Origin of the sequence: Luteibacter anthropi (assembly GCF_011759365.1) — a bacterium.
Lineage (GTDB): Bacteria > Pseudomonadota > Gammaproteobacteria > Xanthomonadales > Rhodanobacteraceae > Luteibacter > Luteibacter anthropi.
In genome coordinates this window covers 218,674-273,019 of record NZ_JAARLZ010000006.1, presented here as the reverse complement: position 1 = coordinate 273,019, position 54,346 = coordinate 218,674, and the positions used below count along the sequence as shown (strand labels likewise).

Annotated in this window: 65 protein-coding genes (2 of these 65 running past the window's edge); 28 read left to right on the top strand and 37 right to left on the bottom strand. The window is 64.7% G+C overall.

Annotated features, from left to right (window positions below):
* Together HBF25_RS13275 and HBF25_RS13270 are read left to right on the top strand one after the other, a co-directional pair.
* Positions 1-942, top strand: partial view of a TonB-dependent receptor gene (locus tag HBF25_RS13275; RefSeq protein ID WP_166949150.1) — the end only. It extends 1,965 nt beyond the left edge of the window; only the last 942 of its 2,907 coding nucleotides appear in the window; its start codon lies beyond the left edge, outside the window; it ends in the stop codon at positions 940-942.
* 38 nt (positions 943-980) lie between these two features.
* Complete coding sequence (locus HBF25_RS13270; protein ID WP_243853212.1) at positions 981-2,183, top strand: glycoside hydrolase family 27 protein; 1,203 nt, start codon at positions 981-983, stop codon at positions 2,181-2,183.
* Between the two features lie 77 nt (positions 2,184-2,260).
* Here the strand turns inward: HBF25_RS13270 and HBF25_RS13265 are convergent, their stop codons facing one another.
* From HBF25_RS13265 to HBF25_RS13260, 3 genes are all read right to left on the bottom strand, one after another.
* Positions 2,261-2,971: a FadR/GntR family transcriptional regulator gene (locus HBF25_RS13265; RefSeq protein WP_166949148.1), complete on the bottom strand. Its 711-nt coding sequence runs from the start codon at positions 2,969-2,971 to the stop codon at positions 2,261-2,263.
* 386 nt (positions 2,972-3,357) lie between these two features.
* A complete protein-coding gene (locus HBF25_RS22430; protein WP_279588206.1) occupies positions 3,358-3,492 on the bottom strand; it encodes a hypothetical protein in 135 nt (44 codons plus the stop codon).
* A 54-nt stretch (positions 3,493-3,546) separates the two neighbouring features.
* The gene (locus HBF25_RS13260) at positions 3,547-4,116 is read right to left on the bottom strand and encodes a methyltransferase domain-containing protein (RefSeq protein WP_166949146.1); all 570 of its coding nucleotides are present in this window, start codon (positions 4,114-4,116) and stop codon (positions 3,547-3,549) included.
* A gap of 211 nt (positions 4,117-4,327) precedes the next feature.
* Here HBF25_RS13260 and HBF25_RS13255 point away from each other — a divergent pair, with 211 nt between their 5' ends.
* A complete protein-coding gene (locus HBF25_RS13255; protein ID WP_166949144.1) occupies positions 4,328-5,656 on the top strand; it encodes an epoxide hydrolase family protein in 1,329 nt (442 codons plus the stop codon).
* A 67-nt stretch (positions 5,657-5,723) separates the two neighbouring features.
* Here HBF25_RS13255 and HBF25_RS13250 read toward each other — a convergent pair whose 3' ends face one another.
* From HBF25_RS13250 to HBF25_RS13190, 13 genes are all read right to left on the bottom strand, one after another.
* Positions 5,724-6,290 (bottom strand): hypothetical protein, encoded by a 567-nt coding sequence (locus HBF25_RS13250; RefSeq protein ID WP_166949143.1) that lies wholly within the window; start codon positions 6,288-6,290, stop codon positions 5,724-5,726.
* A 194-nt stretch (positions 6,291-6,484) separates the two neighbouring features.
* A complete protein-coding gene (locus HBF25_RS13245; protein ID WP_166949141.1) occupies positions 6,485-6,769 on the bottom strand; it encodes a hypothetical protein in 285 nt (94 codons plus the stop codon).
* A complete protein-coding gene (locus HBF25_RS13240; protein ID WP_166949139.1) occupies positions 6,766-7,092 on the bottom strand; it encodes a hypothetical protein in 327 nt (108 codons plus the stop codon). Before HBF25_RS13240 ends, HBF25_RS13245 begins: the two co-directional genes overlap by 4 nt.
* 10 nt (positions 7,093-7,102) lie before the next feature.
* The gene (locus tag HBF25_RS13235) at positions 7,103-7,504 is read right to left on the bottom strand and encodes a hypothetical protein (RefSeq protein ID WP_166949137.1); all 402 of its coding nucleotides are present in this window, start codon (positions 7,502-7,504) and stop codon (positions 7,103-7,105) included.
* Positions 7,505-7,516: 12 nt separating this feature from the next.
* The gene (locus tag HBF25_RS13230; protein WP_166949136.1) at positions 7,517-7,693 is read right to left on the bottom strand and encodes a hypothetical protein; all 177 of its coding nucleotides are present in this window, start codon (positions 7,691-7,693) and stop codon (positions 7,517-7,519) included.
* Positions 7,690-8,133, bottom strand: a complete 444-nt coding sequence (locus HBF25_RS13225; protein ID WP_166949134.1) for a hypothetical protein — start codon at positions 8,131-8,133, stop codon at positions 7,690-7,692. Before HBF25_RS13225 ends, HBF25_RS13230 begins: the two co-directional genes overlap by 4 nt.
* Positions 8,134-8,143: 10 nt before the next feature.
* Complete coding sequence (locus HBF25_RS13220; RefSeq protein ID WP_166949132.1) at positions 8,144-8,404, bottom strand: hypothetical protein; 261 nt, start codon at positions 8,402-8,404, stop codon at positions 8,144-8,146.
* 57 nt (positions 8,405-8,461) lie between these two features.
* Positions 8,462-9,097 carry a DUF2589 domain-containing protein gene (locus HBF25_RS13215; RefSeq protein ID WP_166949130.1) on the bottom strand — a complete coding sequence of 212 codons (636 nt, stop codon included), beginning with the start codon at positions 9,095-9,097 and terminating at the stop codon, positions 8,462-8,464.
* 71 nt (positions 9,098-9,168) lie between these two features.
* Positions 9,169-9,702, bottom strand: coding sequence for a DUF2589 domain-containing protein (locus HBF25_RS13210; protein WP_166949128.1), 534 nt, complete (start codon positions 9,700-9,702; stop codon positions 9,169-9,171).
* Positions 9,703-9,705: 3 nt separating this feature from the next.
* On the bottom strand, positions 9,706-10,266 hold the full coding sequence (locus tag HBF25_RS13205) for a glycoside hydrolase family 108 protein (RefSeq protein WP_166949126.1): 561 nt from the start codon (positions 10,264-10,266) through the stop codon (positions 9,706-9,708).
* An 862-nt stretch (positions 10,267-11,128) separates the two neighbouring features.
* Positions 11,129-11,779 carry a response regulator gene (locus HBF25_RS13200; protein WP_166949124.1) on the bottom strand — a complete coding sequence of 217 codons (651 nt, stop codon included), beginning with the start codon at positions 11,777-11,779 and terminating at the stop codon, positions 11,129-11,131.
* Between the two features lie 206 nt (positions 11,780-11,985).
* Positions 11,986-12,321: a hypothetical protein gene (locus tag HBF25_RS13195; RefSeq protein ID WP_166949122.1), complete on the bottom strand. Its 336-nt coding sequence runs from the start codon at positions 12,319-12,321 to the stop codon at positions 11,986-11,988.
* A gap of 95 nt (positions 12,322-12,416) precedes the next feature.
* Complete coding sequence (locus HBF25_RS13190; protein ID WP_243853211.1) at positions 12,417-13,493, bottom strand: hypothetical protein; 1,077 nt, start codon at positions 13,491-13,493, stop codon at positions 12,417-12,419.
* Between the two features lie 300 nt (positions 13,494-13,793).
* On the opposite strand from HBF25_RS13190, the gene HBF25_RS13185 reads away from it, so the two are divergent.
* Both HBF25_RS13185 and HBF25_RS13180 read left to right on the top strand, forming a co-directional pair.
* A complete protein-coding gene (locus tag HBF25_RS13185; RefSeq protein WP_166949121.1) occupies positions 13,794-15,314 on the top strand; it encodes a dienelactone hydrolase family protein in 1,521 nt (506 codons plus the stop codon).
* Positions 15,315-15,350: 36 nt separating this feature from the next.
* Complete coding sequence (locus HBF25_RS13180; protein WP_166949119.1) at positions 15,351-16,802, top strand: phospholipase D-like domain-containing protein; 1,452 nt, start codon at positions 15,351-15,353, stop codon at positions 16,800-16,802.
* A 6-nt stretch (positions 16,803-16,808) separates the two neighbouring features.
* Here HBF25_RS13180 and HBF25_RS13175 read toward each other — a convergent pair whose 3' ends face one another.
* Genes HBF25_RS13175 through HBF25_RS13165 form a run of 3 tightly spaced genes read right to left on the bottom strand, consistent with a single transcriptional unit; the run spans position 16,809 to position 19,188 of the window.
* Positions 16,809-17,102 carry a DUF6587 family protein gene (locus HBF25_RS13175; RefSeq protein WP_166949117.1) on the bottom strand — a complete coding sequence of 98 codons (294 nt, stop codon included), beginning with the start codon at positions 17,100-17,102 and terminating at the stop codon, positions 16,809-16,811.
* Complete coding sequence (gene feoB / locus HBF25_RS13170) at positions 17,099-18,946, bottom strand: ferrous iron transport protein B (protein ID WP_166949115.1); 1,848 nt, start codon at positions 18,944-18,946, stop codon at positions 17,099-17,101. The genes HBF25_RS13175 and feoB overlap by 4 nt, the downstream gene beginning before the upstream one ends.
* Positions 18,943-19,188, bottom strand: coding sequence for a FeoA family protein (locus tag HBF25_RS13165; RefSeq protein WP_166949113.1), 246 nt, complete (start codon positions 19,186-19,188; stop codon positions 18,943-18,945). Before HBF25_RS13165 ends, feoB begins: the two co-directional genes overlap by 4 nt.
* 125 nt (positions 19,189-19,313) lie before the next feature.
* Between HBF25_RS13165 and HBF25_RS13160 the strand changes: the two genes are divergently transcribed.
* Complete coding sequence (locus HBF25_RS13160) at positions 19,314-20,099, top strand: enoyl-CoA hydratase/isomerase family protein (protein ID WP_166949111.1); 786 nt, start codon at positions 19,314-19,316, stop codon at positions 20,097-20,099.
* Positions 20,087-21,505: a D-alanyl-D-alanine carboxypeptidase/D-alanyl-D-alanine endopeptidase gene (dacB, locus tag HBF25_RS13155; protein ID WP_166949109.1), complete on the top strand. Its 1,419-nt coding sequence runs from the start codon at positions 20,087-20,089 to the stop codon at positions 21,503-21,505. Before HBF25_RS13160 ends, dacB begins: the two co-directional genes overlap by 13 nt.
* A gap of 138 nt (positions 21,506-21,643) precedes the next feature.
* Here the strand turns inward: dacB and HBF25_RS13150 are convergent, their stop codons facing one another.
* Entirely contained in the window at positions 21,644-22,129 is a 486-nt protein-coding gene (locus HBF25_RS13150; RefSeq protein ID WP_166949107.1) for a glutathione peroxidase, read from the bottom strand.
* A 107-nt stretch (positions 22,130-22,236) separates the two neighbouring features.
* On the opposite strand from HBF25_RS13150, the gene HBF25_RS13145 reads away from it, so the two are divergent.
* The 3 genes from HBF25_RS13145 (at position 22,237) to HBF25_RS13135 (ending at position 24,849) form a co-directional block, all read left to right on the top strand.
* A complete protein-coding gene (locus tag HBF25_RS13145) occupies positions 22,237-23,241 on the top strand; it encodes an ATP-binding cassette domain-containing protein (protein WP_166949105.1) in 1,005 nt (334 codons plus the stop codon).
* Positions 23,238-23,912: a methionine ABC transporter permease gene (locus HBF25_RS13140; protein ID WP_166949103.1), complete on the top strand. Its 675-nt coding sequence runs from the start codon at positions 23,238-23,240 to the stop codon at positions 23,910-23,912. Before HBF25_RS13145 ends, HBF25_RS13140 begins: the two co-directional genes overlap by 4 nt.
* A 127-nt stretch (positions 23,913-24,039) precedes the next feature.
* On the top strand, positions 24,040-24,849 hold the full coding sequence (locus HBF25_RS13135; protein ID WP_166949101.1) for a MetQ/NlpA family ABC transporter substrate-binding protein: 810 nt from the start codon (positions 24,040-24,042) through the stop codon (positions 24,847-24,849).
* A 239-nt stretch (positions 24,850-25,088) separates the two neighbouring features.
* Here HBF25_RS13135 and pncB read toward each other — a convergent pair whose 3' ends face one another.
* The gene (gene pncB, locus HBF25_RS13130) at positions 25,089-26,273 is read right to left on the bottom strand and encodes a nicotinate phosphoribosyltransferase (RefSeq protein WP_166949099.1); all 1,185 of its coding nucleotides are present in this window, start codon (positions 26,271-26,273) and stop codon (positions 25,089-25,091) included.
* Positions 26,270-26,653 carry a thioredoxin family protein gene (locus HBF25_RS13125; RefSeq protein WP_166949097.1) on the bottom strand — a complete coding sequence of 128 codons (384 nt, stop codon included), beginning with the start codon at positions 26,651-26,653 and terminating at the stop codon, positions 26,270-26,272. The genes pncB and HBF25_RS13125 overlap by 4 nt, the downstream gene beginning before the upstream one ends.
* A 105-nt stretch (positions 26,654-26,758) precedes the next feature.
* Between HBF25_RS13125 and HBF25_RS13120 the strand changes: the two genes are divergently transcribed.
* Positions 26,759-27,562: a cytochrome c gene (locus HBF25_RS13120; protein ID WP_166949095.1), complete on the top strand. Its 804-nt coding sequence runs from the start codon at positions 26,759-26,761 to the stop codon at positions 27,560-27,562.
* Positions 27,563-28,024: 462 nt separating this feature from the next.
* On the opposite strand, the gene HBF25_RS13115 is transcribed toward HBF25_RS13120, so the two are convergent.
* The 4 genes from HBF25_RS13115 to HBF25_RS13100 form a co-directional block, all read right to left on the bottom strand.
* Entirely contained in the window at positions 28,025-29,281 is a 1,257-nt protein-coding gene (locus HBF25_RS13115) for a dicarboxylate/amino acid:cation symporter (RefSeq protein WP_166949093.1), read from the bottom strand.
* A 104-nt stretch (positions 29,282-29,385) separates the two neighbouring features.
* Entirely contained in the window at positions 29,386-30,438 is a 1,053-nt protein-coding gene (locus tag HBF25_RS13110; RefSeq protein ID WP_166949092.1) for an aminopeptidase, read from the bottom strand.
* Between the two features lie 44 nt (positions 30,439-30,482).
* Positions 30,483-31,022 (bottom strand): cytochrome b, encoded by a 540-nt coding sequence (locus tag HBF25_RS13105; RefSeq protein ID WP_166949090.1) that lies wholly within the window; start codon positions 31,020-31,022, stop codon positions 30,483-30,485.
* Complete coding sequence (locus HBF25_RS13100; RefSeq protein ID WP_166949089.1) at positions 31,019-32,098, bottom strand: catalase family peroxidase; 1,080 nt, start codon at positions 32,096-32,098, stop codon at positions 31,019-31,021. The genes HBF25_RS13105 and HBF25_RS13100 overlap by 4 nt, the downstream gene beginning before the upstream one ends.
* A gap of 132 nt (positions 32,099-32,230) precedes the next feature.
* Between HBF25_RS13100 and HBF25_RS13095 the strand changes: the two genes are divergently transcribed.
* Together HBF25_RS13095 and HBF25_RS13090 are read left to right on the top strand one after the other, a co-directional pair.
* Positions 32,231-32,746: a sigma-70 family RNA polymerase sigma factor gene (locus HBF25_RS13095; RefSeq protein ID WP_166949087.1), complete on the top strand. Its 516-nt coding sequence runs from the start codon at positions 32,231-32,233 to the stop codon at positions 32,744-32,746.
* Complete coding sequence (locus HBF25_RS13090) at positions 32,743-33,492, top strand: anti-sigma factor family protein (RefSeq protein ID WP_166949085.1); 750 nt, start codon at positions 32,743-32,745, stop codon at positions 33,490-33,492. Before HBF25_RS13095 ends, HBF25_RS13090 begins: the two co-directional genes overlap by 4 nt.
* A gap of 25 nt (positions 33,493-33,517) precedes the next feature.
* On the opposite strand, the gene lolD is transcribed toward HBF25_RS13090, so the two are convergent.
* The 9 genes from lolD to HBF25_RS13045 all read right to left on the bottom strand — a co-directional run bounded on the left by lolD (position 33,518) and on the right by HBF25_RS13045 (position 40,090).
* Positions 33,518-34,210 (bottom strand): lipoprotein-releasing ABC transporter ATP-binding protein LolD, encoded by a 693-nt coding sequence (gene lolD, locus HBF25_RS13085; RefSeq protein WP_166949084.1) that lies wholly within the window; start codon positions 34,208-34,210, stop codon positions 33,518-33,520.
* Positions 34,203-35,444, bottom strand: a complete 1,242-nt coding sequence (locus HBF25_RS13080) for a lipoprotein-releasing ABC transporter permease subunit (RefSeq protein WP_166949082.1) — start codon at positions 35,442-35,444, stop codon at positions 34,203-34,205. Before HBF25_RS13080 ends, lolD begins: the two co-directional genes overlap by 8 nt.
* 107 nt (positions 35,445-35,551) lie before the next feature.
* Positions 35,552-35,977, bottom strand: coding sequence for a hypothetical protein (locus HBF25_RS13075; protein ID WP_166949081.1), 426 nt, complete (start codon positions 35,975-35,977; stop codon positions 35,552-35,554).
* Entirely contained in the window at positions 35,949-36,197 is a 249-nt protein-coding gene (locus tag HBF25_RS13070) for an FAD assembly factor SdhE (protein WP_166949079.1), read from the bottom strand. Before HBF25_RS13070 ends, HBF25_RS13075 begins: the two co-directional genes overlap by 29 nt.
* 294 nt (positions 36,198-36,491) lie before the next feature.
* A complete protein-coding gene (locus HBF25_RS13065; protein WP_166949078.1) occupies positions 36,492-37,277 on the bottom strand; it encodes a succinate dehydrogenase iron-sulfur subunit in 786 nt (261 codons plus the stop codon).
* A 21-nt stretch (positions 37,278-37,298) separates the two neighbouring features.
* Complete coding sequence (gene sdhA, locus HBF25_RS13060) at positions 37,299-39,086, bottom strand: succinate dehydrogenase flavoprotein subunit (protein WP_166949076.1); 1,788 nt, start codon at positions 39,084-39,086, stop codon at positions 37,299-37,301.
* A 3-nt stretch (positions 39,087-39,089) separates the two neighbouring features.
* Entirely contained in the window at positions 39,090-39,476 is a 387-nt protein-coding gene (gene sdhD / locus HBF25_RS13055) for a succinate dehydrogenase, hydrophobic membrane anchor protein (RefSeq protein ID WP_166949074.1), read from the bottom strand.
* A complete protein-coding gene (gene sdhC, locus HBF25_RS13050; protein WP_166949073.1) occupies positions 39,473-39,865 on the bottom strand; it encodes a succinate dehydrogenase, cytochrome b556 subunit in 393 nt (130 codons plus the stop codon). The genes sdhD and sdhC overlap by 4 nt, the downstream gene beginning before the upstream one ends.
* Positions 39,866-39,922: 57 nt before the next feature.
* Positions 39,923-40,090 carry a DUF1674 domain-containing protein gene (locus HBF25_RS13045; protein ID WP_166949071.1) on the bottom strand — a complete coding sequence of 56 codons (168 nt, stop codon included), beginning with the start codon at positions 40,088-40,090 and terminating at the stop codon, positions 39,923-39,925.
* Between the two features lie 126 nt (positions 40,091-40,216).
* Between HBF25_RS13045 and ygfZ the strand changes: the two genes are divergently transcribed.
* Both ygfZ and HBF25_RS13035 read left to right on the top strand, forming a co-directional pair.
* Positions 40,217-41,002, top strand: a complete 786-nt coding sequence (ygfZ, locus tag HBF25_RS13040; RefSeq protein ID WP_166949070.1) for a CAF17-like 4Fe-4S cluster assembly/insertion protein YgfZ — start codon at positions 40,217-40,219, stop codon at positions 41,000-41,002.
* 495 nt (positions 41,003-41,497) lie between these two features.
* Complete coding sequence (locus tag HBF25_RS13035) at positions 41,498-41,932, top strand: cell wall hydrolase (protein ID WP_166949068.1); 435 nt, start codon at positions 41,498-41,500, stop codon at positions 41,930-41,932.
* A 178-nt stretch (positions 41,933-42,110) separates the two neighbouring features.
* Here HBF25_RS13035 and HBF25_RS13030 read toward each other — a convergent pair whose 3' ends face one another.
* Positions 42,111-42,575, bottom strand: coding sequence for an outer membrane lipoprotein (locus tag HBF25_RS13030; RefSeq protein ID WP_166949066.1), 465 nt, complete (start codon positions 42,573-42,575; stop codon positions 42,111-42,113).
* A 27-nt stretch (positions 42,576-42,602) separates the two neighbouring features.
* Positions 42,603-43,220: a glycine zipper 2TM domain-containing protein gene (locus HBF25_RS13025; RefSeq protein ID WP_166949065.1), complete on the bottom strand. Its 618-nt coding sequence runs from the start codon at positions 43,218-43,220 to the stop codon at positions 42,603-42,605.
* Positions 43,221-43,362: 142 nt separating this feature from the next.
* Between HBF25_RS13025 and HBF25_RS13020 the strand changes: the two genes are divergently transcribed.
* The 13 genes from HBF25_RS13020 to HBF25_RS12960 form a co-directional block, all read left to right on the top strand.
* On the top strand, positions 43,363-44,130 hold the full coding sequence (locus HBF25_RS13020) for a TatD family hydrolase (protein WP_166949064.1): 768 nt from the start codon (positions 43,363-43,365) through the stop codon (positions 44,128-44,130).
* A gap of 189 nt (positions 44,131-44,319) precedes the next feature.
* Entirely contained in the window at positions 44,320-44,835 is a 516-nt protein-coding gene (locus HBF25_RS13015) for a MarR family winged helix-turn-helix transcriptional regulator (RefSeq protein WP_166949062.1), read from the top strand.
* Complete coding sequence (locus HBF25_RS13010; RefSeq protein WP_166949060.1) at positions 44,832-46,301, top strand: efflux transporter outer membrane subunit; 1,470 nt, start codon at positions 44,832-44,834, stop codon at positions 46,299-46,301. Before HBF25_RS13015 ends, HBF25_RS13010 begins: the two co-directional genes overlap by 4 nt.
* Positions 46,298-47,497: an HlyD/EmrA/EmrK family protein gene (locus HBF25_RS13005; RefSeq protein WP_166949058.1), complete on the top strand. Its 1,200-nt coding sequence runs from the start codon at positions 46,298-46,300 to the stop codon at positions 47,495-47,497. The genes HBF25_RS13010 and HBF25_RS13005 overlap by 4 nt, the downstream gene beginning before the upstream one ends.
* A gap of 14 nt (positions 47,498-47,511) precedes the next feature.
* Entirely contained in the window at positions 47,512-49,053 is a 1,542-nt protein-coding gene (locus tag HBF25_RS13000) for a DHA2 family efflux MFS transporter permease subunit (RefSeq protein WP_166949240.1), read from the top strand.
* Between the two features lie 107 nt (positions 49,054-49,160).
* The gene (gene phaR, locus HBF25_RS12995; protein WP_166949056.1) at positions 49,161-49,670 is read left to right on the top strand and encodes a polyhydroxyalkanoate synthesis repressor PhaR; all 510 of its coding nucleotides are present in this window, start codon (positions 49,161-49,163) and stop codon (positions 49,668-49,670) included.
* A 90-nt stretch (positions 49,671-49,760) separates the two neighbouring features.
* Positions 49,761-51,119: an FAD-dependent oxidoreductase gene (locus HBF25_RS12990; protein ID WP_166949054.1), complete on the top strand. Its 1,359-nt coding sequence runs from the start codon at positions 49,761-49,763 to the stop codon at positions 51,117-51,119.
* Positions 51,120-51,536: 417 nt separating this feature from the next.
* Positions 51,537-52,145: a heme ABC exporter ATP-binding protein CcmA gene (gene ccmA / locus HBF25_RS12985; protein WP_166949052.1), complete on the top strand. Its 609-nt coding sequence runs from the start codon at positions 51,537-51,539 to the stop codon at positions 52,143-52,145.
* Complete coding sequence (gene ccmB / locus HBF25_RS12980) at positions 52,142-52,828, top strand: heme exporter protein CcmB (protein WP_166949050.1); 687 nt, start codon at positions 52,142-52,144, stop codon at positions 52,826-52,828. Before ccmA ends, ccmB begins: the two co-directional genes overlap by 4 nt.
* 61 nt (positions 52,829-52,889) lie before the next feature.
* Positions 52,890-53,651: a heme ABC transporter permease gene (locus HBF25_RS12975; protein ID WP_166949048.1), complete on the top strand. Its 762-nt coding sequence runs from the start codon at positions 52,890-52,892 to the stop codon at positions 53,649-53,651.
* Positions 53,648-53,848 (top strand): heme exporter protein CcmD, encoded by a 201-nt coding sequence (ccmD, locus tag HBF25_RS12970; RefSeq protein ID WP_166949046.1) that lies wholly within the window; start codon positions 53,648-53,650, stop codon positions 53,846-53,848. Before HBF25_RS12975 ends, ccmD begins: the two co-directional genes overlap by 4 nt.
* The gene (ccmE, locus tag HBF25_RS12965; protein ID WP_166949043.1) at positions 53,832-54,299 is read left to right on the top strand and encodes a cytochrome c maturation protein CcmE; all 468 of its coding nucleotides are present in this window, start codon (positions 53,832-53,834) and stop codon (positions 54,297-54,299) included. The genes ccmD and ccmE overlap by 17 nt, the downstream gene beginning before the upstream one ends.
* A protein-coding gene (locus tag HBF25_RS12960) for a heme lyase CcmF/NrfE family subunit (protein WP_166949041.1) crosses the window boundary here: on the top strand, positions 54,296-54,346 show its beginning. Its footprint extends 1,908 nt past the window's final position; the window shows 51 of its 1,959 coding nt (coding positions 1-51); it begins with the start codon at positions 54,296-54,298; its stop codon lies beyond the right edge, outside the window. The genes ccmE and HBF25_RS12960 overlap by 4 nt, the downstream gene beginning before the upstream one ends.

The following is a 54,346-nucleotide window of genomic DNA, read 5'->3' as shown; positions in this document are numbered from 1 at the left end:
CGTCCGCCGATCAGCCTGTACATCGATCCGAACGACACCAGCAACGGTCAGGTCACCTTTGGCGGACTCACGCCGCAGTCGGCCAATGGTGGCTACCATAAATGGCTGCCGTCGCTGAACTTCAAGTGGAACCTGATGGACAACCTCGTCTATCGCTTCTCCGCGTCCAAGTCGATGACCCCGCCGCAGCTGAGCAACCTCTACTACAACAAGGGCTTCGGCACGCGTCCGAACTCGCTCACCATCTCGCAGGGCAATCCGAACCTCCAGCCATACACGTCGCGCAACTTCGACATGGGCCTGGAGTGGTACATCGACGACGCCAGCTACATCGCCCTGGAAGGCTTCTACAAGAAGGTAAGCAACTTCAGCACGCTGGTGAGCACGCCCGTGCCGTTCCTTACCAACCAGAACACGGGACAGCCATTCATCTGGTCGCTCACCCAGCCCATCAACCTGAATTCGTCGAACATCTACGGCCAGGAACTGACGATCAACTATCAGTTCACCCATGTCCTTCCGGAACCGTTCGATGGCCTGGGCGTGGCCTTCAACTACACGCACGTGTCCAGCAGCACCACCCTGAGCCCTGGCGTCATTGCCGCCTCGGGCAAGTTCGCGGTGCCGGGCATCGGCAATTCAGCCAACCTCAGCACGTACTATGAAAAGGGCCCCGTGCAGGTGCGCCTGGCCTACAACTGGCGCGGCTCTTACCTGGAAAGCCTGTCCTATGGTGCAGGTGCCCAGCCGGCCACCCGCACCTCGTATGGCCAGCTCGACCTGAGCGCCAGCTACGCCTTCACCCCGCGCCTGTCGCTGTTCGTATCGGGCACCAACCTCACCCACGAGCATCTCTACGACTACTCGGTATACCGCAACCGCTTCCTGTATGCCGAAGCGGATGGCACCGTGTATACGGTAGGCGTGCGCGGTAGTTTCTGATCCCTTTCCGGACGTCCCTCTCGGGATGAGGAGTATTGATGAACGGTTCCATGCAAAACACGCTTCGTACGAGTGCCTTGGGAGCCATGGTCTGTTTCCTGGCCGCCGTTGCCGCCCCGTCGCAGGCAGCGGATACGTCACCGCCGTTGCCTCAGATGGGCTTCAACAACTGGAATTCCACCCATTGCCGTGACGAGTTCGACGAAGGCATGATCCGCGGCATCGCCGACAAGTTCGTCAGCCTGGGCCTGAAGGATGCGGGCTACCAGTACGTGAATGTCGACGACTGCTGGGCGAACTGGCAGCGTGACAAGGACGGCCACCTTCAGCCCAACCCCAAGCGCTTTCCGAGCGGCATCGCCGCCCTGGCGGATTACATCCACGAGCGCGGCCTGAAGTTCGGCCTGTACTCCAGTGCAGGCACTTCCACGTGCGAGCCCCTCCAGGAAAATCGCGGCTTCCCGGGCGGCCTGGGGCACGAAAAGGACGATGCCGCCACCTTTGCGTCGTGGCATGTCGATTACCTGAAGTACGACAACTGCAACAACCAGAAGATCGACGCGCACAAACGCTATACCGACATGGCCGAAGCACTGCGGGCCACGGGCCGGCCGATCTTCTTCAGCATGTGCGAATGGGGCGAGAACAAGCCCTGGTTGTGGGCGAGCAAGCCACCGGTGGAAGCCAGCTCCTGGCGCACCACGGGCGACATCACCGACACCTACGCATCTATGCTGAAGATCTTCAAGGCCAACGTGGTGCTGGATCGCTACGCCAGCCCGGGCCACTGGAACGATCCGGACATGCTCGAAGTAGGTAACGGTGGCATGACCGACGTGGAATACCGCAGCCACTTCAGCCTGTGGTCGATCATGGCCTCGCCGCTTCTCATCGGCACCGATCTGCGCACGATCAAGCCGGATGCGTTGCAGATCCTGCTGAACAAGGAGGTGATCGCCATTGACCAGGACCCGCTTGGCGTCCAGGGCAAGCAGGTGCGTGACGCGAGCGGCATCCACGTCATCGTCAAGCCGCTCAAGGACGGTGCCGTCGCCGTGGCCGTATTCAACGAGACGGACAAGGCGAAGGATGTGAGCGTGCCGGCCAGGGAAATCGGCCTGAAGGCAAGTGGCAGCTACACGCTTCGTGACCTGTGGGCCCATACGGATGCGAAGGGTGATGGCTCGATCAAGGCCACGCTGGCGCCGCATGCCACGGTGATGTACCGCATCAGCGAATAGCTTTCCCTCCCCTGCAGGAGCGCGCCCTGCGCGCGACCGGAACTTGCGTCACATCCGGTCGCGCGCAAGGCGCGCTCCTACAGGGGCTTTTTGCGTTGCTTGCGGATGTTGTTGCGGGAATCGGACACCATCTTGATCATGGCCTGTCGCGCCACTTCGGGATGGCGCCGGCGGATGGCCTCATAGACCTTGAGATGCTGGGGCAATGCGTTCTTGAAGTTCTCGGAGTTGCGCGCCGATAGCGCGAAATAAGCGCCCAGTGCGGTCTCGATCACAGTAAACAGCGAGGTCATCAGCTCGTTGTTGGTAGCCGCCAGCACCGCATGGTGGAAGGCGAGATCCGCCTCGGTCCAGGCGTCCAGGTCTTCGGAGTCTGCCATGGCCTGATAGGCAATCTCGATGGCCACCAGCTGGTCATCCGTGCGCCGCCGTGCGGCAGCTGCCGCCGCGGCAGGTTCGATCAGCTCGCGCATTTCCACCAGCTTCTCGATGAAGCTTTCGGGCGGCATCGACTCGAACCGCCATGCCAGTACATCGGCATCGAGCTGGTTCCAGTGGATTTCTTCCCTCACGCGCGTGCCGGAGCGCTGCCGGGACTCGATGAGCCCCTTGGCGGATAGCACTTTCATGGCCTCGCGCAGCGCCGTGCGACTGACACTCATGCTCTCGGCCAGGATGTCTTCACGCGGAATGCTCTGACCGGCCGGCCACTCGCCACTGACGATGAGACGGCCCAGTTCCTGGACAACCTGACGATGCAGGTTACGTACGACTGCGAATTTCACCATCCGCTCGGTTTCCTTTGGCTGCATATCGACCGGCGCACGCCATGGGTACCCACCCGGCATTTCGACCATCGAACCCTTGCATCGGAACGCGTGGTAGTTGTCGTACAAATAGCTAAAAGCCGGATGAATTGTATCAGATGGCGCGTTGCGCACCATCCCTTGCGAGCCTGGAAGCCACGTATGGGGTGAAACGGCTATGCGTATCGGGAAAGCTGGGTGTTTGCCCAGGCAATCAGTTGGCGCAGGCGCCCTGGGATTTTTTTATATCGTGAACGTGAAGGCGAGCCGTTGGCGTGATCGTGTTCATGGGTCGCGCGCAAGGCGCGCTCCTACACAAGCGGCGTGCGATCACCCTGTAGGAGCGCGCCTTGCGCGCGACCCACGCATCACCCTTCGGCACGCTTGAACCGAAGCACTCCATCCATCAACCGATTCGCCACCACCACGATCACTGAAGCCGCCAGCGTGACCGTGAGGCGATCGGCGAGAAGCATCGTGCCTACAGTGCCTTCGGCACTCATCGTGAGCAGAATCACCGCGGTGGACACGCTGCGTGGCAGCGCTGTGACATCAGTTCATCGCGTGGCAATCAGGCCGTAGTGGTAGGGGCACGCATGGGCAAGATCCACCTCACGGATGGCCTGGAAGCCAGCCTCCGCCATCCAGCGGCGACAATCTCCGGGGGACGGACGTATCGCCAGGGAGGGTCCCCGGGGCGTAGGCATGTCGCTTCGCCAGTGGATGACCGATACCGTGCCGCCCGGGCGAAGGCTTTCGCGGATCGTGCGCAGCAACGCCACCGGCTCTTCAAGGTGCAGCAGGTTATAGACCATCGCATGAGCCTGGCTTGCGACAGGCAGACCCAGGCCTTCGGCCACTACGTCGCGAAGCACGGCATGGATGTTCGATAAACCGCGGCTTGCCGCCTTGGCGCGGGTGTAGTCCACCATGTCGGGCTCGATGTCGATGGCGGTTAGCGTGCCCTTGGTCCTCGCCGCAGCTGCCACCGTGAACGTGCCATAGCCACTGCCAAGCTCGACGACATCTCCATCGCCCTGCGGCCATAGCAGGGCCATGGCGGCATCGGCGTCGAAGAATTCAGCCCAGGCATCCTCCTGGGGCATACCGCTTTCACGACCCTTCACGCCGGGCTCCTCATTCACTCCTGGGGACGGTGAAGTCTACCGTGCCGCTCTTTGTATCGGCATGTGTACGTGCCGCCATGGATACATGGAGACGCAAAACCCTGCCCCGCCCGACATGGTGCAGCTGAACGGCACACCGAGACTACGGACATCCGATGGCGCCTGACACACCGCGCCGCATGTCCGCCCGATGATCCCAAGGAGAAAGCCCATGTCGTACACACCTGCCCGACGTTCCTTCGCTTCGCGCACCCTGGCCATGGCACTGGCCATGGCCGTGCTCGCCCCGGCAGCCTACAGCCCGTTCGCCCATGCCACCGGCCAGTTAACTGGCACGCCCTCGGGAACCACGCGCAACGACGAAAGCATTCGTCCATTCCATGTCCACGTGCCCCAGGAGCAATTGGACGATCTGCGCCGTCGCATCGCTGAGACCCGCTGGCCGGACAAGGAAACGGTGAACGACCAGTCGCAGGGCATCCAGCTGGCCCGCGTGCAGGAGCTAGTGCGCTATTGGGGTACGGACTACGACTGGCGCAAAGCGGAGGCACAGCTCAATGCCCTGCCCCAGTTCGTCACCACCATCGACGGCGAGGACATCCAGTTCATCCATATCCGCTCGAAACACAAGAACGCCCTGCCCGTCATACTCACTCATGGCTGGCCCGGCTCACCCTTCGAGTTCATCAAGACGATCGGCCCGCTGACCGATCCCACCGCCTTCGGCGGCAAGGCGGAGGACGCCTTCGATGTCGTGATCCCTGCCATTCCGGGTTATGGATTCTCAGGCAAACCGACCGGCCTGGGCTGGGGACCGGAGCGCACGGCCAGGGCGTGGGATACGCTGATGAAACGCCTCGGCTACAAACACTATGTCTCCCAGGGTGGCGATCATGGCTCGGTCATTTCCGATGCACTGGCACGACAGGCGCCGAAGGGCTTGCTTGCCATCCACCTGAACATGCCGGCTACCATCCCCGGCAACCTTGTCAGAGGCATCAACGCAGGTGATGCCCCACCCGAATCACTGGGTGCGCCGGAGCGCGAAGCCTATCAGTCCCTCAGCACGTTCTTCGGCCGCAATGCCGCCTATGGCGCACTGATGGTCACCCGCCCGCAGACGATCGGCTATTCGCTGTCCGACTCGCCGGCTGGCCTGGCTGCGTGGATGTACGAGAAGTTCGCACAGTGGAGCGACAGCGACGGCGTGCCGGAACGGGTGCTGACGAAGGACGAGATGCTCAATGACATCACGCTCTACTGGCTCACCAACACGGGTGCCTCGTCATCGCGCTTCTACTGGGAAAACAATAACAACAACTTCAGCGCCGACGCGCAGAAGACCCATGACATCAAGGTTCCCGTCGCCATCTCGGTATTCCCGGGCGAGATCTACAAGGCACCGAAGAGCTGGAGCCAGCAGGCTTATCCATCGTTGTATTACTACCACCAGGTGAGCAAGGGCGGGCATTTCGCAGCCTGGGAACAGCCACAGCTGTTTGCCGAGGAACTGCGCGATGCCTTCCGTCCGGTGCGATGAATAGGTACCGCTGACAGCAAAGAGATCGCGACCTCCCGACCTGAAGGCCAGGAGATCATATCCGTCTTCACCAGGCGTGGCTCGTGATCCACCAGCGGCCCTGGAGCTTCACGAGCTGCGTCACCGATGTCGACGGCCTGCTGGCTTCGGGCTCCGTCACGGGACGTGTGCCTTCGTTACCGGTATGCGGTACCACTGCCAGTACCGGGCCCTCCCCCTTCCTATGTAACTCGGTGACATGCAAGGCACCGGCCTTCTCGTACCATGCGACCTTCTGGTGCAGATCCTTCAGGATGCGCACCAGTTCATCCACGGTGATGGTACGCAGGCGAGGAGGATTCTTTCCGTCTTCATCGGTGTATTCGATGAGCGCATCAGGGATGAAAAGCGAACGCAGGCGGCGATCGTCCCACTGGCCGCGGGGACCGCTCACCGCGTCGTGCATGGCCCTGACGATAGCGTCGGGAGACGCCACGTCTTCCGGCTTTGCGGCCGGAACCTGCTTCAGCAGGTCCTGCTCGTCCCGATCGGAGAGAAACGATGTCGGGCTGAAGCTGGGTTGTTCTTCCGCAGCCAGGCAGGCGGTCGGCAGGGCAAGTGCCAGGGTTAAGCCCAGTACGATCGGTCGAAGCATGAATATCCCCAATGAATGCATGGTGTGTGTTCCCTTCCCATGTCCATTCTTCGGGCGCTTCAACCCGTCATCTTGGCGGATCGACGCGAACTGAAACGTGACACGCGCGACGTGCATAAAGATCGCGTAAAGCCCGGCCCCGGAGCGGTCCGGCCCGCCCCGGGGTTGCCGGCTCTCCGGCTCCGGCGGCGTGATCAGGCAAAGCGCGCCCGCCGCTTGCGATACAGCCATGTCCAGCGTCCGAGCATGGCCGCCAGCCCCACGTTGATGATTGCCTCGCCCGGCCAGATATCGCCGTAGGCAAATCCCCCCACCTGGAACAGGTCGGCCACCATCCCCAGCGAGTTCACGCTGCCGCCGCAGGCGATCAATGCACAGAAGATGCGCACGATCCTTGGCATGGCGGTCTCGGTGAGCAACCACAGGCCGGACAGCGCCATGACGACGCTGCAACATAGATTGACCACGATCAGGCTCATTTTTCGTCGCCTCCGGCAATACGGTCGATGACACGGTTGGCAATGGACTCGCCACGACTGTCGATCAGCCGCTGCACGATCACGGCCAGCTTCAGGCCGAAACAACCCACGAGGAACGACACCGCGGCCTGTATTTCGGCCGACGAATCGGACATGAATCGTTTCTCCAGGGCAGGTGCCAGGAAGATGGCGGTGAGAGCACCGCAGACCACCTGGATGACGGCTCGGCGTCGCGATTCCTCCTGGCTGAGCGCCACGGGAAGGATGGCACCGCCCACCGCGGCCAGCAGCAACCAGAAACGCGTCAGAAGCACGCTATCCATGCTGGCCTCCTCATGGTGCGGAAGGAACCGGCTTGAACGTGCCGATCCACTTCGGTTGGGATACGGGCAAGGCAAACTTCAGCGTGCCGTCCGCATTGCGCGACACCACCAGCTGCTTGCCATACAGGGCGTCGCAGAACTTGCCGCCGTTGACGGGCACCTTCACGTTGTAGCGGTAGCCTGAGGCATCGCTGTCCAGGTAGCTTGCCGCCAGGCGGCAGTTCGCGGGTTCGTCGAAAATGATGTTCACCCGGTCCGGCTGGAAATCGAGCCGCGTGGCAATGGGTGGCCTGCCTGCATCACCGGACACAAGGCCTCGCCAGGCACCCGCAGGGGCGTGTTCGCTTGCATGGGCGGTAGCGAGAAAAGCGGAAAGAACGAACAGGGAAGCAAGGTGGTATGTGACTTTCATGGCATGACTCCTTCAGGTTTGGGTGAAGTACTGCTTCAGTGCGCCTGCCGCGATCAGGGCCGTGAATGCCGTGACGAGCAGGTAGTAAAGCCAGCGCGGTAAACGTCGCGGCGGTTTCGATGTGCGGACATGGGCGAGCATCGATATGCCCCATTCGTCCGGAATACGTAGCTGGTCGAGGCGCTTCATGCCTTCTGACCCGCCATGGGTGGCAGGGACAGCACGCGGCCGTCCAGCTCGACTCGAGGCTCCCAGTGGTCCGTCAGGCGGTAGGAAATGCGCAGGCGCTGCATGGCGCCACGCCCGAACCAGCGCAAGCGTGGCTTGCGCATGTCGAGGAACAGCACAGGCCGGCGCTCTCCACGAATACGACGCTGGCGGAAACGCACGTCGAATTCCACCGAGAGAAAAGCCATCCGGGGGTTGCCGGGATCACGGAACAGATGCAGTGGTAACACCATCGGTACCAGCGGAGCATCGACCGCCGGAGATTCCGGGATATGGACCTGCAAGTGTCGTCCGATGTCGCCACGCAGCACGCTTTCCCGTCGGGCGCGAACGGCCTCGTCGGCAGCCATGATGGCCATGCGCAAGCCGTACATGAAGGTATCCAGCGAGCATATCGTCATGGGCGCGGCCTCAGGCTTCCTGCAACCAGCCGGGCTTGCGAGGAAAGCCCACGTGGTAGCAGATCCACTGCAGAACGACCTGGTGCTCGCCCACCTGGAGAATCGTGAAGCTCTTTTCCGTGCCGATGATGCTGCCGCGAGGCGAATCGGTAAGGCAGCGGTTGAGCATGGCCCGCGCTTCCTCGATCTGCGCTTCCGAACGCACCTGGTTGGGGTTGTCGGTACCGACGACCACCCGCTTGACGAATTTCACGTCGCTGAGATCGAACATGGTTCACTCCGATAGAACCGTGACGCCTTGCAGGCGCCACGGAATGGTGCCGGGCGATCAGGCCGCCTGCTTTTCCTGCTCCACGGCCACCGGGGCGCTGACCCGACGCGGCGCGCACGCGGTCTGCAGGATGTCCAGGACACGGGCCAGGCCTTCCGGCATGCCCTTGTCCTCGGCGTGGACGGCGACGTGGTACTTCGCCGAGTTGTCGGAGCTGCGCGTGTTTTCCTTATGCGTGGCCACCGAACCGGCCACATGCACCTTTGCCGAGAAAACACCCCAGCCGATCGACATGTCGGCGGAGAATTCACCCTTCTTGTCTTCCGACTCCTTCTGGCTGAAAGACGACTTCACTTCCATATCGAAAGTGATGTCGACATTGGTGATGCTGAGGCTGGGCACCTTCACGATGGCCAGCAACGGCACCTCGATCTCGACTTCTTCTTCCGCGATGCCCTTTCCAGACGGATCATCCACGGGGCGCTTGAACTTGAACTGCGCGGTACGCGTGGCACCCACGCCCTTCGGGTCGCTCTCGGCCGGCGGCAGGAAGCCGATGACCTTGATGAAGTCGGCGGTAGCCTGTGCGAGCTTGACCTGGGCCTCACAGGCGGCATAGAGCGGGCCGCCGATGAGTTCGCCCATCGGCAGGCCTTTGAACTGGCTGGACATGTTTACGAGTTCGTCGGGCATTTCGTTACTCCTTCATGGGACTGCATGACATGGCGAGCGACATGCCGCCATGGTTCGCCGGGCAGGACATATCAGTCGCCCGGCTGGAACGTCTTGAAGACCCCCTGGGTCTGCGCAAGATGATTCATGAGGCGTGCCGCGCCATCGGTGGGCTCGCTGCCCTCCACGCGCAGGACGACATGCACGGCGCCTGCCGTACGCCCCTTGGCGCCCACCGAGGTATCCACGCGCACATGGGAACGCGATGCCTTGGGCCTTACCTGCCAGTCGCGCGGCGCAGTGCCAGGATCGGTGTCGTCGGGCGTGGGTGGCGCATCGTCAACGAGATTGCCAAGGTCGGCATCGAAACGGATTTCAACGTCCTTGATGCGCAGGACATTGGTGGATACCAGGGGCAGGATCGGCGCCCGGTACAGGTCCTCGTCGCCTTCGCCGGCACCCGGCTGCATCGATGGCATGCGGATCACGACGCTCTTCGGACGATTGTCCTCGTCGAAGAAATCGCTCAGATGTGCCATCTGGTGCTGCTCGATCCGATCCTGCGCATCCACTACCGCGCCTGCGATCGCTTCGATCAGCTCGTTGAGGGAGGTCTGCGTGGCCATCGGTCAATGGCTCCCGCCAGTGGGCGCCGGCAGGTCGGGAAACGATGCGACGCGCGCCAGCCAGCCCTTCAGGAACTTCTGCAGTGATGGGCGACGCTCCACCAGTGCCTTGTAGTAATCCACCCTGCCCTGCTTGTAGCGGGCATACACGGCATACGCATCTGCCTTGCCAATGGCAGCGGCCGTGCCCGCACCCATTACGCCATCGATGGCCAGCTGGGGAGAGGCGCCCAGGTCGTTGAGCACGCGCTGCAATAGACGCACGGCCTGCGCACCTGCATTGACGTTGAAGTCGAAGAGGATGTTCGCCAGCGGCTGCAAGGCGATCTGGTCACCGCGTATGGCATCCCAGTACAACGCCTTGTAGATCGTGGCGGCCTGGTCGTCGGTCAGGGCGCGCAGCGTCGTGATCGACGGTGCCACGCCAAGCAGGGATTGGGCGCAACGATTGAAGGTCGCCAGCGTAATGCCCTTGTTGGTGGCACCACCCGGGTCGGCGGGGTCATTGACGAATCCGCCCTCATGCCGGAGCAGGGTCGGAAAGAAGCTCTTGAAATCGGCCATCGGGATTCTCCGTGATCGACGCAACGAATGCGTCGGTGGCGGCGACTATCCCGTCCGGCGGAATATGGCGACATCGGGAAAAACCTGATTGCAGGCCAGATCTCAAAAATCAGGTTTTTCCTGATGCTTGCATGAGTACGACGCAACTCGCAGGTTCTGTCCCCCACCCATCCCCCACACGGCTGTGCGTTTGCGACACCCAACCTACCCCGTCGTCCCTGCGAAAGCAGGGACCCAGTGCGGTGCGGTAGGTTTTAGCGACAGGGCTACCTACACACGAGCCGATGAGACGTGGTCGTGTCCATCGGTGAACCGAGGCGCTGGGTTCCAGCTTTCGCTGGAACGACGGCTGTGCTGTGCGTTTGCGACACCCAACCTACCCGTCATCCCTGCGAAAGCAGGGATCCAGTGCGGTGCGTTAGGTTTTAGCGACAGGGCTACCTACGCACGAGCCGATGAGACGTGGTCGTGTCTACTGGTGAACCGAGGCGCTGGGTTCCAGCTTTCGCTGGAACGACGGCTGTGCGTTTGCGACACCTAACCTACCCGTCGTCCCTGCGAAAGCAGGGATCCAGTGCGGTGCGGTAGGTTTTAGCGACAGGGCTACCTGCACACGAGCCGATGAGACGTGGTCGTGCCTACTGGTGAACCGGGGCGCTGGGTTCCAGCTTTCGCTGGAACGACGGCTGTGCGTTTGCGACACCCAACCTACCCCGTCATCCCTTCGAAAGCAGGGATCCAGTGCGATGCGTTAGGTTTTAGCGACAGGGCTACCTACACACGAGCCGATCAGACGTGGTCGTGTCTACCGATGAACCGAGGCGCTGGGTTCCAGCTTTCGCTGGAACGACGGCAGGGAGTTTCAGGGATCGAGTACTGTGATGCCCTCACGCAGCGCATAGCGCGTGAGCTGGGCAAGGCCCTGGATGCCGAGCTTGGCCATGATGTGCTCGCGATGTGTGCCTACGGTCTTGATACTTACGTGCAGGCGCCCGGCGATCTCCTTCGTGGAATACCCTTCCGCGTATAGCTGGGTAATTTCACGTTCCCGCGCGCTCAGAGCCACTTCCGGCTCCATTTCGACCTGGCGACCGCGCTGATCGAGCGACACCAGGTGTTCAAGTTCGGGGCTCACGACGTAGCGCGATTGCAGTACGGCATCGATGGCTGAGACAAGCACATCGAAATCCGCACGCTTCAGGATATATCCATGCGCTCCCGCATCGAATGCGGCGCGAATCCAACGCGTATCCTCGTATGAAGACAGGCAAAGCATGCGGGTCTTCGGGCAGCGCGGCGCGATGCGTCGGGCAGCTTCCAGACCACTCAGTCCGCGCATGGCACAGTCGAAAAGAATCAGGTCAGGCTGCCCGCGCAAAGCCTGTCGCACGAGTTCGCGCCCATCCCCCGTGCTTCCCACGATGTCGAAACGCGGATCGATGGCGAGCAGTGCCGCCAGCCCGTCGCGCAGAAGGGCCTCTTCATCCGCCAGTAAAAGGGTGACGCGCTTCATGTGTGCCTCCATCGACATGCGACGGAACGTACACCTTGTATCGGTGTGAGCAGAAGCAATCGGATGCGCATGGTTGGTTCCGGTGAATGAGGTGACGCGACGGTGGGCGCTTGGCGCACCGGCGTCCTTCCGGAAACCTTACGGTCGTGAATCGATGTGTTTGCGGCACACGAAATATTCAATCTACGTGGCGATATGCGCCTTGATCAGTCCGTCAGGAAGCGCACCGCTACGGGAAGCACCAGGATGAAGACGAGCAATTCCAGCCAGAATATCCACACGGCACCCAATGGCCTCCGCCATGGCCGCCCGATGACGGCGTAGGCAATCAACATGACAAGACCCAACGGCGTGACGATCACGCCAATGTCGAGGATGCTCACTGCTCCGTAGAACGCCATCATCCCTCCCCCGCCCAGGCCGATCACGACCAGAAGCAAGGGTGGAATCCAGAGACAGAGCGTGCCCAGCCAGAAAAGCAGCCCCGCCCATCCGGCGCGACGCTCGTAGGTGGAAACGGGAATAGCATCCTGATCGGTCATTGCAGCTCCTGGAAGCCCGGAACGACCGGATTCTACATGGATGGTACAAACACGAACGCCCGGGCTGTCCCGGGCGTTCGCTCATGGCTTCGCGATCAGTTCGACTGGGCGAACTGGATGGACGGCGTGCTGCCGCCCGAGGCGGTGCAGCGGCCAAGGGTGAGGTTGTTTTCCTCGCCCGTGGTGCCACCGTTGTTGGGGCCGACGCAGGTCGGTGCATTGGTGGTGCCGTCATTGACAGCCACCTTCACACTTACCGACGACCCGCTGTTGAACGACGCCACGGGATCATTGGAACCATTGCCGAAAATGTTGAACTCGGAGTTCTTCCAGACCGAACCGATGGCGAGCGTGCTCCCCGACTGGCTGACGGAGTGCGCCACGCCGTTGACCGTGAAGGTCACCGTGTCGTTGCCGTTGACCGAGGCAGAACCCGCGAGCTTGATGCTGCCAATGCTGGTGATGGGCACATAGTCGACGCTCACCAGATTGCTGTTGCGGTAGCAGGCCAGCTGGGCCGAATAGGCGTTCCAGCCCGAAGGGCAGCCGGTGCGGCGATAGGCCGATGCATCGGAGACGTAGAACCAGTTCTGGATGAAGGCGCCCGGCGAGCCGGTACCCGGGTCAGTCGAATAGATGAACTGCTCCCACACCTGGCAGCTGGAATAGCCATAGCGCTGGCAGGCCGAGGTATTGCTGCCCATGTTGGTGTTGATCTGCAGCGAGTAGTCGTCCGAACCGGAGCTGACACCCGTGACGGTCGGGAAGCTGCCCGTGGCCGAGCGCGTGAGCTGGCCGGTGCGGGCGGCATAGTCATAACCGTTGCCGGCGTTGAAGACACTGCTTTCCGTACGGGCAGAGACCGTGCTGCGGCTGCTTGCCGGCGAAACGGCATCGGCCGGCTGCACCGAACGGAACGACGGCACCGGGCCGCAACGCTCTGCCGTCCACACGGCGCTCGGGTAGGTGGCGCGGAAGCAGCCGTCGGCCGGCGGCGCCTGGCGATTGATGTTGTCGTGCCAGGCCTGCACCGCCTGGGCGCGGGCCGTGGCAACGACATCCTGACTGGCCTGTGCGGCAACAGCCGAAGCGAGCGGCGTGGCAACGAGCAGCGCCGCCAGCATGGCGGAACGAACCGGACGACACACGATGGACCCCTTCATCGAAGGCATATCTTTCTCCCTGAGCATTGACTCGATGATGTTCACCGCCATGCCGGATTTGTATCCTGCACGGAGGCGCGTTTCCCCCCTTCCAGGTAGAACGTGCCCACCCTCCCGCCACCCCCGCCCTCAAATGTGACCAGCCGCACATTACGTATGCGCAGGCTCACAAGCGACTGCGTTTCGCAATAAATTGCGATCATTAGCGCCAGCTGCACCCGCCGCCGGCCTCCAGACACAAGGTGTCTGGAGGCCGGCGCTCTCGCGACCAGCGTTATGATCGCCCCTTCTGAAAAGGAGGCCAGAAGCTTGCGCGCAATCCTGCTCATCATTTCCTTGCTCCTGTGCTCCATCGCGCATGCCGTCGAATCATCACCACCCTCACCGGCCACTCCGGGTTCATGGCAGGTCGGTTTCCGTGTCGTCGAACAATCCGATGCGTCCCGTAGCGATAACGGGGAACATGCCGCGCGACCGGTGCAGACACTGATCTGGTATCCCGCCACCCAGCGCGGCAAGGCCTTGCGGTACGAGGATTACCTGGAACTAGGGGTCGCCGAGAACGACTTTTCACGTACACCGGCAGAACGCAGAACCCGGACAGACGCGAGCCTGCGCGCCTACACCGTGCTGGGTACCACGGCGGGGGATATGGCCCGGTGGCGCGATGCCCCTGTTGCCGCATCACGCGATGCATCACCAGCCAGCGGGCGCTTTCCCGTTGTCATCTATGTAGCCAGCGACAGTTCGCCTGCCTTCGAGAACGACTGGCTGTGCGAGTACCTTGCCAGCCACGGCTATGTGGTCATCGCCAGCCCATCTCACGGCATCGATGGCGGTTACATGACCGATGGTCGCCTTCCCCACGACCTTGCAAGCACGCGGGCACAGGCAGCGGATATCGGCTTCCTGATCGGCTATGCCGGATCACTGCCTTTTGCGGACACCACAAAACTCGCCGTGGTGGGCTATAGCTGGGGCGGCATGTCGGGTGCGTTTGCAGCAGCGGCAGACAAACGTATCCGGGCCATCGTGGAATGGGATGGTTCGCTTCGTTATTTTCCCCGTCTTCTACGGGCTGCACCGGATATCGTTGCCGAAGACTTCACCACGCCCATGCTGTTCATTGCCGACCGGGAAGATCCCATCGTCCCCGCCAGGGATGCGTGGCCACAGAGTTTTGTCGCCCATATCTCCCATGCCGACCTGACCCTGATCGGCATGAAGCGACTGTTCCACCAGGATCTCTCCGCACAGAGCCTGCGCCTGGGCAGCATGGCAGTCCACACGGACACAACGCTTGCACAGCGACTTGAAAGCTACGCATGGATGGAGCGCTATACGCTGGCCTTCCTGGACGAGCGTCTGAAACATGATGACACTGCCCGGGCCTTTCTCGACGCGACATCCCTGCAGAACCATGTGCCGCCCGGCACCCTGACGGTCATGAGACGGCATGCCACGTCATCGTCAGGCAATCGTGCTGATTTCGCAGCACGGCTCGATGCCACCAATGACGATCCGATGAACGTCTATCGCCCCTATGCACGCCAGCACCCCGGATTCCAGCTCGCCAACGACACGTTCTCACAGTGGATATCACAGCTCATGGCGACCGGCGATACGGCGAAGGCATCGAGAGTGGCCCTGCTATGGACGGAGGTGCTGCCACGAAGCAGTGAGGCCTGGTCGTCACGAGCCACCATGGAGGACATGCAGGACATGAGCGAGCAGGCCATCCGTGACTACAGGCGGGCACTACGGCTGGATCGCGGCAACATCCTCGCGAAACGGCGCCTTGCGGCGATCACCGCTGCTCCTGGGCATTGACGGCGCCCATGCGGGATGTCGGTACACTCGGCGCCCATGAACCTACGTCACCACAGTACGGGCTTCGCCCACCGCCTGTTCGCCGAGCAGGCGCTGAGCCGCAGTGCAGGAGCACCGCTCATCGGCGGCAATGCCGTCGAGCTGCTGATCGACGCCCAGGCTCACTATGACGCATGGCTGGATGCCATCGCGAAGGCCCGGCGCTATGTGCTGCTGGAAAACTACATCATCCGCGACGACCGCATCGGCCGCAGCTTCCTCGATGCCCTGGCGGAACGTGCCCGCGCAGGCGTCTTCGTCGCGGTGATCGCGGACTGGGTCGGTTGCATGGGCCAGTCACGCCGCTCGTTCTGGAACGAACTGCGCGCCGCCGGCGGCGAGATACGCATCTTCAATCCGCCCCGCCTGGGCAGCTCGTTTGGCTGGGTCAGCCGCGATCACCGCAAGGTGCTTTCGGTGGATGGCGAACTCGGTTTTCTGTCGGGGGTATGCATCAGCGAAAAATGGCTGGGCGAACCGGAGCGCAACGTGCCGCCGTGGCGCGACACCGGTGTGGCGCTGCGGGGCCCCGCTGTCGCCGAGATCGAACATGCCTTTGCCGACAGCTGGCGGGAAGCCGGCGGACCGCTTCCCGATACCCTGCTTTCTCCCACCCCGCCCATCGCGGGCGACGTATCCCTGCGCGTGATCGCGACGCAACCCAGCACGGCCGGCATGTATCGCCTCGACCAGATGGTGGCCGCGATGGCCCGACGCACGCTATGGCTGACCGATGCCTACTTCGTCGGCGTGGCGCCTTATGTGCAGGCACTATCCGCGGCGGCGCGCGATGGCGTGGACGTGCGCCTGCTGGTGCCCGGCACCAGCGACATTCCCATGGTGGCGGGCATGTCGCGCTCGGGATACCGCCCGCTGCTCAAGGCGGGTATCCGCGTCTTCGAATGGAACGGCTCGATGCTGCACGCCAAGACGGCGGTGGCCGACGGACGCTGGGCGCGCGTGGGCTCATCGAACCTCAATATCGCGAGCTGGCTGAGCAACCGGGAAATCGACGTCGCCATCGAGGATGATGGCGTCGCGGCGCAACTGGAAACGCAGTACCTGAGCGATCTCGACAACGCTACGGAGATCCTCCTGCGTCCGCGCAATCGCCGTAACGGCAACGAACGCATGCGCAGCCGCACGCCGCGTCCGCCACGCCCGAAACATGCGGGCGGCAGTTCCAGTCGCGCAGCGGCAGGCGCGCTGCGCATCGCCAATACGGTGGGTGCGGCGATCACGCAGCATCGCGTGCTGGGGGATACGGAAAGCGGCCCGCTTCTGGCGGGTACGGTGCTGGCAGCCGTGCTGACCTTGGTGGCCGTGTTCTGGCCCGCCGTCATCGCATGGCCACTGGCACTTATCGGTGCCTGGTTTGCCGTGAACCTGGCGGTGGGCTGGTGGAGCATGCGCAGGCGACGGAAGCGCAAACCTCCGTCGCCTGGGTGAACCGGATCACTGCCGTGATTTGAATGTCAGCGGCTGGGAATCGGTGCGTGCGGCCGGTGCCGGGCCGCAGCTGTTGCAGGAATCGCAGCCATCACCGCAGCTGCCCGATGCGCTGGCAGGCTGCAGCCTGCGGCCCAGGCTACGCACGAAGGCCGGGCGGCCGTCATGGTTGAGGCTGGCCGACATGCCCGCCATCACGCGCGTGGATGTCCTGGGCAGCAGCTTGCGGAACGCGACCCAGGTACTGGCCAGCACGACGATGCCGATGATGGCGGCCTGCACGATCTGGAAGGTATTCACGAGAGCGCCCTCGCGATCTGGTAGGTGGCGAGCGAAGCGAGATAGGCCAGGCCGAACAGGTAACCGGCGGCTACTGCCACGTTGCGCCAGGAATTGGTTTCGCGGCGGATCACCGCCAGCGTGGACATGCACTGCGGTGCGAACACGTACCAGGCCAGCAACGACAGCGCCGTGGCAAGCGACCACTGATGGGCGATGACGGGACCCAGCTGCGATGCCACGGCATCGTCGCTGCCGGACATCGCATAGACGGTGCCCAGCGCGGCCACCGCAACTTCGCGGGCGGCAAGACCCGGCACCAGCGCGATGCAGATCTGCCAGTTGAAGCCGATGGGGGCGAACACGTATTCCAGGATGCGCCCCAGACGGCCGGCCAGGCTGTAATCGATGGCCGGGCCCGTAGCGCCTTCCGGCGGCCCCGGGAAACTGGACAGGAACCACAGCAGTACGGTGAGCGCGAGGATGATGCCGCCGACGCGCTTCAGGAAGATCAGCGCGCGCTCCCACAGGCCCAGCGCGATATCGCGCACGTTGGGCAGGCGGTAGGACGGAAGCTCCATGATGAGCGCGTGTTCGCTTTTGTCCTTGCGCATGCGCTTGATAACGAAGGCCACGCCCAGCGCGCTGAAGATGCCCGCGAAATACAGCACGAACAGCACGATGCCCTGCAGGTTGAAGATGCCCCACACCGCGCGATCGGGAATGAATGCGGCGATGAGCAGCGTGTATACGGGCAGGCGCGCCGAGCAGGTCATCAGCGGTGCGACGAGGATCGTGGTGAGCCGGTCGCGAGGGTCCTGGATGCTGCGCGTGGCCATGATGCCGGGAATGGCACAGGCGAAGCTGGACAGCAGCGGGATGAAGGCGCGACCGGTAAGGCCCACGCGGAACATCATCTTGTCGAGCAGGAAGGCCGCGCGCGGCAGGTAGCCGGATTCCTCCAGCACCAGGATGAACAGGAACAGGATCAGGATCTGCGGCAGGAACACCAGCACGGCGCCCAGGCCGGCGAATACGCCGTCGTTGAGCAGGCTGTGCAGTGCGCTGTCCTCGGGCAGCACGCTGGTGACGACGTTGCCCAGGCCCGTGACACCGGCCTGGATCGCATCCATCACCGGCTGCGCCCATGAGAATACCGCCTGGAAGATCATGAACATAAGCACGGCGAGGATGCCCAGGCCGAACACCGGGTGCAGCACCCAGCGGTCGATGGCATCGTCGAGGGCCGCGTTGTCGCGCGATGTGGTGACCGTTGCGGCGAGGATGGAGCGCACTTCGGCGTGCAGCTGCTCGACGTTTGCCTGGTCGACGGCCGAGGGCTGGATCTCCGGCACCGCGCTGTCGATGCGCTCGATGAGGCCCTTCGCGCCTCCGCGCTTCACGGCGATGGTTTCCACCACCGGAATGCCGAGGCGGCGCGAGAGTTCGGCCACGTCGATGTCGATGCCGCGACGACGTGCCGCATCCATCATGTTGAGCGCGAGCACCATGGGCCGGCCCAGGCGCCGCACTTCGAGCACGAAGCGCAGGTGCAGGCGCAGGTTGGTGGCATCGGCCACGCAGACGATCAGGTCGGGTACGGCCTCGCCCGGATAACGGCCCAGGCAGACGTCGCGAGTGATGGCTTCATCGGGGCTGGTGGCATCGAAGCTGTAGGCGCCGGGGAGGTCGAGTACGTGCAGCGTGCGGCCGGAAGGCCCCACGAAGCGGCCTTCCTTGCGTTCCACCGTGACGCCGGCGTAGTTGGCCACCTTCTGGCGGCCGCCGGTGAGCTGGTTGAACAGCGCCGTCTTGCCGCAGTTGGGGTTGCCGACCAGGGCAACGCGCAGGCTGGCGGCGCTCATGCGGCGCCCTCCACGCTCACTTCCACGCGAGCCGCCTCGTTGCGGCGAAGCGCGAAGCGCGTCGAACCAATCTGGATGAGCAGCGGATCACCACCCAGGGGGCCCTTGGCGACGAGGCGCACGGGTTCGCCTGCGACAAAGCCCAGGTCGCGCAGGCGCTGCGCAATCGGGTCGGCGGGATGGGCATCAGTGACGGACTTGACCACGGCTTGGGCACCTTTCGGCGCGTCTGACAGGCGCACTGGGCTTACTCAAATAAGAACTGTTCGCATCATACGCCCTTGGCCCGGGCCATGCATCCCGGGCTGAATCGCCCTTCGCCGACAACCCATTATCATCGGGTGTTTCGCCTGATGGAGTTCGTCGCATGTCCGCAGTGGAGCTGAGCCGTTCGGGCCACGTCGCCCGCCTCACGATGAACCGCCCGGAGGTTCATAACGCCTTCGACGACGCGCTCATCGCCGATCTCACGGCCGCCATCGACGAACTGGACCGCGATCCGGGCGTGCGTGCCGTGGTGCTGACCGGTGCAGGCGCAAGTTTTTCCGCCGGTGCGGACCTGAACTGGATGCGCGGCATGGCGCAGGCCAGCGAGGACGACAACCGCGCGGATTCGCAGCGCCTGGCGCGACTGATGCGCCGCCTGCAATTCCTTTCCAAGCCCACCATCGCCCGCGTCAATGGCGCGGCTTTCGGCGGTGGCGTGGGGCTCGTGGCCTGCTGCGACATCGCCATCGCCGCCGAAGGCGCGAAGTTCGCCCTTTCCGAAGTGAAGCTGGGCCTCGTGCCGGCCGTCATCTCGCCATATGTGATCGGCGCCATCGGCCTGCGCCAGGCCCGCCGCTTGTTCATCACGGGCGAGATCTTCGCCGCTGCGCAGGCGCTGGCCATCGGACTGGTCCACGAAACCGTGGCCGCCGATGAGCTCGATGGTGCCGTGGACCGGCTCGTCGCACTGCTCGGCAAGGGCGGTCCGGTGGCCCAGGCCGAGGCCAAGCGCCTTGCGCTGGGCATGGGCGGCATGACCGAGGCCGGCATGGAATCCATCGACGCGGACAACGCCGCGCTGATCGCCCGGCTGCGCGTGTCCGCCGAGGGCCAGGACGGGCTCTCGGCCTTTCTCGACAAGGCCCAGCCCACATGGCTGCGCTGAGCCGGCGCGCCCGTGCCGGCGGCGTCCTGCTGCTTGCCCTGTGCTGCGCCCTGCCCGTTCACGCAGCGACACTGAAGGACCAGATCGATACCCAGCTGGCCCAGCCACGTTTTGCCGGGGCATCGTGGGGTATCGACGTGGTCTCGCTGGACGACGGTCACACGGTGTATGAGCACGACGCGGGGCGCCTGTTGTTGCCTGCCTCCACCGCGAAACTCTATACGGCCGCCTTTGCGCTTGACCGGCTGGGGCCCGAAGGCCGCACGCATACCGATGTGCTGGCCGGTGGCGAGGTGTCGCGAGGGCGTCTGCACGGACCGCTGATCCTGCGCGGACGCGGCGATCCGACGCTGAGCGGCACCGACTGGGCCGATACGCTTGCCGCGCAGGTGCTTGCCCAGGGCATCCGGCGCATCGACGGCGGCATCGTGGGCGACGATACGGCGTTCACGGGGCCATCGCATGGCAGCGGCTGGGAGGTGGACGATCTCCAGGCCTATTTCGGCGCCTCGACGGCCGCGCTCGACATCGACGAGAACACGATGGTTGCGGATATCTCGGCGCAGGGCGTACGCGTAACGCCTGCCGATGCCGCCATCGCGCTGGCTGGGCAGCCGGCGGATCTCTTGCAGGTCTACCGCGAGCCCGGCAGTGCCACCGTGCATGTCCTGGGTGGCGTGACGCAGGGGGCGCCAGCCCGGCGGCTGGCTCTCTCGCTGCCCGATCCCGCCCTCACGGCGGCCCGCCGGCTCCAGGCGGCGCTGGAGCGTCAGGGTGTACGTGTCGATGGCGAGGCACGCAGCCTGCGCTGGCCCGTGCCGCCGCCGTCGGGCAACGTGCTGGCATCGTTTCCATCACCTGGCGTGGCGGACATCCTCCGTACCGGCCTGAAGCGATCGCAGAACCTGTATCTGCAAAGCGTTTTCCTGCTTACGGGCCTTGCATCACCTGATCCGGCGCTGCCCCGTGCCGAAGACCGTGCGGCGAAAGCGCTGTCCGCATGGCTCGAAGCACGCGGTATTGCGCCGTCGTCGACAATGCTCGTGGAGGGCACGGGCCTGTCCCGGCATGACCTGACCACGGCGGGTTCGCTGGTGCGCCTGCTGACGCTGATGGACGCTTCGCCTTTGTCTGCCTTGTGGCGCGGTCTGCTACCCGTGGCCGGCGTGGACGGCACCCTGGCCAACCGCATGCGCGACACGGCGGCCATGGGCAACCTGCAGGCCAAGACGGGCAGCATGAGTTTCGTGAACGCGCTGGCGGGCTATGTCACCACCCGCAGCGGCCAGAAGCTGGCGTTTGCCATCATCCTCAACAATTACCGGCCGGGTGATGGCGCGCTGCCGGTGTCGGCGGAGGTGGATGCCATTGCGGTGATGCTGGCGCAGGCGCAGGGGCGGCTTTGATTCATGCAGGCTGGTCGCGCGCAAGGCGCGCTCCTACAGGTAACCCGTGCCTTGTAGGAGCGCGCCTCGCGCGCGACCGGCCAAGCCCCGTTTACCTGTACGTACGCGACCGGCCAACAAAGCAACGCCACGACACCATCAAGGCTTCAACCACTCCGGCAGATCCTTCCCGATCTTCTCCGGCGTATCGGTCGGCGCATAACGCTCCACCACTTCACCATCGCGATTCACCAGGAACTTGGTGAAATTCCACTTGATCCCCTCGGTGCCGAGCAACCCCTTCTTGCTGGTCTTCAGCCAGCGGTACAGCGGGTGCGCGTGCTCGCCGTTGACCTCGATCTTGGCGAACATCGGGAAGCTCACGTCATAGGTGAGCGAACAGAAATTGCGGATCTCCGCCTCGTCGCCAGGCTCCTGGTGGCCGAACTGGTCGCAGGGAAAGCCAAGCACGTCGAAGCCCTGCGCCGCGTAGTGGCGCTGGAGTTCTTCCAGCCCCTTGTACTGGGGCGTGAAGCCGCACTTCGAGGCCACGTTGACCACCAGCAGCACCTTGCCCTTCCATTCGGCCAGCGAGCGTTCGTTGCCGTCGATGTCGCGGGCGGAGAAGTCGTAGATGGTGGTCATGCCGGTCCTCGTTATCCATGGAATAGCCAACAGTCTACGCCGCGCGCCGCCGTCCTTGGACCGGCTTCGGCTACCATGGACGCCTTTCCGGCCAAAAGACCCGAACCGTGATCCGCTTCGCCGCCGCCTCCAAGTCCTACCGCGTGGATGGAACCCCCGTTCCCGCGCTGCATCCCGTCGACCTGGAAATCACCAAGGGCGAGGTGTTCGGCATCATCGGCCATTCGGGCGCCGGCAAGTCGACCATGCTTCGCCTGATCAACCTGCTGGAGCGGCCCACCTCGGGCCAGGTGCTGATCGGCGGTCGTGATGTCACCCACGCCGAGGGTGCCGAACTGCGCCGCCTGCGCGCGGGCATCGGCATGATCTTCCAGCATTTCAACCTGCTGTCCTCGCGCACGGTGGCCGACAACGTCGCCTTCCCGTTGCGCATCCAGGGCGGCATCGGCGAAGACGAGATCGCGCGCCGGGTGGATGAACTGCTGGCCCTGGTCGGCCTCTCCGCGCATGCACGCAAGTATCCGGCACAGTTGTCTGGCGGCCAGAAGCAGCGCGTCGGCATCGCGCGCGCACTCGCCAGCCGGCCATCCATTCTCCTCTGCGACGAGGCCACCAGCGCGCTCGATCCGCAGACCACGGCCTCGGTGCTGGAACTGCTGGCCGACATCAACCGCCGGCTGGGTCTCACCATCGTGCTCATCACCCACGAGATGGACGTGATCCGCCGCGTCTGCGACCGCGTGGCGGTGCTCGATGCCGGTCATGTCGTCGAGATGGGCACGGTAGCCGATGTGTTCCTGCATCCCCAGCATCCCACTACACGCCGCTTCGTCGCCGAGGCGGACCACCGCGAAGGCAGCGGCCCCGACTATCCGGGCGTGCCGGGACGGCTGTTCCGGCTGTCGTTCCGTGGCGATGCCACCTATTCCCCGCTGCTGTCCCGCGTCGTGCGCGATACCGGCATCGAATACAACCTGCTGTCCGGTCGCATCGACCGCATCAAGGACACGCCCTACGGCCAGCTCACCCTGGCGATGAATGGCGAACGCCTGGAAGACGCACTCATCCAGATCCGCAGCGCCGGCGTCGATATCGAGGAAGTGGCCCGATGAACCTCATGCAGACCCTGTTCCCCAACATCGACTGGCCGGAAATCGCCCGCGCCTGCCTCGACACCCTGCTGATGCTCGGCGGCTCGCTGCTGTTCACCCTGGTGCTCGGCCTGCCCCTGGGCATCTGGCTGTTCCTCACGGCACGCGGCCAGCTGCACGCGCAACCGAAGCTCTATGGCGTGCTGTCGCTGGTGGTGAACGTGCTGCGCTCCATTCCCTTCATCATCCTGATGATCCTGCTGATCCCGGTCACCCAGGCGATCACGGGCGTCAGCATCGGCATCCGTGGCGCCATCGTGCCGCTGGTGATCGGCGCGGCGCCGTTCTTCGCCCGCCTGGTGGAAACCGCGCTGCGCGAAGTGGATCGCGGCGTGATCGAGGCGAGCCAGGCGATGGGCGCCACCACGGGCCAGATCGTCACCCGCGTGCTGCTGCCCGAGGCCCGTCCGGGCCTCATCGCCGCCACCACGGTCACGGCCGTGGCCCTGGTCGGGTATACCGCCATGGGTGGCATCGTAGGGGCCGGCGGCCTGGGCGCACTGGCCTACCAGTACGGTTACAACGGCTACAAGCCGGATTACATGCTGGTCACCGTGGCGCTGCTGATCGTGCTGGTGCAGGTGTTGCAGATGCTGGGGGATCGGCTGGTGGCGCGGTACAGCCGGCGCTGAGGCGCCCCTCGGAGATTTCGCGGACCCGGTCGCGCGCGAGGCGCGCTCCTGCATGCGCGCTGGCTTTTTGCATCCGGCGGTATGGACGTCTATGCTGGCGCACCGCAACATTCGCCACGGACGCCCCATGAAGAAGCTTCTCCTGCCCCTTGCCGCCACCCTCGCCCTGCTGCTGGCGGGCTGTTCGGGCGGCGGTGACGCTGGCAAGTCCGACGCCGTGGCCACGCTCACCGTGGCGGCCACGCCGGTGCCGCACGCCGAGATCCTCAAGGAGATCAAGCCCCTGCTTGCCAAGGAAGGGGTGGACCTGGAGATCAAGGTGTTCACGGACTACGTGCAGCCGAACATGCAGGTGGACCAGAAGCAGATCGATGCGAACTTCTTCCAGACCGAACCTTACCTCGACGCCTTCAACAAGGAGCGCGGCACCCATCTGGTGAAGGTGGTGGGCGTGCATATCGAGCCGTTCGGTGCGTATTCGCGCAAATACACCTCGATCGACCAGCTGCCCGATGGCGCCGACGTCGTGATCCCGAACGATCCCAGCAACAACAGCCGCGCACTGCTGCTGCTTGCGAAACACGGGTTGATCACGCTGAAGAACCCGAACGATCGGCTTGCCACGCTGAAGGATGTGGCCAGCAACCCGAAGAACCTCAAGTTCCGCGAACTGGAAGCCGCCATGCTGCCGCGCGTTCTCGGCGAGGTGGATCTGGCGCTCATCAACACCAACTATGCGCTGGCCGCCAAGCTCAATCCGGTAAAAGATGCGCTGCTGATCGAGGACAAGGATTCCCCGTACGTGAACTTCCTCGTGACGCGCGCCGACAACAAGGACGATCCGCGCATCCAGAAGCTGGCCAAGGCGCTCACTTCGCCCGAGGTGAAGGCGTTCATCGAGAAGAACTACGGCGGAGCCGTGCTACCGGCCTTCTGATGCACCCATGGCCGATCGCATCGGCCACGCCCCACCCTGTAGGAGCGCGCCTCGCGCGCGACCGGGGTGGCGAAAACACAGAAATGTCACCGCCGTGCCGGTCGCGCGCAGGCGCGCTCCTACATGTGTATTGGGCGACATTGGAGAGGCGTCACCCTGTAGGAGCGTGCTTGCGCGCGACCGGTTCTGCGGAAACACCGAAATGCTTTCGCCACCCCGGTCGCGCGCAAGGCGCGCTCCTACACGTGTGAGGCAGGCAGGTCGAAGACGCGACGCAGATAAGCGATGTACTCGGGGTCGTCGCACATGCTCTTTCCCGGTGAATCCGACAGCTTCGCCACCGGCTGGCCATTGCAGCGGGTCATCTTGATCACGATGTTCAGCGCATCCGGCCCCACGTCGTTGGTGAGGTTCGTGCCTACGCCAAACGACAGGTTGCAACGGCCCTCGAAGTGTCTGTACAGTTCCATCACCCTCGGGATGGTGAGGCCGTCACTGAATACGAGCGTCTTGGTGCGCGGATCGACCCTGTTGGTCTCGTAATGCGCCAGCACCCGGTCACCCCAGGTGAACGGGTCGCCGGAATCGTGGCGGGCGCCGTCGAAAAGCTTGCAGAAGTACATATCGAAATCGCGCAGGAAAGCATCCAGGCCATAGACATCCGACAGGGCAATGCCCAGGTCACCTCGATACTCGCGCGCCCATGCCTCCAATGCCGCCGTCTGCGAATCACGCAGGCGCGGCCCCAGCGACTGGAAAGCCTGAAGGTATTCATGTGCCATGCTGCCGATAGGCACCAGGCCCTTGCGCATCGCGAACCACACGTTGCTTGTGCCCGCCAGTTGCGTGCCCCACTCCGACGCCATGATGCCCAGCGCTTCCTCGTGCCACGCGCGGGAGAAACGCCTGCGCGTGCCGTAATCCGCAATACGCACCTTCCCGAACCCCGGGGTATCGCGAAGTAGTGCAATCTTCGCGCGTAGCCGTGCCCTGCCCTCGTCCATGGAAAGATCCGGATGCACGCTGCGGAAGTACAGCTCGTTGACGATGGCAAGCAGCGGCACTTCGAACATGATGGTGTGCAGCCAGGGCCCCGAGATGATGATCTCGATCTCCCCCGCCGCATCGTCCGAGGGCTTCACCGTGACGTACTTGGCGTTGAGATGGAACAGGCCCAGGAAATCCACGAAGTCGCTGTCGATGAATCGCAGACTGCGCAGATATGCCAGCTCATCGTCCGCGAAACGCAGCGAACACAGATGATCCAGCTCTTCGCGGATGCGGCCCACCAGTGGCGCGAGATCCACGCCCGGCGTGCGGCAACGGAAACGGTATTCCACCTGCGCCGCTGGGTACTGATGCAATACCACCTGCATCATGGTGAATTTGTACAAGTCGGTGTCGAGCAGCGACTGGATAATCATGCGCTGGCGCCGGTGAGCTGGATCTGTTTTTCCACGGCCTCGACGAAGCGTTCCGTGCCCGGCCATGGGGTGATCTTGCCGAGCTTCCTGCCCCGGTGAAACACGAAGAAGGCAGGAATGCCGTGCAACCCGAAGCGGGTCGCCATGGCCGGATCGTCGTAGACGTTGTCGCTGAGCCAGCGCACTTCGGGCCACTGGAAGCGCTCCGGCGTGAGCAGGATCTGCCGCTTGGCGATGTCGCAGTTGGGGCAATCGCGCCCCCACAGGAACAGGATGACGAGGCGGTTGTCGTCGGCCGCGAGATCGGCATCGAGCCCGGCGCTGGTGATGCGGGGCATCGCGAAGCGCTCGAAGAACTCGGGAACGGTGGTATCGGCCATGACGGAATCCGTGAACGTGTCGGCATTCCCACATGGGGACGCAGGGAAGATAATCGAGGGTAACGCGACATATCGTCACCCGCCAGCCAACGAAGGAACCGTGAAATGCGCGCCCTGACTGCTCTTTTCCTCGCCTTGTGTGCTGCCGGCATGGCTCACGCCGGCACCCTCACCGTAGACACCGGCCACGGCGCGAAGCCGTTGACCACCGCCCAGCTGCTCAAGCGCGCCGATGCCCGCGATATCCGCGTCACGGGCGATGTCTCCTACCACGACGACCGCACCTATCGCGCCGTGCCGATGAAGGCCTTGCTGGAAGGCACGCCTGTCGATGCCAACCTCCAGTTCGTCGCGGAGGATGGCTTTGCCGCCGATATCCCCGCTGCGCTGATCCTGGATGGGCATGGCGCCGAGGCGTGGCTGGCCGTGGAACCGGATGACACGCACTGGCCGCAACTACAGGGCAAGGATCACGGTGCCGGGCCGTTCTACCTCGTCTGGCTGCATCCGGAGGCCGGCAATATCGGACCGGAACAGTGGCCGTACCAGATCGCCTCGGTGAAGGTGATGCCCGGGCCGGCTGAGCGTTTTCCTGCGATGAATCCGGCAGCGAATGCCAGTACGAAGGTGAAGCACGGTTTCGCCGTGTTCCAGCGCAACTGCATCACCTGCCACACGCTCAATGGCCAGGGCGATGCGAAGCTCGGCCCGGACCTCAATATCCCCTACAGCCCCACCGAATACCTCCAGGCAGGCTACCTGCGCAAGCTGATCCGTAATCCGCAGGATCTGCGCCACTGGCCGCAGGCAAAAATGCCAGCCTTCCGCCCTGAGGTGCTGTCCGACGCCGACCTGGACGACCTCGTGGCCTACCTGAAACACATGTCCACCCACAAACCAAAACCGTAACCTGTAGGAGCGCGCCTCGCGCGCGACCGCGTCGGCAGACGCACACCCCGGCCCCGACCGCAGAGGTCATGCCGGTCGCGCGCAAGCACGCTCCTACACGGTGACGGGCACCCATGACCCTGATTTGTAGGAGCGCGCCTCGCGCGCGACCGCGTCGGCAGACGCATACCCCGGCCCCGAACGCAGAGGTCATGTCGGTCGCGCGCAAGCACGCTCCTACACGGTGACGGATGCCCATGGCCGTGATTTGTAGGAGCGCGCCTCGCGCGCGACCGCGTCGGCAGACGCACACCCCGGCCCCAGCCGCAGAGGTCATGCCGGTCGCGCGCAGGCGCGCTCCTACACGGTGACGGGCGCCCATGGCCGTGATTTGTAGGAGCGCGCCTCGCGCGCGACCGCGTCGGCAGACGCACACCTTGGCCCCGAACGCAGAGGCCATGCCGGTCGCGCGCAGGCGCGCTCCTACACGGTGGCTAGTTCGCTGGAGGCGCGGTTGTAGATTGACATGTCGAGGATGCCGCGCTCGCGTGCGACCAGCACGGGTACCACCATCTGGCCGGTGACGTTGGTCATGGTGCGCATCATGTCGAGAATGCGATCGATCGCCACCAGGTAACCGATGCCTTCCAGCGGCAGCCCCGCCGAGCTGAGTACCAGGGTCACCATGACCGTGGCCGTGCCGGGCACGCCGGCAGTGCCGAACGAACCCAGCACCGATGCCAGCAGGATGATCAGGTATTGCGCCGGCTGCAGGTCGACGTGGAAATACTGCGCCACGAATACCGCGGAAATCGCCGGGTAAATGGCACCACAACCGTCCATCTTGATGCTCGCGCCCAGCGGTACGGCGAAGGCGGCATATTCCTCCTTCACGCCGAGATTGCGCACTACGCTGCGCAGCGCAATGGGCATGGCGGCGAAGCTCGACGACGAAGTGAAAGCCACCTGCATGGCAGGAAACGCCGCACGGAAGAACTTCCACGGATTAAGGCCATGCGACAGCAGCAGGCCGCCGTAGACGACCACGATCTGCAAGGCGCAGGCGAGATAAAGCGCACCGACGAACGACGCCAGCGGCAACAGCTTCTCGAAGCCATAGCTGCCTACTAGCGCGGCGATCAGGCCGAACGTACCCAGCGGGGTGACTTCAAGCACGAAACGGGTGACCTGGATCATGCCGTCGTTCGCTTCGTTGGCGAGTTCGCGCAGCCGTGCGGATTTCTCACCGATCTTCACCAGCGCCAGTCCCAGCAGGCCGGCGAAGAAAATCACCTGGAGGATCTTGCCTTCGGACAGCGCCTTGAACGGATTGGCGGGCACGATATCAAGCAACACCTTCACCGGCTCGGGCACCTCGCGCGGTTTCCAATCCACGGGTGCCGTGAGGCCTTCCACGCCCAGCCCCGGCTGGGTGACATGCGCCACCAGCAAACCCACCAGCACCGCGAGGGTGGCCGTGGTGGCGAACCACAGGAAGGTACGCGAGCCCAGCGCCGCGACGTCCTTGACGCCGTGCAGGCTGGAAACACTGTGCAGCACGGCGAAAAACACCAGCGGCACCGCGATCATCTTGATCAGGGTGACGTAGAGCGTGCCGAGCGGGCCGAACCACGTGGCGGCCTGCGGACCCAGCAGCCACCCGGCCAGCGCGCCGAGCACGAAACCGGCTGCGACGCGCTTCCAGAAGCGCACTCGCAGCCACGATTGAACCAGGGACATGGCATGAACCTCGCCGATGCAATGGTTCACCATACAACGCTTGCCCGCTCGGGAAACGGACCGCTCCGAACGCTGTGTTTCCCTGTGCGAACGCCGGCGACCGGTTAACCCTTGACTTCCGGCGGAGCCTTGCCGCGGAGCCGCTCCAGCTCCCGGGTCCGCTCCGCGGGCGGAAGGTCGGCCAGACGCCGTACCGCGGCAAAGAACGCAGGCCAGTCGCGCCCCGTTTCCGCAAAAAGCCTGGCGAAGGACGGCTTCCAGGTGTCATAGAGGCCAAAGGGCAGCAGGCGCGCATTGTTCAGCGGGCGCGACATCCAGCGGTCGTAGCGACGGTCGCCACCGGCCTCGCCATCGCGCCAGGCGAGGTAACGTCCGCGAAAATCCTCGAACTCCTCTGCCTTGGCCAACCGTTTGCCGGCATCGCTGCCCTGCCCTTCGTAGATGACTTTCAGGCGGTCGCGCAGGGCGAGCACCTGGGTGGTGAATTCGCGATCCAGCGCCTCGCCTTTGTCGTCCGGCGCAGGTAATCCTTTCGCAGCACGCCACTCGCGCACGCCTTCATCTTCCACGAAGTTGGCATACGACTCGTTGAACGACGAGTCGTTCTTCACGTAGATCTTCTGGTGAGCCAGCTCATGGAAGATGGTGCCGGCAAGCGTGTCGTCGTCCCAGCGGAGCATGCTGCTCAGCACGGGATCGGCGAACCAGCCCAGCGTCGAATACGCCGGTACCTCGCCGACCGTCACGTCGTGACCCATTGCGGCTTCACGGGTCGCCTCGCGGTCAGCCAGTTCCTTGCGGAAATAGCCGCGATACGCCACGCATCCTGCGATGGGAAAGCAGTGCGTCACCGGTGCCACGGAAAGTTCGGGCGTGGCGAAGACGTTCCAGGCCACCCAGGGGCGGTCGAGCGCCACGTAGTAGGTGTAGCTGCGGTTGTCCGGCAGGTCGAGATGCGCGGATGCAAAGCGGCGCGCCTCGCGTGCCAGCTCCAGCCGCCGGCGCGTGGTTTCAGGGGTCTTCGGATCGGCCACCACGGCATCGATGGCGCGGCGATGCACGATCAGCGATGCCTGCCCGTTCGCCACGTGCGCGTAATAGCCGAGCGAGCGGCATCCGGCCAGCAGGGAAACGAGGGCGACGAAGGCGATGCGCATCCCGGCATTGTGCCGGGCGCACACCGCCTTGTCGCCCCGCAAGGTCAGTCGCGACCGCCGCCCGTCATGCTCCGCAGCACGCCATCCCTGCGGATCAGCCCGTGCATGAGGGCTGCGCCCATATGGGCCAGGAAGGTGAGGAAGAACAGCCACGCGAGATAGCGGTGCGATTCACGTAACCAGGCGAACAGCGTCGCATCGGCAGGCAGGATCGCCGGCAGTTGCAGCCCCGCACCCAGCGTTACCGGATAGCCACCTGCCGAGAGCATGCCCCAGCCGATCAGCGGCATGGCAAGCATCAAGGCGTAGAGCAGCCAGTGGGAGGCGTGAGCAGCCAGTTTCTGCCATAGCGGCAGATCGGCCGGCAGCGGCGGCGCCGGATGGGTGAGGCGGAACCCGAGCCTGACCAGCGCCAGCACGAAGACGGCGATGCCCAGCGGCTTGTGGATGCCCACGAGCCATTGGTGCTTCTCCGACACCGTGCTGACCATCCCTGCCCCGATGAAGAGCATGGCCAGGATCATGGCGGCCATCAGCCAATGAATCACTCGAGCAAACGGGTGGAACATCGGCTGGCCGTTCATCGCGCAGCCTCCTTCGGGGCTGCCGTGCCCGGCAGGTGGCCCTCCTCTGACGTTCGTCTGAGGTAGGACTCCGCGTATGCCGCGGATCGCGCGGCCAGCAGGGGGTCGTCCGAGACTTCGATGCCTCGCGGCAGGATGGTGGGATCGTAATTGACATCGCGACAGGCACCGCTGTCCTGGGCCTGCTCGCTGTCGATCACCACCGTGCCCGCATCGACTTCCTGGCGACCATCCGGCCACACGCTGGCGGCATCGTTCACCGGATCGCCTGCGGCGGCAAAGGTCATCAGCAGCTTCCATCGCAGCGGACCGGCCTTGAGGCGCTGGCGCAGGTCGTTTGCGAGGTAGTCGGTGTCGCCCGCCGCCGGGCCACCGTCGCCGGTGGATGCGGCCTCGGGCTGCACCCGCCAGCGCACCGCATGACGGACGCCCCCTGCGTCACGCAGGTAGAACGCATTGAGGCTGTTGTAGGTCTCGGTGGCGTAGCTGGCGGAGGGATGCGCCGTCTTTACCCACGCCAGGAAAGGCGTGGTTTCAGGGTGGGTCGCAAAGAAGGCCTTCATCTTCTCCGGATCGGGCTTGCCCGTACCCGGCTGGGGATGGCTCGCCAGCTGGAGCTCGTAGAACGCTTCGGGCGTGGACACGGGGAACACTGGCATGGCGTTCATGCCCGTGCGCCACTGCTCGCCATCGGCCAGGTCGAAGCGCAGCGCAAAGCTGCGGATGGGTGCGGAGCTGTCCGGGGCGTACGGGTTGCCGCCCGGTATGGCCAGGCGCCCCACCACCGGCGTACGGCCCGGCTGGAACAGGGGTGACGACGAATACGGCACGAGCGCGCCGCTTGATTCGAAATACCCGGCCACGCAAACGCCTTTGGCGTGGTTGCGACGGTATCCGGGGTGATCGCCGCCATTGGCCTGCAGGGAGTCCACGAGGCGATCGGGCGAGAGGCGGTCGGGAGCCAGCCAGCCACCCACGTAGCCGAACGCAGCGGCCGATCCGGCTACCGCAACGCCAATCAGCGCCCAGCGCCAGAGCGGATGTGGTGGGCGATGTCTCAACGGGATGTCTTGCATGGTCTGTCTCCGTCCTCACAGCGAGGCTTGCAGGGTGGGACGCACGTCCACGACATTTATTCCCTGCCCGGGGAATAATTCTTCGTGGCAGGCGTCATACCTCCATGTACCGCCCACGGCCGAGGCCCCGGCATGACTGATCCGACCATCGACGAAGCACTGCGCGCCCTGCTGCCGCGTCTGCGGCGCTTCGCCCTGTGGCTCGCCCGCGACCCGAACGTCGCCGACGACCTGGTCCAGTCCACCGTGGAGCGGGCCCTCTCGCGCTGGTCGAGCCGGCGCGAGGAGCAGAGTCTGCGCGCCTGGCTGTTTTCGATCTTGTACAGGATTTACCTCGATTCAAAACGTCGGGCGAGCCTTCATGCGCGCTTCCTGGGCTCCCTGGCCGACGAGGAACCGACCTGGCCTTCGGCCGAGCGCGTGGCGGTGGCCCAGTCCACCCTTGCCGCGTTTGCCACCCTCCCCGTCGAGCAGCGCAGCCTGCTGCTCTGGGTAACCGTCGAAGGCATGAGTTACCAGGAAGTTGCCGATATCCTGCATGTACCCATCGGCACCGTCATGTCGCGCCTTTCCCGCGCGCGCCGCGCCCTGCGCCAGCTTGGCGAGGGCACCACCACCGAATCCCCATCCCTGCGACTGCTGAAATGACCCAGACCCCTCCGAGCGAACACGACATCCACGCCTATGTGGACGGTCACCTCGACGGCCCCGAGCGGGCCGAAGTCGAGCGTTACCTCGCGCGCCATCCCGAGCGCGCCGCCGAGGTGCAGGGATGGCGCCAGGATGCCCAGCAGCTGCGCGCCCTGCTTGCGGGCGACCTGGTGCCCTCGCCTGCGCTTGATCCGGTCGTGGTCCGTGCGCGTCGTCGCCAGCGCCGGCTGTCACGCCTTTCCATCGCGGCAGGACTGGTGTTCTGCCTCGCGGTGGGCGGTATCGGAGGCTGGTCGGCACGCGGCATGGGCCGGGGCGCCGTTGCACCCATGGCCGACGCCATGCAGGCCTACCGCCTGCTGGCGGTGGACCACGGGCTGGGCATGGACATCACCACGGGCAACGAGAACGACCTGCGAGCCTGGGTGGCAGGTCGTGTAGGCCCTACGGCGCAGTTGCCGGACCTCACCGACGCCGGCTTCCGCCCGATGGGTGGCCGGCTGTTCGCCACGGACCAGGGGCCGGCAGCCATGGTGCTTTACGACGATGGCGCCGGGCATACCGTGAGTTTCTATGTGCGTCCGCCGGGTGCCGCGCGACACCTGCTACAGCGCGGTGAGCGCGAGCAGGACGGCCTGCTGGCCGATTACTGGTCGCATGACGGGCACAACTACGCCGTGGTGGCGCTGGCCGATGCGGCCGGCCGCGCGGCCGTACAGCGGGTGACCGGCCGGTCGATCTGACCGGGGTCACCCCGCCGGGAGCGACTCAGCGTCGCTCGTGCAATTCGCCGGACGACAATTCCAGCGTGCGGTCCATCTTCCCGGCCAGGCGGGAATCATGGGTGACCAGTACGAAGCTGGTGCCGATCTCGCGGTTGAGTTCCAGCATCAGCTCGTAGACGTGCGCCGCATTGGCCTCGTCAAGATTGCCCGTGGGCTCGTCACCGAGCACGCAGGCCGGACGGGTCACCAGCGCACGCGCCACGGCGCAACGCTGGCGCTCGCCGCCGGACATCTCGGCCGGACGGTGGCGCAGGCGACTGCCAAGGCCGACGCGTTCCAGCAGTGCCGTGGCCTCTTTCTGCGCCTGCGAAATCGCGACACCGCGGATCAACAACGGCATGCAGACGTTTTCGAGCGCCGTGAACTCGGGCAGCAAGTGATGGAACTGATAGATGAAGCCGAGCGAACGATTGCGCTCGCGACCGCGCTCGGCATCCGACAGATCGGACAGCACGCGGCCATTCACTTCGACCGAACCGGCAGTAAGCGTGTCGAGACCACCGATGATGTGCAGCAAGGTGGACTTGCCCGAACCGGACGCACCCACGATGGAAAGCGTTTCGCCACGGCGCAGGCTGAAGTTCACATTGGAGAGCACGCCCGTGCGCAGGTCGCCCTCTTCGTAGACCTTGGCGACACCGGTGGCGCGCAGGACGATGTCGTTGGAATCATTCATAGCGAAGCGCCTGGGCGGGCTGCGTGCGCGAGGCGCGCCATGCCGGGTAAAGGGTGGCAAGCAGCGAGAAGAGGAAGGTCACCAGCACCACCCAGCCCACGTCGGACCAGAGCAGCTGGCTGGGCACTTCGCTGATGTAGTAGACGTCGGGCGAGAGGAACTGGCGCCCCGTGAGGCCTTCCACCCACTTCACGATGGCCGGCAGGTTCGCGGACAGCAGGCAACCGAGCGCCACGCCGAAGAAGATGCCCACCACGCCCACGAGCACGCCCTGCACCATGAACATGCCCATGATGCTGCGCGGCGTGGAGCCCAGCGTGCGCAGGATGGCGATGTCGGCCTGCTTGTCGGTCACCAGCATCATCAGCATCGAGATGAGGTTGATCACCGCCACCAGCACGATCAGCGAGAGGATGATGAACATCACCTTCTTTTCCATCTCGGTCGCGCGGAAGAAGTTGGCGTGGGTGTCCATCCAGGTTTCGACGCGGTACGACTGGCCCAGCTTGTTGACCAGCTGCTGGGCGACCGGGAAGGCCTCGGTCAGGTCGTCGAGTTTCAGGCGGATACCCGTGGGGCCGTCGAAGCCGTTGAGACGTTCGGCGTCCTGCATGGAGATGAGCGCCAGGTTGGCGTCGTATTCCTGGATGCCCAGCTCGAACAGGCCGCTGACCGTGAAGCTGCGCAGCTTGGGCATGGCGCCCATCGGCGTGGCGGTGAACTGCGGCACGACCACGGTGACCTTGTCACCCTTGTTCACGCCCAGCGAAAGGGCAAGCTCGCGACCCAGCACGATGTTCCAGCTATGGTCGGTGAGGTCGCCCATGCTGCCTTCGACCATGTGCTTGTCGATATCGGACACCTGCGGCTCCAGCGACGGCACCACGCCGCGGATCAGCGCACCGCCGGAGCGGCGCGCCTGCAGGAAGGCCTGGATCTCGACATAGGGAGCGGCACCGCGCACGTGGCCGATGCTGCGCGCGGTATCCACCGCCTTCTGCCAGTTCTGCACCGTTTCATCGATGCCCGACACGGTGACGTGCGAGACCGCGCCCAGGATGCGCGTGCGCAGCTCGGACTGGAAGCCGTTCATCACCGACATCACCGTGATCAACGCCGTGACGCTGATGGCGATGCAGATGATCGAGACCGTGGAAATGAAGGAGATGAACTGGTTGCGTCGCTTGGCTCGCGTGTAGCGCAGGCCAACGAAGAGTTCGAGGGGTCTGAACATACCTGTCGTAAAGCACCTTGTAGGGAGAGGGCCGCCACGAAAGGCACGCACCGCGCGGCAGATTGCCCGATGCGGCCGCATCCGGCAAGGTCGCCACACCCGGCCGTTCAAGCCCCGGCAGGCCTTGGACCCTGCCCCAGCCTCACGCGCAGGCGGCGGCGATCCTCGGCGTGGGAGTTGTCGCCCATCAGGAAAACCGTAGTGCGACGACCCTGCCAGCGGAGCCGAAGCGCTACCTGGGTTCCGACCACGCGCGAGCCCGACAGTTCGGCCGGAAATGCCTCGCCATGACGGTCGATGACGGCCCAGGCGCCGTCCGAGGCCCATTCCAACAGCGCCAGGGGCGAGTCACGGACACCGCGAACGCGATATTCGCCATGGCACAGCAGGGCCACGCAGAGGGACACCTTCAGGAGCCACGGAAGGCCGGAAAGCAGTGGAGCCAGGGATGCGACAAGGATGATCGCCCGCAGGATCAGTGCGAGGCGGGCCGAAGGCCTGATATCAAAGGTTATGCCGCGATCGGATCTCATCGATGATGGCCTGCCAGTCGTCCCGTGGGGAACGGGCATGACCCATCACCCAATCCCAGAGATCGGGATCCTGGACGTCGAGCAGTTCATCGAATGCCAGCCGCACCGGTTCGCCTGCGTGGGCGAAACGCTCGTCGAGCCACCAGCCGAACAGGCGGTCGAGCTCGCGGGTGCCGCGGCGGGTGCGCCAGCGGAGGCGTTTGAGGCGGGCGTCTTCCATAGGAGGCCTGTGTGGGGACCTGCGCCCCGGATAATTCCCTGTAGGAGCGCGCCTGCGCGCGACCGGTGATACGTGGATCTACATTCTCGCGGAGGATGTGGATATATCGTATCTACCGGTCGCGCGCAGGCGCGCTCCTACATGTTTCGTCGGGCGCCCGGATATGCCGGAAGCCCATATGCCACGTAGGCGCCCGGGTTATGCCGGAGGCCCATATGCCACGCAGGCGCCCGGTTTATGCCGGAGGCCCATATGACACGCAGGCGCCCGGGTTATGTCGGGCATCCCGTCTCGTCAGGCGCCGCGGCGCTGGACGATCAGCTTCTTGATTTCCGCAATCGCCTTGGCCGGGTTCAGACCCTTCGGGCAGGTGCGGGCGCAGTTCATGATCGTGTGGCAGCGGTAGAGCTTGAACGGATCTTCGAGGTCTTCAAGGCGGTTGCCCGTGTCCTCGTCGCGGCTGTCCACGATCCAGCGGTAGGCCTGGAGCAGGATGGCCGGACCGAGGTAACGGTCGCCGTTCCACCAGTAGCTCGGGCACGAGGTCGAGCAGCAGGCGCAGAGGATGCACTCGTAGAGACCGTCGAGCTTCTTGCGGTCTTCCGGCGACTGCAGGCGCTCCTTATCGGCGGGCGCCGGGCTCTGCGTGCGGATCCATGGCTTGATCGAGGCGAACTGCGCATAGAAGTGCGTCAGGTCGGGCACGAGATCCTTCACCACCGGCATGTGCGGCAGCGGGTAGATGCTGATCGTGCCGCTGCCGCACTCCTCGATGGAGCGCGTGCAGGCCAGCGTATTGGTGCCCTGGATGTTCATGGCGCACGAGCCGCAGATGCCTTCGCGGCACGAGCGACGCAGCGACAGGGTCGAGTCGATTTCGTTCTTGATCTTCAGCAGGGCATCGAGAACCATCGGGCCGCACGTGTCGAGATCCACCTCGTACGTGTCGGTGCGCGGGTTCTTGCCGTCATCCGGCGTCCAGCGGTAGATCTTGAAGGTGCGCGTATTCTTCGCGCCCTTCGCCGGGAAATGCTTGCCGGCCGTAATCTTGGAATTCTTGGGTAGCGTGAACTCTGCCACGATTGCCTCTCCGGTCCGGTATCAGTAAACGCGCTTCTTCGGCGGCACGACTTCGACGTCGTCCGTCAGGGTGTACATGTGCACCGGGCGGAAGTCGAAGGTGGACTTGCCTTCCTCGTCGATCCACACAAGCGTGTGCTTCTGCCACTCGTGGTCGTCACGATCGGGGAAGTCCTCGCGGGCGTGGGCGCCGCGGCTCTCCGGACGCTGTTCGGCCGAGTGCATGGTGGCGACGGCCTGGGCGAGCAGGTTGGACAGCTCGAGGGTTTCGATGAGGTCGGAGTTCCACACCAGCGAACGGTCGGTGACCTTCACGTCGTTGAACTTCGAGAACACGTCGGAAATCTTGCTCGAACCTTCCTTCAGCGTTTCGCCCGTGCGGAACACGGCGGCGTCGTTCTGCATGGTCTTCTGCATCTCGGCGCGGATAGCGGCCGTCGGCGTGTTGCCGTTGGCGTTGCGCAGCGCGTCGAAGCGACCCAGCACCTTGTCCAGCGCATTGGCCGGCAGGTCGGGATGCGGCGTACCGGGCTTCACGACCTCGGCGCAGCGGTTGGCCACCGCACGACCGAAGACCACCAGGTCGAGCAGCGAGTTGGAACCCAGGCGGTTGGCGCCATGCACCGACACGCAGGCCGCTTCGCCGATGGCGAACAGGCCCGGCACCACGGAATCCGGGTTGTCGTCACGCTTGGTGACCACTTCGCCGTGATAGTTGGTGGGGATGCCGCCCATGTTGTAGTGGACGGTCGGCAGCACCGGGATCGGCTCCTTGGTGACGTCGACGCCCGCGAAGATGCGCGCGGACTCGGCGATACCCGGAAGGCGCTCGTGAATGACCTCGGGACCGAGGTGCATCAGGTTCAGGTGGATGTGGTCCTTGTTGGGACCCACGCCACGGCCTTCGCGGATTTCGATGGTCATGGCGCGGCTGACGACGTCGCGCGAGGCGAGGTCCTTGGCGTTCGGGGCATAGCGCTCCATGAAGCGCTCGCCTTCGGAGTTGGTGAGGTAACCACCCTCGCCACGCACGCCCTCGGTGATGAGGCAGCCTGCACCGTAGATGCCGGTCGGGTGGAACTGCACGAACTCCATGTCCTGCAGCGGCAGGCCTGCGCGCAGCACCATGCCGCCGCCGTCACCCGTGCAGGTATGGGCCGAGGTGGCGCTGAAGTACGCACGGCCGTAACCGCCGGTAGCCATGACCACGGCGTGGCCGCGGAACAGGTGCAGCGTGCCTTCGTTCATATCGAGTGCAAGGACACCACGGCAGACGCCGTCCTTGTCGAAGATGAGGTCGATGGCGAAGTATTCGATGAAGAACGTGGCGTCGTGCGCCAGCGCCTGCTGGTAGAGCGTGTGCAGGATCGCGTGACCCGTACGGTCGGCCGCGGCGCAGGTGCGCTGCGCGGTGCCCTTGCCGTAGTGGGTGGTCATGCCACCGAACGGACGCTGGTAGATCTTGCCTTCCTCGGTACGCGAGAACGGCACGCCATAGTGTTCGAGCTCGATGATGGCCGGGATGGCCTCACGGCACATGTACTCGATGGCGTCCTGGTCACCGAGCCAGTCGGAACCCTTGATCGTGTCGTAGAAGTGGAAGCGCCAGTCGTCTTCGCCCATGTTGCCGAGCGCCGCCGAGATGCCACCCTGCGCCGCCACGGTGTGCGAGCGGGTCGGGAACACCTTGGTGATACAGGCGGCCTTGAGGCCCTTCTCGGCCAGGCCGAAGGTGGCGCGCAGGCCTGCGCCACCGGCGCCGACCACGATCACGTCGTACTTGTGTTGTTGGACCTTGTAGGCTTCCATTGATCAGCTTCCGAGCGCGATGCGCAGCACGGCCAGCACGCCCATGAGCGCGGCGAGTACGGCGATGAACTTGATGACGATGAGCGAGCCCACTTCGAGCCAGCGCGTGTGGACGTAGTCCTCGATGACGACCTGAAGGCCGAGCACCGCATGGCGGAAGGCCGTCACCACGAAGGCGATCAGCAGCACCGCGTTCCAGGGCTTGGCCACCGTGGCGCTGGCCGTGGCGTAGTCGGCGTGCAGCAGGCCGAGCACCATGATGAGGAACCATACAGTAAGGAACACGAGGGCGAGCGCGGTGACGCGCTGGAGCATCCAGTGGTGGACGCCGTCCTTCGCGGAACCGAGGCCGCGGGCGCGGGCGAGCGGGTTGCGCAGGTCCTTGCTCATGCGTGGCCTCCGGTGAGCACGAAGGCCCAGACGATGACGGTGAGCACGATGGCCGCGATGACCGAGATCCAGCTGGAGCGGACGAAGCTGGAGATGGCGTAGCCCTTACCTGTGTCCTGCACCAGGTGGCGGATGCCGTTGGACAGGTGGTAGAAGAACGCGAGGGTCCAGCCGACCAGGACGATCAGGCCCAGCGGGTTCGAGGCGCAGGCGGTGAAGGTGGCGTAAGCCTCTTCGCCGGCAGCGAGGGCGGCAAGGCCCCAGACGATGAGCAGGCTACCGACGGCAAGGATGATGCCGGTGGCGCGATGCAGGATGGAGGTGGCCATCTGCACTTGCCATTTGTAGACCTGCAGGTGGGGTGAGAGCGGTCGTCCCGTTTGTGCCATGGCGGCTATCCTGGATTGGAATCGCTGATGCCCAACCGTCCCATCCTCGCCTTCCGATCAGAAGTCGATGCAACGTCCGTTCTTTTCCCAATCGCCGTAACGCGTGGGGTCCAATGGCGCTTTCTCCTTCCCTGCCTCGCCGTTCGTGGGGACGTTCGGCGCCAGGGGCGGCTTCGCCGGAGAAGAATCGTTCGCGTCTTTGGGCTCGGAGGAATGGTCGGACATGGTTATAAAGCCCTAAAAGCGTAATACCTGTGCCATCGCAGCACAACCTTCAGGTTGCTGAAGGGGGTTGGCTTGGCCTTGGCGCGACCGTATATCTTACTCCCCTCCCCGCCATTTCGCCCGCCCATGCCGAGCCGTACCACTTGCACCATCACCCTCGCCGGCGCGGACGCGCCGGGCTTCGCAAACGCCCAGTTCAGCAGCGATGTCCTGTCGCTGGGTGTCGGCCGGTGGCAGTGGAGCGGGTGGCTGGACCCCAAGGGCCGGGTCCGCGCCCTGCTACAGGTTGCCCGCCCCGCAGACGATCGCTTCATCGTGGTGCCTCGCGGTGGCGATGGCGAAGCCCTGGCTGCCGACCTGCGCCGCTTCGTCTTCCGCTCGAAGGTGAAGCTCACCGTATCCACGCCCCTTCACATCGCCGATGGCGATGCGTTCGACGACATGCATGCCACTGAACTCGACGACGGCACGCTCGTGCTCGGGGAAGGCGATGCGTCATTGCATGTAGGTGCACGCGATGACGACGATGCATGGCTCACGCGACATATAGAACGTGGATATGCATGGCTACCTGACGATGCGTTGAATGCATTGCTGCCACCGGCACTTTCCATGGAACGATTGAACGCCGTCGCGTTCAACAAGGGATGCTTTCCAGGGCAGGAGATCGCAGCACGCCTGCATTATCTGGGTGGCCACAAGCGACACCTGCGCGTCGTGGAAAGCGAACAACCCGTTCAGGAAGGACAGTCGCTGCGCGTAGACGGACGCGAAGCAGGCATCGTGCTGATGAGCAAAGATTTCGCATCGAAGCATCTGTCGTTGGTGGTACTCGACGACACATTGTCGCAGGCGGAAACTATTGAAAAGCACGAGGCACGACTTCACGTGATATCCACGTTCGACGCATGATTCGTGCGTGATTTCACGATCACCAGCGCAAAATCTCATTCCTGATGGCATGTGAGCCGAAGCTGAACCGTGCCGCATACGCACTTGCACAAAACGTGATGCGCCACTAGGCTCCGCCGATCCATTCTCGTGGCCATGGTGTGTCTCCATGGTTACACCCGCGACGATCCGTCGACGATGACGGTTCTGGCGCGACCCGGCGAATGCCGGAGGAACAAGCCACGCATGGCCCCTGCCATCGCGTTGTATGCCGTCGGAGCCGCCGCCCTTGCGAAGCCGCTCCCGCCTCGGCACACCCCATACCGGGCGACTCCGGACAGTCGCCCAGTACAGTCACAGTGTGTGACGCCCGAACCATCCGCCCAATTCATATCCGCGGATGCAATCGGTTGATCCAGGTAGTAACGGCCTGCCCGCCCGTCTACCGCTCATACGTCTCCCAAGGTTCTTTCCAAGGCCGCAAGTGACGGAAAAGCTCGTTGGAGGCAGATACACATGAAACTTTCCGCTTTGCTCTGGATGGCGTCCGTCCTTCCGAGCCACCTCTCCGACCAGACGTGCCTGGCGACGACGGTGTACCTTGAAGCACGCAGCGAACCCACCATCGGCCAGTATGCCGTGGCGGAAGTCGCCCTTCGCCGCCGTGATCGCGGCATGGGTGGCAACAATGTCTGCGAGGTGGTGTCCGCGCCTCGCCAGTTCGCCATCACCACCACGCCAAAGGATTTCGAAGTTACCGACCTCGTTGCATGGACAAAGGCCTGGAAGATCGCCGGCGATTCCATCAACAACTGGAGCCTGCCGAAGGGTGAGCGACTGGTCTACGTACCGCAGGCGGATCATTTCGCCACGGTCGCCGTCGCACCGGCATGGTCGAGCAAGCGAGTCGTTCGCAAGATCGGTGACCACGCGTTCTACGCCGTGAACTGACCGATCGATACAACTTGCGGGGAAAAGGAATCTGAGCGGGCAGCTTGAGATTCCCGGGAAAAGGGGCCCTCGGACGAGGGTCTTTTTTTGTCTGCGATATTTGCATCGTCAATCAAGTGAAAAACAAAAGGCCCGCTTTCGCGGGCCTTTTGTTTAAGACGGCTAGACGTCTATACGATCAACGACGGAACACCTGGTCGCCACGGATTTCCACGTAATCGCCGCGACGCAGCTGCGGATCGTTACGCTGGGTTACCGTCGCCGAGCGCCCGTCGTCAAGACGGATGCGAACACGGAATGCCACGTCCTCGCCGTTGTTCTTGCCGACCTGGTTGCCGACAAAGCCACCGACGACGGCGCCACCCACGGTAGCCGCGGTGCGCCCGTCACCCTTGCCGATGGTGCTACCCAGCACGCCACCGGCCACCGCACCGATCACGGCACCCAGCGGCGACGACTGGCGATCCGAATAGATCTGCTCCACGTCCTGCACCACACCGCACTGCTGGCATCCGCGCGGCGGACCGGAATAGACGACGCGTTCCTCGCGATAAACCCTGCGTGGCTGCTCATAGCACGCGGTAAGCGACAGCGTGGCAAGCGCGGCGACCACGATGCCGAGCTTCTGGACGATGGTGTGCATAGGGGTACGTCCTGGATAAGGGGTCGATCAACGGGCGTCGGAAATGACCGAGACGCCTTCCTGTACTTCGACGCGATCGCCCGGGTCGTGGTCCATGCGGACCGAGCGGGTCACACCGTTGTATTCGTAGCGCACGTCGTAGGCGACGATGCGGTCACCGCTGCTGCCAGCCACCGTGTTGCACTTGCGGACGGTGCTGGTAACGGTATTGGTTTCCTGGCGGCGCTCCTGGATTTCGTGGCCGGCATAACCACCACCGATGGCACCTGCCACCGTGGCCAGCGTGCGGCCCTTGCCGCCGCCCACCTGGTTACCCAGCAGACCACCGGCGACGGCGCCGATGGCCGTACCGGCGATCTGGTGCTCATCCTTGACCGGTGCGCGCCGCGTCACCACTTCGTCGTGGCATTCGCGCTGCGGCGAGGAAGCCGCCTCGCGGACCGGGTCGACGCTGACCACCCGGGCGTACTTCGGGCCCGGCGGCGGAGGCGGTGCAGCGATGGGGGCCGCTGCCGGGGCGGCTCCGGGGGCGTTTCCCGGGGCGTTGGCCACGTCGGCGTTCGCATCGCGATTACAGGCGGAAAGGCCAAATACCAGCGCCGCGCCCAAACCGATGTTCAGGACGGAAATCTTCAACCTGCTCATACCCTACTCTCCGATAAAAGGTCTGCGACCCGATGGCGCTCGAGCCCCATCACCCGGTGGTCGCCTCGGTCACATTTGACAGTCGTCAAACTGAACGAGACCTTAGACTCCCCGCTCACGATTCAGCTTCCCACCTCCCCCTATGCCCGACCTGATCGATACCCATGCCCACCTCGACGATAGTTCGTTCGCCGACGACGGTGACGCCATGTTTCAAAGGGCGCGCGATGCGGGCGTGCGACGCTGGATCGTACCGGCGATCGACCGGGGAAACTGGGCGGCGGTCGAGCATTTGTTCAGGACGCGTGAAGGCGTCTATCCCGCTTACGGACTGCATCCCCTGTTCCTGCAAGGACATCGCGACGAGCATCTGGATGAGCTTCCGGCCTGGCTGGACAGCAAGGGCGCGGTAGCCGTGGGTGAGATCGGGCTCGATTTCTACGTGGAAGGGCTCGATCCACAGCGCCAGCGGGAACTGTTCGAAAAACAGTTGCACATCGCGAAGGAACACGACCTGCCCGTGATCGTGCATGCGCGCCGCGCGTTCGAGGAAACCATCCACACCTTACGCCGCATCGGCGGCCTTCGCGGTGTGATTCACAGCTTCTCGGGCAGCGAAGAGCAGGCGCGTCAGTTGTTCGGCATGGGTTTTCATATCGGCATCGGTGGCCCCGTGACTTACGATCGCGCCAACCGCATTCATCGTGTCGTGTCGTCGATGCCGCTGGAGTGGCTGCTACTGGAAACCGATGCGCCAGACCAGCCTTGCATGCATCGGCGCGGCGAACGTAATGAGCCGGCTTTCATGATCGATGTCCTCGACACCGTGGCTTCGTTGCGTGATGCGACGGTGGCAGACATCGCCGCCGCCACGACGAAAAATGCCGAGGCATTGTTCGGCCTGAACTGATCCCCCTGGTTGCGTTGCGTTGTAGGAGCGCGCCTTGCGCGCGACCGGTTCAATCGAAACGATGGATATATTCGCGAAAACCGGTCGCGCGCAAGGCGCGCTCCTACAGGGGGGGGGGCGCAGGGCACTTGCCGCCTCTTCCAGCCCTTGCTAGCCTAATACTTCACCAGCGAACTATTAGCCAGCGTAATGTCCAGCCTGAAGCCCTGTGTCGATGCCCTGTACGAGGGTGTCGAACGGGTCGCCGGGACCATCCCCGGCGTGCCCAAATGCGAAGTCCTGCTTATCCGCCTGCTCCTGCTCACGGGTGAGGCCTTGCAGCGCGACGTCGAAGCGAAACTGAAGCCCTTCGACATGAACGACAGCGACTTCCGCACGCTCATCATCCTGTACTCGTCGGTGGACGGCAGTTCCACGCCCAGCGAGCTGTGCTCCCTGGCGGAGCAGAAGCCCACCAACATGACGCGGATCACCAACCTGCTGGCCAAGCGCGGCTTCATCACCCGCTCGCACGCGGTGCATGACCGCCGCCAGGTGATGCTGAAGATCACCCCGGAAGGCAGCCACTTCGTACGCACGCTGCTGCCGCCCATGTTTCCCGCGTTGATCGAGAAATTCGCCTGTTTCAGTACCACCGAGCGGAAAACCTTCGAGCGCCTGCTCAAGAAGCTCGCCCTGCATATCGACACTGCGGAATCACCATGATCCCCTCCCTCCTGCGCCCCACCCTGCTGGCTGGCGTCGTCGCCCTGTCGCTCGCGGCCTGCCACGTGCCCGCAAAGATCGACCGGCCCGCCCTGCGGGCTGACGTTCCGCTCGCAGGCCTCAGCACCAGCAACCGTCCCGGCTGGCCTGACGCCCAGTGGTGGAAAGCCTATGGCGATCCGCAGCTCGACACGCTCATCGACATGGCACTGCGCGGCGCGCCCGATCTCGCCCAGGCGAAAACGCGCGTCGACAGTGCCCAGCAGAACATTCGCGTCGCCGCCGCGCAGGCCGGCCTGCGCGTGAACGGCAGTGCACAGGTCGAGCGCCAGCGCATGAGCGAACACGGCCTCATTCCGGCGAAGTTCCTCGGCTTCACCTGGTACAACCAGGCCGACCTCGGCATCCAGGTGAGCTACGACTTCGACTGGTGGGGCAAGAAGCGCTACGCCATCGAAGGCGCCATCGACAGCGCTCGCGCTGCCGAAGCGGAGCGTTCGGCCGCTTCGCTTTCGATCCAGTCCGTAGTGGCCGACACCTATTTCGGCTGGCTGGCCGACGAGGCCCGCGTAGCCCTGGCCGACAAACTCATCGCCGCCCGCGAACGTGCCCTGCGCATTGCCGAACTGCGGGTGAAGCAAGGCGTCGATGTACCCGACACCGTGCAACAGACCCGCGCCCAGTTGGCCGGCGCCCGCCAGCAGAAGGTGGCCTTGCAGGGCTCCGCCGATATTCGTCGCGCCTCGCTCGCCACCCTGGTCGGCGTGTCGCCCTCCCAGCTTCCCCCGCTTGAGCCACGCGCATTGCCGGACGTTGCCCCCGGCCTGCCCAGTGACATCGGCAGCAACCTGATGGCGCGCCGTCCGGATATCGCGGCCAGCCGCTGGCAGGTCGAAGCCGCCCTGCGCAACACTGATGCGGCGCGCGCGCAGTTCTTCCCTGACGTGAGCCTCAAGGCGATGGCCGGCCTGTCCAGCATCGACATGGACAAGGTGTTCTCCGGCAGCAGCCGCGTATTCTCGCTGACGCCCGCCATCAACCTGCCGATCTTCGAAGGGGGCGCACTGGAAGCCGCGCATGGCGTGAGTCGCGCACAGCTCGACGCCGCCGTGGCGCAGTACAACACCACCGTCGTTTCCGCCGCACGCGATGTCGCCACGCAGGCACTCAGCGCCGAACAGCTGGCTGGCCGCCGGCAGCAGCAAGCCGACCAGGTGGACGCCACCGACCGCCTGCTTGCCAGCGCGCAGGCCCGCGCCAGGCGTGGCGTGCGCGACGACCGCGAGTCCCTGGAAACCGAAGCCAGCGCCCTGCAACAGCAGGACGCCGCCGTCGACCTGCACGGCCAGGCACTCTCCACCGATGTCGCGCTGATCAAGTCACTCGGCGGCGGCTACCGCGCCGAATCCACCACTTCTTCTTCCAACCCTTCCACGCCCAGCACCGACGGAGCCCAGAGCCCATGAGCGCCACCACGACCGATACGCCGCAAGCGCCACAGGAAAGCGGCAATGCGCCGAAGGACAAGCGCAAGCGGACGCGCGCCCTGCTCATCGCCCTGATCGTCCTCGTGCTGGCGGCGCTGGCATGGTTCCTTCTGTGGCTGTTCGTGTTCTCTACCCGCGAGACCACCGACAACGCCTATGTGGGCGGCAACCAGGTGGGCATCTCCGCCCAGGTGCCCGGCATCGTCATCGGCGTATACGCCGACGATACGCAGCGGGTGAACGCGGGCCAGGTGCTCGTGCGCCTCGACCCCACCGACGCGGACGTAAGCCTGCGCAAGGCCAGCAGCTCGCTCGCCGAAGCCGTCCGCCAGGTGCGCCAGCAGACCCAGTCCTCCGCCAGCGCGGATGCCGGGCTCGCCGCACGCCGCCTCGACCTGAAGCGCGCACAGGACGACCTCAAGCGCCGCCTGCCGCTGCTCGCCGAGAAGGCCGTGGCGCCCGAAGAAGTGCAGCACGCCCGCGACGCGGTGGACAGCGCACAATCCGCACTGGAATCCGCCCAGCGCCAGGCCGATGCGGCCCGTGCCCTGGTCGATGGCAGCGACATCGAGAACAACCCGTCCGTGCTCCAGGCGCGCGCCAGCTTCCGCCAGGCCTGGATCGCCTCGCAGCGCAACGCCATCCTCGCGCCCATCGATGGCTACGTCGCCCAGCGCAGCGTGCAGGTGGGCAACAGTGTGCAGCCCGGCCAGCAGCTGATGACCGTCGTGCCCCTGCACGACCTCTGGGTGGACGCCAACTTCAAGGAAAGCCAGCTGCGTCATGTACGCATCGGCCAGCCGGCGAAGATCGAGGCGGACATCTACGGCGGTGGCGTGGAATACCACGGCAAGGTGATCGGCCTGGGCGCCGGCACCGGCAGCGCGTTCTCGCTGCTGCCCGCGCAGAACGCCACGGGCAACTGGATCAAGGTGGTACAGCGCGTGCCCGTGCGCATCGCGCTGGACCCGAACGACCTCGACAAACATCCGCTGCGCATCGGCCTGTCCACGGCAGTGACGGTGAACATCACCGACGACAAGGGCGACGTGCTGGCGAAGTCGCCCAGCGACAAGCCGGTCGCGCAGACCAACGTATACGACGACGTGGCCGCCAAGGCCGATGCCGCCGCCGACGCCATCGTGCGTGACAACCTAGGGACGAACGTGCCTTGAGCGACGCCGCCGCCATGCCCGCGCCAGCCGGGCCCAAGCCGCTGCAGGGCGGCCCGCTGGTCCTGCTGACGATTGCCGTCGCGTTCTCCACCTTCATGGAGATCCTCGACATGACGATCGTCAACGTCGCGGTGCCGCACATCGCGGGCAGCCTCGGCGTGAGCTCCAGCGAAGGCACCTGGGCGATCAGCTCCTACGCGCTCGCCAGCGCCATCATGCAGCCGCTCACGGGCTGGCTGGCGCGGCGCTTCGGCGAGGTGAAGACCTTCTGCTTCTCCGTGGCCCTGTTCGTCGTGTTTTCCATGCTGTGCGGCCTGGCCACCAGCATGCCGATGCTGGTGATCTTCCGCCTGTTGCAGGGTGCGGGCTCGGGCCCGATGGTGGCGCTGTCGCTTTCGCTGCTGCTGGCAAGCTACCCGAAGACAAAACAAGGCATGGCCCTGGCCATGTGGGCGATGACCGTGGTGGTGGCGCCGATCTTCGGCCCCATCCTGGGCGGCTACCTCACCGACAACTTCTCCTGGCCGTGGATCTTCTACATCAACGTGCCGGTGGGTGCGGCGGCGGGCTTCGTCACCTGGTCGATCCTGCGTCATCGCGAAACCAAGACGGTGCGCGCGCCGATCGACTCCGTGGGCCTGCTGCTGCTCGTGGTCGGCGTGGGTTCGTTGCAGTTCATGCTGGACAACGGCAACGACCACGACTGGTTCGCCTCGCCGATGATCCTCACCCTGGGCCTGATCGCCCTGGTGGCGCTGGTGTTCCTGGTGATCTGGGAGCTTACGGCGAAGCATCCGGTGGTAGACCTGTCGCTGTTTGCCCGGCGCAACTTCGCGGTGGGCGTCACCGCACTGTCGCTGGGCATGCTCGCCTTCTTCGGCATCAACGTGGTGTTCCCGCTGTGGTTGCAGACCACGCTGGGCTATACCGCCATCTGGGCCGGCCTCGCGACGGCACCGGTGGGCATCCTCGCCTTCCTCGTCTCACCGATCATCGGCCGCAACATCCAGCGTCTGGAACTGCGTGCCGTGGTGACGTTCGCCTTTCTGGTGTTCGCCTTCACCTCGTTCTGGTTCGCCGGCTTCAACAGCGGCGCCTCGTACGCGTCGCTCGTGCTGCCCCGCTTCATCATGGGCATCGCCATCGCCTGCTTCTTCATTCCGCTCAACCAGATCTTCCTGTCGGGCCTCAACCCGGACCAGATCGCAGGCGCGTCGGGCCTGGCCAACTTCTGCCGCACGCTGGCATCGAGCGTCTCCACGGCCATCACCGTGACGCTGTGGCAGCACCGGGGCGAGTTCCACCATGCCTCGCTCACCGAGTACGTCACCCAGGCGTCGCCCGCCGCCACGGCATACACGCAGCGGCTGTCCACCATCGGCATCCAGGGCAAGCCCTCGCTGGCGGTGGTCGACCAGGTGCTCAACCGCGAGGCGCTGACCCTGGCGGTGAACGACGTCTTCTGGGGCTGCGCGATCCTGTTCCTGCTGCTGATTCCGGTGCTCTGGCTGGCCAAGCCGCCGTTCGGCAACGCCGGTGGTGCTGCCGCACATTAAATCGGCATTAATTGAATCGATCTAAATGTGGTTTGTGAAAACGGCAAGGCAATACCATGACTTGCCGTAACTGGTGCGTCGCAATACCTCGTGTTACTTTTCGCCGCATGGCACAAACCCTGCGCATCATTAAGAAGTATCCGAACCGTCGTCTCTATGACACGGAAATCTCGAGCTACATCACGCTGGAGGAGGTACGCCAGCTGGTCCTCGACGGGGAAACTTTCGAAGTCCGCGACGCCAAGTCGGGCGAGGACCTCACCCGTTCGGTCTTGCTGCAGATCATCGCGGAGCACGAGGAGCACGGCCAGCCGATGCTCTCCTCGCAGCTGCTCTCGCACATCATCCGGTTCTACGGCGACTCGCTGCAGGGCTTCATGGGCCCTTACCTGGAACGCAGCCTGCAGGTCTTCCTCGACCAGCAGCAGCAGTTCCGCAACCAGCTCAACAACCTGATGGGCCAGACGCCCTGGTCCATGCTCAACGAGATGACCGAGCGCAACCTCGACGTCTGGAAGTCGATGCAGCGTGGTTTCCTGGACGCCGCCACCGGCCGTCCGAGCGAGCCCGTCCGCCCGGCTCCGACCACCACACGCACGGGCAAGAAGCCCAGCTGACCTGTCACGCCGCCGCGAGCACTTGCTCCCGGCGGCGCTGCGGCGCACGATGCGCTGCCCCGCAATATCGCGTCCCGGACAAGGCAGCCCATGCCCCGTAACGACATCGCCGTGGTCGGCGCCGGCCTGGTTGGCGCCCTGGTCGCCACCCTGCTCACCCAAGGCGGTTTTCGCGTCACTGTCTACGAGAAGCGCCCCGATCCGCGTCGCGCGGGCTTCCAGGGTGGCCGCTCGATCAACCTCGCCCTTGCCGAACGCGGCCTGCATGCCTTGCGGGCTACGGGCCTTGCCGATCAGGTGCTGGCCCAGGCCGTGATGATGCGCGGCCGGATGGTGCATGACCCGGCCGGTCACAGCGGCCTGCAACGCTACGGCGTGGACGATACCGAGGTGATCTGGTCGGTATCCCGGGGCGGGCTCAATACGCTGATGCTCGATGCCGCCGAAGCGGCGGGCGCCACGATCCACTTCGATCAGGGTCTGGCTGCCGCCGACCTCGACGCCGGTACGCTTACCCTGCGCGACGACGCAGGCAACGAACGCACCGTCGAGGCCCCCGTGATCATCGGCGCCGATGGCGCCGGTTCCGCGTTGCGTGCAGCCATGCACCGGCATTCGCCACTGGGCGAGCGCGTGGAAGAACTGGGTCACGGCTACAAAGAGCTGGAGATCCCGCCGGGCAAGGACCCGGCCACGCCGTTCGCCATCGAGCGCAATGCACTGCACATCTGGCCCCGCGGTCACTACATGTGCATTGCCCTGCCCAATCGCGAAGGCAGCTTCACCGTCACGCTGTTCCTGCCTAACGACGGCGAGCATCCGAGCTTCCGCAGCATCGCGGGTGCCGGTGCCGCCGAGGCGTTCTTCCGTACCGAATTCCCCGACGCGCTCGCCCTCATGCCCGAGTTCGCCGCCGACTGGTCTGCACATCCGGTGGGTACCCTCGCCACGCTCTATCTGGATCGCTGGCACATCGGCGGTCGCGCACTGCTGATCGGTGACGCGGCACATGCCATCGTGCCCTTCCACGGGCAGGGCATGAACTGTGGTTTCGAGGATGCCGCCGAACTGGCCGAACTGTTCGCCGCGAATCCGGACGATAGCACGGCGGTGTTCGCCGAATTCGAGGCGCGGCGCAAGCCGAATGCCGATGCCATCGCACAGATGGCGCTGGAGAACTACATCGAGATGCGCGACAAGGTGGCCGACCCGCGCTTCCTGCGCATGCGCGAACTCGGCACCCTGCTGGCGCAACGCTCGCCAAGCCATTACATGCCGCGCTACCGCATGGTCACCTTCACCCACCTGCCGTATGCCTACGCGCTGGAGCGCGGCAAGGCACAGGACGTGCTGGTGGAGCAGTTGCTGCGCGGGCATGACAGCGTGGCGAGCGTCGATATCGACGCAGCGGTACGCACCCTGGAAGCCACCCTCCCCCCGCTCCCGTAGGAGCGCGCCTGCGCGCGACAGCTACGGAGTCGCGATTCCGGTCGCGCGCGAGGCGCGCTCCTACAAGTGTGAGGCACACCGGTTCCGTTGCTCCTGTAGGAGCGCGCCTGCGCGCGACCTGTTACGGAGCGGCACCCCCGGTCGCGCGCGAGGCGCGCTCCTACAAGTGTGAGGCACGCCGGTTCCGTTGCTCCTGTAGGAGCGCGCCTGCGCGCGACCTGTTACGGAGCGGCACCCCCGGTCGCGCGCGAGGCGCGCTCCTACAAGTGTGAGGCACACCGGTTCCGTTGCCCCTGTAGGAGCGCGCCTGCGCGCGACCTGTTACGGAGCGGCGGCCCCGGTCGCGCGCGAGGCGCGCTCCTACAAGGGGAGACCGTGGCATGGACATTACCGCGCGGGTGCCGCAACAATCGGCGGATGACTCTTGTCGATGCTCCCCTGCTCGAAGCCCGCGCCCTTGGCTTTCTCCGCCAGGACGAGCCCGTGTTCGGGCCGCTCGACTTCGCGCTGCATGCGGGCGAGATCGCCCTTGTCGAAGGTGACAACGGCAGCGGCAAGACCACCTTGATGCGCGTGCTTACCGGCCTGCTGCATGCCAGCGAAGGTGAGCTGCACGTGGCGGGGGATGCTGGCAGCCTGGTTTTCCTGGGCCACCACCTTGGTCTCAAGGCCGATCTCTCCGCCCGCGAAAACCTCGACCTCGCCATGGCCCTCTACGGTCGTCGCAGCGATACGACGCCCACCTCCGCACTGGCCGAGGTGGGTCTCGCCGGCTACGAGGACGAACCGGTGCGCCGTCTTTCCGCCGGCCAGAAGAAACGCGCCGCGCTCGCGCGCCTGCTGCTCCTGCCCGCCCGCGTCTGGCTACTCGACGAGCCCTACGCCAACCTCGACCGCGAAGGCATCGCCCTGGTCAACCGCCTGCTCGCGCTGCATGCCTCGCGGGGCGGCGCGGCCCTGGTGACCAGCCACGGCGCCGTGACTTTCGCGGGCGACGCCCTGCGTCGCATCCGGTTGCACGCGTGAGCCCAGGCAGCACGTCCTCCGCCTGCGCCGCCCTGTTGCGCCGCGACCTGATGCTCGCCTGGCGTCGCCGGGGCGACATCGCCATGCCGGTGCTCTACGCCCTGATCGTCGGCACCCTGTTTCCCTTCGCCATCGGCCCCGAACCGGCCCTGCTCGCACGTATCGCATCGGGTGTGGTGTTCGTCACCGTGCTGCTGTCGATCCTGCTCTCGCTCGACGGACTCTTCCGTGGCGACATCGAGGACGGCTCGATGGAACAGCTGATGCTCGCCCCCCAGCCGCTGGCCCTGCTGGTGGGCATGAAGATCCTCGCGCACTGGCTCACCGCCTGTCTGCCGTTGATCGTCGTCGCACCCATGCTCGCGTCGATGCTGCACTTTCCGGCAAGCGCGCTGCCCGTGCTGGTACTGGCGCTACTGCTGTGCACACCTCTGCTCAGCCTGCTCGGTGCCGTGCTGGTGGCGCTGGCAGGCGGTGCGCGGCGCTCTGGTATGCTTCTGGCGCTCATGCTGTTGCCTTTGTGCGTGCCGGTGGTGATATTCGCCGCGGGGGCGGTATCCGCCGCACAACAAGGCCTGCCCTGGGTCGCGCCGATGGCGTGGCTCGGTGCCGGACTGGCAATGGCTGTGGTCCTCGGTCCGCTCGCGTGTGCTGCGGCATTGCGCATCGCGATGGACACATGATTTAAACCCACACGGGCCCGGGAGGCACTTACCGTGAAGGTACGAACAATGACGAGGGCCAATGGCTAACTGGGTTCCGCTATGGCTGCACCGGCTCGGTTCGCCCCCGGTGTTCTACCGCTTCGCGGGTGCCGTGCGCCCGTGGGCCCTCGGCCTTGCACTTATCCTGGGCGCCGTGGCGCTTTACGGCGGGCTGTTCGTTGCGCCTGCCGACTACCAGCAGGGCGATGCCTATCGGATCATCTTCATCCACGTGCCCAGTGCCTGGATGAGTCTGTTCATCTACGGCGCCATGGCCGTGGCCGCCTTCGTCGGTCTTGTCTGGCGGGTAAAGCTCGCTGAAACGGTGGCCATGGAGTCAGCCCCCATCGGCGCCGCCTTCACCCTCATCACCCTGGTCACCGGATCGCTCTGGGGCAAGCCCATGTGGGGCACCTGGTGGACCTGGGATGCCCGGCTCACCTCCGAGCTGGTGCTGCTGTTTATCTACCTCGGCATCGTCGGCCTTTACCACGCCTTCGAAGACCGCCGCCAGGGCGCCCGTGCAGCGTCGTTCCTGGTATTGATCGGCGCGGTCAACGTGCCCATCGTGCATTTCTCGGTGAACTGGTGGAACACCCTCCACCAGGGCGCCACCATCCGCCTGCTCGGTCCGTCGCACATGGATGCGAGCATGGTCTGGCCGTTGCTCACCATGATGCTCGCCACGAAGTGCTACTACGTGGCCAGCCTCTTCGCCCGCGTCCGCGCCGACCTGCTTGCCGCCGAGAGCGGCAAGGGCTGGGTGCGCGACCTCGCCCTCGGTACACAGGAGCGCGCATGAGCGGTTCGCTGGCCATGGGGGCCTACGGCTTCTACGTATGGACCGCCTTCGCGGTCTTCTTCATCGTCCTCCTGATCGATTCGCTGGCGCCCGTCGCCCGGCGCCGCCGCAACCTGCGCGATCTCCGCGCGCGGCTCGTGCGCCAGGAAAACCGCCGCCGGCCCGGAACCCCTTCAAGCAATGAATCCCACCCGTAAGCGCCGTCTGTCCATCGTCATCTCCATCGTCGCCGCCACCACCGTGGCGGTGAGCCTCACCGTGTTCGCATTGCAGCGGAACATGAACTACCTGTTTACCCCGAGCCAGGTACAGGAAGGCCAGGCCACGCAGTACCCCACCTTCCGCCTCGGCGGCATGGTGAAGGCCGGCTCCATCCAGAGGGCCGGCGACACCCTCAAGGTGAGCTTCATCGTCGTGGACGATGCCGGCGCCATGCCCGTGGAATACACCGGCATCCTTCCCGACCTGTTCCGCGACAACCAGTCCGTGATCGCCACCGGCCGCATGGCCGACGGCCGCTTCATCGCCAGCGAAGTACTCGCCAAGCACGACGAGAACTACATGCCCAAGGAACTGAAGGACGCCATGGCCAAGGCGCACGACAAGCGTCACATCGATGCGCCGGCCGACAAGGACGCGAAGAAATGATCCCCGAACTCGGCCAGTTCGCGCTGGTCCTGGCGCTGCTGCTGGCG

Coding starts and splice junctions, on each gene's coding strand:
- ccmA (WP_166949052.1), top strand. CDS start 51,537: ATGACTCTTGTCGATGCTCCCCTGCTCGAAGCCCGCGCCCTTGGCTTT.
- HBF25_RS13125 (WP_166949097.1), bottom strand. CDS start 26,653: ATGGCCGATACCACCGTTCCCGAGTTCTTCGAGCGCTTCGCGATGCCC.
- HBF25_RS13070 (WP_166949079.1), bottom strand. CDS start 36,197: ATGGAAGACGCCCGCCTCAAACGCCTCCGCTGGCGCACCCGCCGCGGC.
- HBF25_RS13160 (WP_166949111.1), top strand. CDS start 19,314: ATGTCCGCAGTGGAGCTGAGCCGTTCGGGCCACGTCGCCCGCCTCACG.
- phaR (WP_166949056.1), top strand. CDS start 49,161: ATGGCACAAACCCTGCGCATCATTAAGAAGTATCCGAACCGTCGTCTC.
- HBF25_RS12990 (WP_166949054.1), top strand. CDS start 49,761: ATGCCCCGTAACGACATCGCCGTGGTCGGCGCCGGCCTGGTTGGCGCC.
- HBF25_RS12975 (WP_166949048.1), top strand. CDS start 52,890: ATGGCTAACTGGGTTCCGCTATGGCTGCACCGGCTCGGTTCGCCCCCG.
- HBF25_RS13250 (WP_166949143.1), bottom strand. CDS start 6,290: ATGCTTCGACCGATCGTACTGGGCTTAACCCTGGCACTTGCCCTGCCG.
- HBF25_RS13270 (WP_243853212.1), top strand. CDS start 981: ATGAACGGTTCCATGCAAAACACGCTTCGTACGAGTGCCTTGGGAGCC.
- pncB (WP_166949099.1), bottom strand. CDS start 26,273: ATGATTATCCAGTCGCTGCTCGACACCGACTTGTACAAATTCACCATG.
- HBF25_RS13000 (WP_166949240.1), top strand. CDS start 47,512: ATGCCCGCGCCAGCCGGGCCCAAGCCGCTGCAGGGCGGCCCGCTGGTC.
- ccmD (WP_166949046.1), top strand. CDS start 53,648: ATGAGCGGTTCGCTGGCCATGGGGGCCTACGGCTTCTACGTATGGACC.
- HBF25_RS13080 (WP_166949082.1), bottom strand. CDS start 35,444: ATGTTCAGACCCCTCGAACTCTTCGTTGGCCTGCGCTACACGCGAGCC.
- sdhD (WP_166949074.1), bottom strand. CDS start 39,476: ATGAGCAAGGACCTGCGCAACCCGCTCGCCCGCGCCCGCGGCCTCGGT.
- HBF25_RS13015 (WP_166949062.1), top strand. CDS start 44,320: ATGTCCAGCCTGAAGCCCTGTGTCGATGCCCTGTACGAGGGTGTCGAA.
- HBF25_RS13135 (WP_166949101.1), top strand. CDS start 24,040: ATGAAGAAGCTTCTCCTGCCCCTTGCCGCCACCCTCGCCCTGCTGCTG.
- HBF25_RS13190 (WP_243853211.1), bottom strand. CDS start 13,493: ATGCCTTCGATGAAGGGGTCCATCGTGTGTCGTCCGGTTCGTTCCGCC.
- HBF25_RS13035 (WP_166949068.1), top strand. CDS start 41,498: ATGAAACTTTCCGCTTTGCTCTGGATGGCGTCCGTCCTTCCGAGCCAC.
- HBF25_RS13225 (WP_166949134.1), bottom strand. CDS start 8,133: ATGACGATATGCTCGCTGGATACCTTCATGTACGGCTTGCGCATGGCC.
- HBF25_RS13210 (WP_166949128.1), bottom strand. CDS start 9,702: ATGGCCACGCAGACCTCCCTCAACGAGCTGATCGAAGCGATCGCAGGC.
- HBF25_RS13150 (WP_166949107.1), bottom strand. CDS start 22,129: ATGACCACCATCTACGACTTCTCCGCCCGCGACATCGACGGCAACGAA.
- lolD (WP_166949084.1), bottom strand. CDS start 34,210: ATGAATGATTCCAACGACATCGTCCTGCGCGCCACCGGTGTCGCCAAG.
- HBF25_RS13195 (WP_166949122.1), bottom strand. CDS start 12,321: ATGACCGATCAGGATGCTATTCCCGTTTCCACCTACGAGCGTCGCGCC.
- HBF25_RS13220 (WP_166949132.1), bottom strand. CDS start 8,404: ATGTTCGATCTCAGCGACGTGAAATTCGTCAAGCGGGTGGTCGTCGGT.
- HBF25_RS13115 (WP_166949093.1), bottom strand. CDS start 29,281: ATGTCCCTGGTTCAATCGTGGCTGCGAGTGCGCTTCTGGAAGCGCGTC.
- HBF25_RS13095 (WP_166949087.1), top strand. CDS start 32,231: ATGACTGATCCGACCATCGACGAAGCACTGCGCGCCCTGCTGCCGCGT.
- ygfZ (WP_166949070.1), top strand. CDS start 40,217: ATGCCGAGCCGTACCACTTGCACCATCACCCTCGCCGGCGCGGACGCG.
- dacB (WP_166949109.1), top strand. CDS start 20,087: ATGGCTGCGCTGAGCCGGCGCGCCCGTGCCGGCGGCGTCCTGCTGCTT.
- HBF25_RS13110 (WP_166949092.1), bottom strand. CDS start 30,438: ATGCGCATCGCCTTCGTCGCCCTCGTTTCCCTGCTGGCCGGATGCCGC.
- ccmE (WP_166949043.1), top strand. CDS start 53,832: ATGAATCCCACCCGTAAGCGCCGTCTGTCCATCGTCATCTCCATCGTC.
- HBF25_RS13205 (WP_166949126.1), bottom strand. CDS start 10,266: ATGGCCGATTTCAAGAGCTTCTTTCCGACCCTGCTCCGGCATGAGGGC.
- HBF25_RS13045 (WP_166949071.1), bottom strand. CDS start 40,090: ATGTCCGACCATTCCTCCGAGCCCAAAGACGCGAACGATTCTTCTCCG.
- HBF25_RS13075 (WP_166949081.1), bottom strand. CDS start 35,977: ATGAGATCCGATCGCGGCATAACCTTTGATATCAGGCCTTCGGCCCGC.
- HBF25_RS13265 (WP_166949148.1), bottom strand. CDS start 2,971: ATGGTGAAATTCGCAGTCGTACGTAACCTGCATCGTCAGGTTGTCCAG.
- HBF25_RS13140 (WP_166949103.1), top strand. CDS start 23,238: ATGAACCTCATGCAGACCCTGTTCCCCAACATCGACTGGCCGGAAATC.
- HBF25_RS13025 (WP_166949065.1), bottom strand. CDS start 43,220: ATGAGCAGGTTGAAGATTTCCGTCCTGAACATCGGTTTGGGCGCGGCG.
- HBF25_RS13215 (WP_166949130.1), bottom strand. CDS start 9,097: ATGCCCGACGAACTCGTAAACATGTCCAGCCAGTTCAAAGGCCTGCCG.
- HBF25_RS13245 (WP_166949141.1), bottom strand. CDS start 6,769: ATGAGCCTGATCGTGGTCAATCTATGTTGCAGCGTCGTCATGGCGCTG.
- HBF25_RS13230 (WP_166949136.1), bottom strand. CDS start 7,693: ATGAAGCGCCTCGACCAGCTACGTATTCCGGACGAATGGGGCATATCG.
- HBF25_RS13180 (WP_166949119.1), top strand. CDS start 15,351: ATGAACCTACGTCACCACAGTACGGGCTTCGCCCACCGCCTGTTCGCC.
- HBF25_RS13030 (WP_166949066.1), bottom strand. CDS start 42,575: ATGCACACCATCGTCCAGAAGCTCGGCATCGTGGTCGCCGCGCTTGCC.
- HBF25_RS13200 (WP_166949124.1), bottom strand. CDS start 11,779: ATGAAGCGCGTCACCCTTTTACTGGCGGATGAAGAGGCCCTTCTGCGC.
- HBF25_RS13005 (WP_166949058.1), top strand. CDS start 46,298: ATGAGCGCCACCACGACCGATACGCCGCAAGCGCCACAGGAAAGCGGC.
- HBF25_RS13010 (WP_166949060.1), top strand. CDS start 44,832: ATGATCCCCTCCCTCCTGCGCCCCACCCTGCTGGCTGGCGTCGTCGCC.
- feoB (WP_166949115.1), bottom strand. CDS start 18,946: ATGAGCGCCGCCAGCCTGCGCGTTGCCCTGGTCGGCAACCCCAACTGC.
- HBF25_RS13090 (WP_166949085.1), top strand. CDS start 32,743: ATGACCCAGACCCCTCCGAGCGAACACGACATCCACGCCTATGTGGAC.
- HBF25_RS13120 (WP_166949095.1), top strand. CDS start 26,759: ATGCGCGCCCTGACTGCTCTTTTCCTCGCCTTGTGTGCTGCCGGCATG.
- HBF25_RS13255 (WP_166949144.1), top strand. CDS start 4,328: ATGTCGTACACACCTGCCCGACGTTCCTTCGCTTCGCGCACCCTGGCC.
- sdhC (WP_166949073.1), bottom strand. CDS start 39,865: ATGGCACAAACGGGACGACCGCTCTCACCCCACCTGCAGGTCTACAAA.
- HBF25_RS13235 (WP_166949137.1), bottom strand. CDS start 7,504: ATGAAAGTCACATACCACCTTGCTTCCCTGTTCGTTCTTTCCGCTTTT.
- sdhA (WP_166949076.1), bottom strand. CDS start 39,086: ATGGAAGCCTACAAGGTCCAACAACACAAGTACGACGTGATCGTGGTC.
- HBF25_RS13100 (WP_166949089.1), bottom strand. CDS start 32,098: ATGCAAGACATCCCGTTGAGACATCGCCCACCACATCCGCTCTGGCGC.
- HBF25_RS13105 (WP_166949090.1), bottom strand. CDS start 31,022: ATGAACGGCCAGCCGATGTTCCACCCGTTTGCTCGAGTGATTCATTGG.
- HBF25_RS13240 (WP_166949139.1), bottom strand. CDS start 7,092: ATGGATAGCGTGCTTCTGACGCGTTTCTGGTTGCTGCTGGCCGCGGTG.
- HBF25_RS22430 (WP_279588206.1), bottom strand. CDS start 3,492: ATGAGTGCCGAAGGCACTGTAGGCACGATGCTTCTCGCCGATCGCCTC.
- HBF25_RS13020 (WP_166949064.1), top strand. CDS start 43,363: ATGCCCGACCTGATCGATACCCATGCCCACCTCGACGATAGTTCGTTC.